At 65.0% G+C, this 56,403-nt stretch carries 58 protein-coding genes and 1 riboswitch (1 of these 59 only partly in view); of the genes, 30 read left to right on the top strand and 28 right to left on the bottom strand.

Features of this window, described 5'->3' with window-relative positions:
• On the bottom strand, positions 1-141 hold the beginning of the coding sequence (locus ACFULT_RS23500; protein ID WP_378482698.1) for an enoyl-CoA hydratase/isomerase family protein. It extends 567 nt beyond the left edge of the window; only the first 141 of its 708 coding nucleotides appear in the window; the start codon lies at positions 139-141; its stop codon lies beyond the left edge, outside the window.
• A gap of 74 nt (positions 142-215) precedes the next feature.
• Between ACFULT_RS23500 and ACFULT_RS23495 the strand changes: the two genes are divergently transcribed.
• Together ACFULT_RS23495 and ACFULT_RS23490 are read left to right on the top strand one after the other, a co-directional pair.
• On the top strand, positions 216-1,049 hold the full coding sequence (locus tag ACFULT_RS23495; protein ID WP_037111528.1) for a purine-nucleoside phosphorylase: 834 nt from the start codon (positions 216-218) through the stop codon (positions 1,047-1,049).
• Positions 1,046-2,647 carry a phospho-sugar mutase gene (locus tag ACFULT_RS23490; RefSeq protein ID WP_037111235.1) on the top strand — a complete coding sequence of 534 codons (1,602 nt, stop codon included), beginning with the start codon at positions 1,046-1,048 and terminating at the stop codon, positions 2,645-2,647. The genes ACFULT_RS23495 and ACFULT_RS23490 overlap by 4 nt, the downstream gene beginning before the upstream one ends.
• A gap of 1 nt (position 2,648) precedes the next feature.
• Here the strand turns inward: ACFULT_RS23490 and ACFULT_RS23485 are convergent, their stop codons facing one another.
• Both ACFULT_RS23485 and upp read right to left on the bottom strand, forming a co-directional pair.
• Positions 2,649-3,488, bottom strand: a complete 840-nt coding sequence (locus ACFULT_RS23485) for a DUF2797 domain-containing protein (protein ID WP_378482697.1) — start codon at positions 3,486-3,488, stop codon at positions 2,649-2,651.
• Positions 3,489-3,571: 83 nt separating this feature from the next.
• Positions 3,572-4,195 carry a uracil phosphoribosyltransferase gene (upp, locus tag ACFULT_RS23480; protein WP_026347964.1) on the bottom strand — a complete coding sequence of 208 codons (624 nt, stop codon included), beginning with the start codon at positions 4,193-4,195 and terminating at the stop codon, positions 3,572-3,574.
• 106 nt (positions 4,196-4,301) lie between these two features.
• Here upp and ACFULT_RS23475 point away from each other — a divergent pair, with 106 nt between their 5' ends.
• From ACFULT_RS23475 to ACFULT_RS23455, 5 genes are read left to right on the top strand one after another with little or no spacing between them, the layout of a single operon-like run.
• On the top strand, positions 4,302-4,601 hold the full coding sequence (locus ACFULT_RS23475) for a type VII secretion target (RefSeq protein WP_170945121.1): 300 nt from the start codon (positions 4,302-4,304) through the stop codon (positions 4,599-4,601).
• A complete protein-coding gene (locus ACFULT_RS23470) occupies positions 4,598-5,764 on the top strand; it encodes a C40 family peptidase (protein ID WP_378482696.1) in 1,167 nt (388 codons plus the stop codon). The genes ACFULT_RS23475 and ACFULT_RS23470 overlap by 4 nt, the downstream gene beginning before the upstream one ends.
• Positions 5,761-6,102: a hypothetical protein gene (locus tag ACFULT_RS23465; protein WP_037111238.1), complete on the top strand. Its 342-nt coding sequence runs from the start codon at positions 5,761-5,763 to the stop codon at positions 6,100-6,102. Before ACFULT_RS23470 ends, ACFULT_RS23465 begins: the two co-directional genes overlap by 4 nt.
• Entirely contained in the window at positions 6,099-6,401 is a 303-nt protein-coding gene (locus ACFULT_RS23460; protein ID WP_378482695.1) for a YbaB/EbfC family nucleoid-associated protein, read from the top strand. The genes ACFULT_RS23465 and ACFULT_RS23460 overlap by 4 nt, the downstream gene beginning before the upstream one ends.
• A 15-nt stretch (positions 6,402-6,416) precedes the next feature.
• Positions 6,417-7,679 carry a primosomal protein gene (locus ACFULT_RS23455; RefSeq protein WP_094719092.1) on the top strand — a complete coding sequence of 421 codons (1,263 nt, stop codon included), beginning with the start codon at positions 6,417-6,419 and terminating at the stop codon, positions 7,677-7,679.
• Positions 7,680-7,701: 22 nt separating this feature from the next.
• Here the strand turns inward: ACFULT_RS23455 and ACFULT_RS23450 are convergent, their stop codons facing one another.
• From ACFULT_RS23450 to ACFULT_RS23440, 3 genes are all read right to left on the bottom strand, one after another.
• A complete protein-coding gene (locus ACFULT_RS23450; RefSeq protein WP_037111242.1) occupies positions 7,702-8,826 on the bottom strand; it encodes an adenosine deaminase in 1,125 nt (374 codons plus the stop codon).
• A 78-nt stretch (positions 8,827-8,904) separates the two neighbouring features.
• Complete coding sequence (locus ACFULT_RS23445; protein ID WP_378482694.1) at positions 8,905-10,185, bottom strand: thymidine phosphorylase; 1,281 nt, start codon at positions 10,183-10,185, stop codon at positions 8,905-8,907.
• Complete coding sequence (locus ACFULT_RS23440; RefSeq protein ID WP_080733029.1) at positions 10,178-10,591, bottom strand: cytidine deaminase; 414 nt, start codon at positions 10,589-10,591, stop codon at positions 10,178-10,180. The genes ACFULT_RS23445 and ACFULT_RS23440 overlap by 8 nt, the downstream gene beginning before the upstream one ends.
• 268 nt (positions 10,592-10,859) lie before the next feature.
• Between ACFULT_RS23440 and sdhC the strand changes: the two genes are divergently transcribed.
• From sdhC to ACFULT_RS23420, 4 genes are read left to right on the top strand one after another with little or no spacing between them, the layout of a single operon-like run.
• The gene (sdhC, locus tag ACFULT_RS23435) at positions 10,860-11,270 is read left to right on the top strand and encodes a succinate dehydrogenase, cytochrome b556 subunit (RefSeq protein WP_094653291.1); all 411 of its coding nucleotides are present in this window, start codon (positions 10,860-10,862) and stop codon (positions 11,268-11,270) included.
• The gene (locus ACFULT_RS23430; RefSeq protein ID WP_019666214.1) at positions 11,270-11,725 is read left to right on the top strand and encodes a succinate dehydrogenase hydrophobic membrane anchor subunit; all 456 of its coding nucleotides are present in this window, start codon (positions 11,270-11,272) and stop codon (positions 11,723-11,725) included. Before sdhC ends, ACFULT_RS23430 begins: the two co-directional genes overlap by 1 nt.
• A gap of 16 nt (positions 11,726-11,741) precedes the next feature.
• Positions 11,742-13,493 (top strand): succinate dehydrogenase flavoprotein subunit, encoded by a 1,752-nt coding sequence (gene sdhA / locus ACFULT_RS23425; RefSeq protein ID WP_019666215.1) that lies wholly within the window; start codon positions 11,742-11,744, stop codon positions 13,491-13,493.
• Between the two features lies 1 nt (position 13,494).
• Positions 13,495-14,274 carry a succinate dehydrogenase iron-sulfur subunit gene (locus tag ACFULT_RS23420; protein ID WP_037111246.1) on the top strand — a complete coding sequence of 260 codons (780 nt, stop codon included), beginning with the start codon at positions 13,495-13,497 and terminating at the stop codon, positions 14,272-14,274.
• An 82-nt stretch (positions 14,275-14,356) separates the two neighbouring features.
• On the opposite strand, the gene ACFULT_RS23415 is transcribed toward ACFULT_RS23420, so the two are convergent.
• Positions 14,357-15,562, bottom strand: a complete 1,206-nt coding sequence (locus ACFULT_RS23415; RefSeq protein WP_378482693.1) for an acyl-CoA dehydrogenase family protein — start codon at positions 15,560-15,562, stop codon at positions 14,357-14,359.
• Entirely contained in the window at positions 15,559-16,749 is a 1,191-nt protein-coding gene (locus ACFULT_RS23410) for a CaiB/BaiF CoA-transferase family protein (RefSeq protein WP_094719095.1), read from the bottom strand. The genes ACFULT_RS23415 and ACFULT_RS23410 overlap by 4 nt, the downstream gene beginning before the upstream one ends.
• Positions 16,750-16,859: 110 nt before the next feature.
• Between ACFULT_RS23410 and ACFULT_RS23405 the strand changes: the two genes are divergently transcribed.
• The gene (locus ACFULT_RS23405; protein ID WP_052059327.1) at positions 16,860-17,591 is read left to right on the top strand and encodes an IclR family transcriptional regulator; all 732 of its coding nucleotides are present in this window, start codon (positions 16,860-16,862) and stop codon (positions 17,589-17,591) included.
• Here the strand turns inward: ACFULT_RS23405 and ACFULT_RS23400 are convergent.
• From ACFULT_RS23400 to ACFULT_RS23390, 3 genes are read right to left on the bottom strand one after another with little or no spacing between them, the layout of a single operon-like run.
• On the bottom strand, positions 17,572-18,939 hold the full coding sequence (locus ACFULT_RS23400) for an MFS transporter (RefSeq protein ID WP_378482692.1): 1,368 nt from the start codon (positions 18,937-18,939) through the stop codon (positions 17,572-17,574). The genes ACFULT_RS23405 and ACFULT_RS23400 overlap by 20 nt on opposite strands.
• 38 nt (positions 18,940-18,977) lie before the next feature.
• Positions 18,978-19,805: an aldo/keto reductase gene (locus ACFULT_RS23395; protein WP_378482691.1), complete on the bottom strand. Its 828-nt coding sequence runs from the start codon at positions 19,803-19,805 to the stop codon at positions 18,978-18,980.
• 22 nt (positions 19,806-19,827) lie between these two features.
• Positions 19,828-20,805 carry a Gfo/Idh/MocA family oxidoreductase gene (locus ACFULT_RS23390; RefSeq protein WP_378482690.1) on the bottom strand — a complete coding sequence of 326 codons (978 nt, stop codon included), beginning with the start codon at positions 20,803-20,805 and terminating at the stop codon, positions 19,828-19,830.
• Between the two features lie 60 nt (positions 20,806-20,865).
• On the opposite strand from ACFULT_RS23390, the gene ACFULT_RS23385 reads away from it, so the two are divergent.
• On the top strand, positions 20,866-21,894 hold the full coding sequence (locus ACFULT_RS23385; protein WP_378482689.1) for a Gfo/Idh/MocA family protein: 1,029 nt from the start codon (positions 20,866-20,868) through the stop codon (positions 21,892-21,894).
• Positions 21,895-21,911: 17 nt separating this feature from the next.
• On the opposite strand, the gene ACFULT_RS23380 is transcribed toward ACFULT_RS23385, so the two are convergent.
• Positions 21,912-22,934 carry a LacI family DNA-binding transcriptional regulator gene (locus ACFULT_RS23380; RefSeq protein WP_176459862.1) on the bottom strand — a complete coding sequence of 341 codons (1,023 nt, stop codon included), beginning with the start codon at positions 22,932-22,934 and terminating at the stop codon, positions 21,912-21,914.
• Between the two features lie 104 nt (positions 22,935-23,038).
• Between ACFULT_RS23380 and ACFULT_RS23375 the strand changes: the two genes are divergently transcribed.
• The 3 genes from ACFULT_RS23375 to ACFULT_RS23365 are packed head-to-tail and all read left to right on the top strand — an operon-like array spanning position 23,039 to position 25,923.
• The gene (locus ACFULT_RS23375) at positions 23,039-24,046 is read left to right on the top strand and encodes a Gfo/Idh/MocA family oxidoreductase (RefSeq protein WP_378482688.1); all 1,008 of its coding nucleotides are present in this window, start codon (positions 23,039-23,041) and stop codon (positions 24,044-24,046) included.
• Positions 24,043-24,939, top strand: a complete 897-nt coding sequence (locus ACFULT_RS23370) for a sugar phosphate isomerase/epimerase (RefSeq protein WP_037111258.1) — start codon at positions 24,043-24,045, stop codon at positions 24,937-24,939. Before ACFULT_RS23375 ends, ACFULT_RS23370 begins: the two co-directional genes overlap by 4 nt.
• A 3-nt stretch (positions 24,940-24,942) precedes the next feature.
• Positions 24,943-25,923 carry a Gfo/Idh/MocA family protein gene (locus ACFULT_RS23365; protein ID WP_094719099.1) on the top strand — a complete coding sequence of 327 codons (981 nt, stop codon included), beginning with the start codon at positions 24,943-24,945 and terminating at the stop codon, positions 25,921-25,923.
• A gap of 17 nt (positions 25,924-25,940) precedes the next feature.
• On the opposite strand, the gene ACFULT_RS23360 is transcribed toward ACFULT_RS23365, so the two are convergent.
• A complete protein-coding gene (locus ACFULT_RS23360; RefSeq protein ID WP_094719100.1) occupies positions 25,941-27,095 on the bottom strand; it encodes a Gfo/Idh/MocA family protein in 1,155 nt (384 codons plus the stop codon).
• Between the two features lie 175 nt (positions 27,096-27,270).
• On the opposite strand from ACFULT_RS23360, the gene ACFULT_RS23355 reads away from it, so the two are divergent.
• Positions 27,271-28,269, top strand: coding sequence for a LacI family DNA-binding transcriptional regulator (locus tag ACFULT_RS23355; RefSeq protein WP_037111262.1), 999 nt, complete (start codon positions 27,271-27,273; stop codon positions 28,267-28,269).
• Positions 28,270-28,273: 4 nt separating this feature from the next.
• Here the strand turns inward: ACFULT_RS23355 and ACFULT_RS23350 are convergent, their stop codons facing one another.
• A complete protein-coding gene (locus ACFULT_RS23350; protein WP_241483823.1) occupies positions 28,274-29,083 on the bottom strand; it encodes a GntR family transcriptional regulator in 810 nt (269 codons plus the stop codon).
• A gap of 197 nt (positions 29,084-29,280) precedes the next feature.
• On the opposite strand from ACFULT_RS23350, the gene iolC reads away from it, so the two are divergent.
• The 8 genes from iolC to ACFULT_RS23310 all read left to right on the top strand — a co-directional run bounded on the left by iolC (position 29,281) and on the right by ACFULT_RS23310 (position 38,397).
• Entirely contained in the window at positions 29,281-30,282 is a 1,002-nt protein-coding gene (gene iolC / locus ACFULT_RS23345; RefSeq protein WP_037111545.1) for a 5-dehydro-2-deoxygluconokinase, read from the top strand.
• On the top strand, positions 30,275-31,177 hold the full coding sequence (locus ACFULT_RS23340) for a hypothetical protein (RefSeq protein WP_037111264.1): 903 nt from the start codon (positions 30,275-30,277) through the stop codon (positions 31,175-31,177). Before iolC ends, ACFULT_RS23340 begins: the two co-directional genes overlap by 8 nt.
• Positions 31,178-31,181: 4 nt before the next feature.
• A complete protein-coding gene (gene iolB / locus ACFULT_RS23335) occupies positions 31,182-32,096 on the top strand; it encodes a 5-deoxy-glucuronate isomerase (protein WP_037111266.1) in 915 nt (304 codons plus the stop codon).
• Positions 32,093-34,051, top strand: a complete 1,959-nt coding sequence (gene iolD / locus ACFULT_RS23330; protein ID WP_378482687.1) for a 3D-(3,5/4)-trihydroxycyclohexane-1,2-dione acylhydrolase (decyclizing) — start codon at positions 32,093-32,095, stop codon at positions 34,049-34,051. The genes iolB and iolD overlap by 4 nt, the downstream gene beginning before the upstream one ends.
• 24 nt (positions 34,052-34,075) lie before the next feature.
• Positions 34,076-34,951 carry a sugar phosphate isomerase/epimerase family protein gene (locus tag ACFULT_RS23325; RefSeq protein ID WP_378482686.1) on the top strand — a complete coding sequence of 292 codons (876 nt, stop codon included), beginning with the start codon at positions 34,076-34,078 and terminating at the stop codon, positions 34,949-34,951.
• 5 nt (positions 34,952-34,956) lie between these two features.
• Positions 34,957-36,453, top strand: coding sequence for a CoA-acylating methylmalonate-semialdehyde dehydrogenase (locus tag ACFULT_RS23320; RefSeq protein ID WP_378482685.1), 1,497 nt, complete (start codon positions 34,957-34,959; stop codon positions 36,451-36,453).
• 124 nt (positions 36,454-36,577) lie between these two features.
• A complete protein-coding gene (locus tag ACFULT_RS23315) occupies positions 36,578-37,036 on the top strand; it encodes a MepB family protein (RefSeq protein ID WP_019667975.1) in 459 nt (152 codons plus the stop codon).
• 65 nt (positions 37,037-37,101) lie between these two features.
• Positions 37,102-38,397 carry a D-alanyl-D-alanine carboxypeptidase family protein gene (locus ACFULT_RS23310; protein WP_378482684.1) on the top strand — a complete coding sequence of 432 codons (1,296 nt, stop codon included), beginning with the start codon at positions 37,102-37,104 and terminating at the stop codon, positions 38,395-38,397.
• A 2-nt stretch (positions 38,398-38,399) separates the two neighbouring features.
• Here ACFULT_RS23310 and yhjD read toward each other — a convergent pair whose 3' ends face one another.
• The 9 genes from yhjD to ACFULT_RS23265 all read right to left on the bottom strand — a co-directional run bounded on the left by yhjD (position 38,400) and on the right by ACFULT_RS23265 (position 46,565).
• On the bottom strand, positions 38,400-39,425 hold the full coding sequence (gene yhjD / locus ACFULT_RS23305; RefSeq protein WP_378482683.1) for an inner membrane protein YhjD: 1,026 nt from the start codon (positions 39,423-39,425) through the stop codon (positions 38,400-38,402).
• Positions 39,426-39,481: 56 nt separating this feature from the next.
• Complete coding sequence (gene trpS, locus ACFULT_RS23300; protein WP_094719123.1) at positions 39,482-40,522, bottom strand: tryptophan--tRNA ligase; 1,041 nt, start codon at positions 40,520-40,522, stop codon at positions 39,482-39,484.
• Positions 40,523-40,567: 45 nt separating this feature from the next.
• Positions 40,568-41,374 (bottom strand): exodeoxyribonuclease III, encoded by an 807-nt coding sequence (locus ACFULT_RS23295; RefSeq protein ID WP_080733030.1) that lies wholly within the window; start codon positions 41,372-41,374, stop codon positions 40,568-40,570.
• A 39-nt stretch (positions 41,375-41,413) separates the two neighbouring features.
• The gene (gene yidC, locus ACFULT_RS23290; RefSeq protein WP_378482682.1) at positions 41,414-42,373 is read right to left on the bottom strand and encodes a membrane protein insertase YidC; all 960 of its coding nucleotides are present in this window, start codon (positions 42,371-42,373) and stop codon (positions 41,414-41,416) included.
• Between the two features lie 236 nt (positions 42,374-42,609).
• Entirely contained in the window at positions 42,610-42,879 is a 270-nt protein-coding gene (locus tag ACFULT_RS23285; protein ID WP_037111276.1) for a DUF6412 domain-containing protein, read from the bottom strand.
• Between the two features lie 74 nt (positions 42,880-42,953).
• Entirely contained in the window at positions 42,954-43,244 is a 291-nt protein-coding gene (locus ACFULT_RS23280) for a DUF6412 domain-containing protein (RefSeq protein WP_241483824.1), read from the bottom strand.
• Positions 43,245-43,300: 56 nt separating this feature from the next.
• Positions 43,301-44,800, bottom strand: a complete 1,500-nt coding sequence (locus tag ACFULT_RS23275) for a DUF4153 domain-containing protein (RefSeq protein WP_378482681.1) — start codon at positions 44,798-44,800, stop codon at positions 43,301-43,303.
• 101 nt (positions 44,801-44,901) lie between these two features.
• Complete coding sequence (locus ACFULT_RS23270) at positions 44,902-45,888, bottom strand: HAMP domain-containing sensor histidine kinase (protein ID WP_037111285.1); 987 nt, start codon at positions 45,886-45,888, stop codon at positions 44,902-44,904.
• Positions 45,885-46,565 carry a response regulator transcription factor gene (locus ACFULT_RS23265; protein WP_037111286.1) on the bottom strand — a complete coding sequence of 227 codons (681 nt, stop codon included), beginning with the start codon at positions 46,563-46,565 and terminating at the stop codon, positions 45,885-45,887. The genes ACFULT_RS23270 and ACFULT_RS23265 overlap by 4 nt, the downstream gene beginning before the upstream one ends.
• Positions 46,566-46,757: 192 nt before the next feature.
• Between ACFULT_RS23265 and ACFULT_RS23260 the strand changes: the two genes are divergently transcribed.
• Positions 46,758-47,801 (top strand): iron-siderophore ABC transporter substrate-binding protein, encoded by a 1,044-nt coding sequence (locus tag ACFULT_RS23260; RefSeq protein ID WP_378482680.1) that lies wholly within the window; start codon positions 46,758-46,760, stop codon positions 47,799-47,801.
• A 16-nt stretch (positions 47,802-47,817) separates the two neighbouring features.
• Here the strand turns inward: ACFULT_RS23260 and ACFULT_RS23255 are convergent, their stop codons facing one another.
• A complete protein-coding gene (locus ACFULT_RS23255; RefSeq protein WP_378482770.1) occupies positions 47,818-48,966 on the bottom strand; it encodes an MFS transporter in 1,149 nt (382 codons plus the stop codon).
• A 330-nt stretch (positions 48,967-49,296) separates the two neighbouring features.
• A riboswitch (SAM riboswitch) is annotated at positions 49,297-49,424 on the top strand.
• A gap of 176 nt (positions 49,425-49,600) precedes the next feature.
• On the opposite strand from ACFULT_RS23255, the gene ACFULT_RS23250 reads away from it, so the two are divergent.
• Both ACFULT_RS23250 and ACFULT_RS23245 read left to right on the top strand, forming a co-directional pair.
• Entirely contained in the window at positions 49,601-50,938 is a 1,338-nt protein-coding gene (locus tag ACFULT_RS23250; protein WP_094719120.1) for a bifunctional o-acetylhomoserine/o-acetylserine sulfhydrylase, read from the top strand.
• Positions 50,935-52,083 carry a homoserine O-acetyltransferase gene (locus ACFULT_RS23245; RefSeq protein WP_037111292.1) on the top strand — a complete coding sequence of 383 codons (1,149 nt, stop codon included), beginning with the start codon at positions 50,935-50,937 and terminating at the stop codon, positions 52,081-52,083. The genes ACFULT_RS23250 and ACFULT_RS23245 overlap by 4 nt, the downstream gene beginning before the upstream one ends.
• 30 nt (positions 52,084-52,113) lie before the next feature.
• Here the strand turns inward: ACFULT_RS23245 and ACFULT_RS23240 are convergent, their stop codons facing one another.
• The 3 genes from ACFULT_RS23240 to ACFULT_RS23230 are packed head-to-tail and all read right to left on the bottom strand — an operon-like array spanning position 52,114 to position 53,902.
• A complete protein-coding gene (locus tag ACFULT_RS23240) occupies positions 52,114-52,389 on the bottom strand; it encodes a DUF3017 domain-containing protein (protein ID WP_037111295.1) in 276 nt (91 codons plus the stop codon).
• A gap of 6 nt (positions 52,390-52,395) precedes the next feature.
• Positions 52,396-53,256 (bottom strand): bifunctional methylenetetrahydrofolate dehydrogenase/methenyltetrahydrofolate cyclohydrolase, encoded by an 861-nt coding sequence (locus tag ACFULT_RS23235; protein ID WP_193748931.1) that lies wholly within the window; start codon positions 53,254-53,256, stop codon positions 52,396-52,398.
• 37 nt (positions 53,257-53,293) lie between these two features.
• Positions 53,294-53,902: a pentapeptide repeat-containing protein gene (locus tag ACFULT_RS23230; protein ID WP_094719121.1), complete on the bottom strand. Its 609-nt coding sequence runs from the start codon at positions 53,900-53,902 to the stop codon at positions 53,294-53,296.
• Between the two features lie 33 nt (positions 53,903-53,935).
• On the opposite strand from ACFULT_RS23230, the gene ACFULT_RS23225 reads away from it, so the two are divergent.
• Complete coding sequence (locus tag ACFULT_RS23225) at positions 53,936-54,400, top strand: tRNA (cytidine(34)-2'-O)-methyltransferase (protein ID WP_170945129.1); 465 nt, start codon at positions 53,936-53,938, stop codon at positions 54,398-54,400.
• A gap of 75 nt (positions 54,401-54,475) precedes the next feature.
• On the opposite strand, the gene ACFULT_RS23220 is transcribed toward ACFULT_RS23225, so the two are convergent.
• Positions 54,476-55,432, bottom strand: coding sequence for a DUF4349 domain-containing protein (locus ACFULT_RS23220; protein WP_378482679.1), 957 nt, complete (start codon positions 55,430-55,432; stop codon positions 54,476-54,478).
• A gap of 240 nt (positions 55,433-55,672) precedes the next feature.
• Between ACFULT_RS23220 and ACFULT_RS23215 the strand changes: the two genes are divergently transcribed.
• Complete coding sequence (locus tag ACFULT_RS23215; protein WP_019667995.1) at positions 55,673-56,149, top strand: DUF6764 family protein; 477 nt, start codon at positions 55,673-55,675, stop codon at positions 56,147-56,149.
• The last annotated feature ends 254 nt before the right edge of the window (positions 56,150-56,403 follow it).

The following is a 56,403-nucleotide window of genomic DNA, read 5'->3' as shown; positions in this document are numbered from 1 at the left end:
CTCCACGGCCTCCACCTCGTCGAGCAGGGCATGCACACGGTCGATCCAGTCGGGATGGAAGCGGTTCTCGTTGTTCTCTGGACCGTCCTGGTCGCCGAGGAAGAGAATGTGGACGTCACCGTTGCGCTCGAGATATGGCATGCAGCAATCCTACCCATCGGTAACATGCGATGGTCCAAGAACCGTGGGACACCTATCTCCTAGGGTGGTCAACCGTGGGAACTTCTGACTCGAACACCAGCACTGCAGACCCGACAATCGACCCGACCGGTGCAGCCGCTACCGCCGCGCAGGCCATCGCCGACGCGACCGGCGTCACGTCGCATTCGGTCGCGATCGTGCTCGGCTCCGGGTGGCAGGCCGCAGCAGACCGATTCGGCGAACCGACCGCCACGGTCTCGATGAGTGACCTCCCCGGGTTCGCCCCGCCGTCGGCGTCCGGGCATTCGGGCACCATCACATCCGTGAAGGTCGGCGACACCGACACCCTGCTGCTGCAGGGACGCACCCACGCGTACGAGGGCCACGAGCTTCGTCGGGTCGTCCACCCGATTCGCTCGGCCATCGCGACGGGTGTCGGCACGGTGGTACTCACCAACGCCGCGGGCGGAATCCGCGAGGGCATGAGCGTCGGGCAGCCCGTGCTGATCTCCGATCACCTCAATTTGACGGCGCGATCCCCACTGATCGGCGCCGAGTTCGTCGACCTCGTCGATGCTTACTCGTCCGATCTGCGTGAACTGGCCCGTGAGATCGATCCGACCCTGGAGGAGGGTGTCTACGCGGGCCTGCCCGGCCCGCACTACGAGACTCCCGCCGAGATCAGGATGCTGCGGGTGCTCGGTGCAGACCTGGTCGGTATGTCGACGGTGCACGAGACCATTGCCGCACGTGCGCTCGGCGCCCGTGTCCTCGGCGTGTCGCTCGTGACCAACCTTGCGGCCGGAATGACCGGCGAGCACCTCGATCACAAAGAAGTACTCGAAGCCGGGAAGGCGTCGGCGGAGCGAATGGGCGAGCTGCTGCACCGCCTGGTCGGCGCACTGTGACCTCCGACCTTCAGGCGCAGGTCGCGGCGTGGATCGACGCCGATCCGGACCCCGCCACCCGGGAGGAGCTGGCCGAGCTTTCGGAAAGCGAACTCACGGAACGATTTTCGGGCCCACTGAGTTTCGGCACTGCAGGACTACGAGGTGCGGTGCGTGCAGGCCCCAACGGCATGAACGTCGCGGTCGTCACCCGCACGTCCGCCGGAATCGCAGCGTGGCTGCGCGTGCAGAAGCTCGGCGGAAGCACGGTCGTCGTCGGGCGTGATGCGCGGCACGGTTCCGACTCTTTCGCGACAGCGGCCGCGGAAATCTTCGCTGCACTGGGGTTCGACGTCGTCCTGCTCCCCCGGCCACTGCCGACGCCCGTCCTCGCGTTCGCAGTGCGAGCCCTGAACGCGGAGTTGGGCGTCCAGATCACGGCGTCGCACAATCCCGCTGCGGACAACGGGTACAAGGTCTACCTCGGCGGGGGCGCTCAACTGATTCCGCCGGCCGACAAGGAAATCGAGGCGGAGATCGCCGCAGTCGGCCGAGCCGTCGACGTCCCACGGACCATCGTCCTCTCGGGTGGCTCGGACATCACCGCGCGCTACCTCGACACGATGGCGCCCCTGGCACGTTCGACCGAACGCGGCATCCGCATCGCACTGACGCCGATGCACGGCGTCGGCGGCGAGGTCGCGATCGCGGCGCTCCGCAGTGCCGGATTCCGCGACATATCAGTGGTGACAAGCCAATTCGACCCCGACCCGGAATTTCCGACGGTGACCTTCCCCAACCCGGAGGAGCCGGGCGCCGCCGATGCCGTGCTCGCACTGGCCCACGAGATCGAGGCAGATCTGGCGATCGCACTGGATCCGGATGCAGATCGCTGCGCGATCGGGGTTCCCGGCCCGAACGGATGGCGCATGCTCAGCGGAGACGAGACGGGCGCACTGCTCGCGGAGCACATACTGCGCAGCGCACCTGCTAACTCGTTGGTGGCCAACACCATCGTCTCCTCACAGTTGCTGTCGGCGCTCGCGCCCGCCCGGGGGGCGCGCTACGCACGGACCCTCACCGGGTTCAAGTGGCTCGTCCGTGCGGGCGATGGCTTGGTGTACGCCTACGAGGAAGCGATCGGCCACTGCGTGGACCCGCAGTCGGTCAACGACAAGGACGGCATCTCCGCAGCCGTGATGCTCGCGGATCTCGTCGCGACACTGAAACAGAACGGACGGACGCCGCTGGACGCACTCGACGATCTGGCGGTCGAGTTCGGGGTGCACGCAGGCGCACAGGTGTCCACGCGAGTCGAGGACACCGATCGAATCTCTCGGATGATGGAGGAACTCAGGCACGACCCGCCGACCGAATTGGCTTCTCGTGCAGTCACCGTCACGGACTTCCTGCAGAATGCAGGCTCGCTGCGCACCGACGCGGTGGAGCTCGCCGGACAAGGCGTACGCGTCATCGTTCGCCCGTCCGGGACGGAGCCCAAGGTGAAGGCGTACCTCGAGGTCGTCGAACCCGTCGACTCCCCCGATGGACTGGCGGATGCACGAGTCCGGGCGGAGGCGACGCTCGACGAACTGAGGGCCTTCGCGCAGAACCTGTGACCTAGAACAGTGCGGTCTGGACGGCGGGAAGGTCGGATGTGTAGTCGCCGAACTTGATTCGGCGCCCCTTCAGTGCGTGCAGATCCACCACGTACGACGTCTCGTCGTCGGCGTCTCGTCCCGTGGTCGACGTGGTGATCTCCACGATGGCCGTTTGGCCGATGCAGGCATTCACGGAGAATCCGTGCGGGCCGCTCGTGAGGTCGCCGGGGTAGGCGAGCCTGTTCCCGGAGGCTAGGTCGCGAAAGCCAGCCACCTCCCACGCTTCGGTCACGACGCGGTACCCGGGGTCTTCGGACACCGGAGCGAGGTCCTCGCGCACCGCCGTCGCCAATGACGCCGTTGCAGCACCCAACCGCGCAGTGTCGACGGGAAGGGCCAGAGCCGCGGCCTTCGCCGACGACCGGACGGCTTGGCGAATCTGGAGTCGCTCGGTGACGCGATCTTCGAGCACCCGCACTATTTTCCCGTTTTCGGCCCGTGCCACGTACTCGGCGCAGACCGCTCCCTGCTCGGCGAGTCTGCCCCATTTCCTGGTATCCGCTGCGGTACCGACCTTGTGCACCGCATTGGCGAACGTCGCAATGTACAACCAATGCGGCTGCATCACATGAGGTTCGAGATCTTTCGACACGAATCCTCCGCGGTGGACGGTGTGCACGAACCGGAACGGATCCTTCGACTCGCATTCCTCGCACTGACTACCGCTGTCCACGGGACGTTGCTCCGGGCACGGCACATATCCGGGCGCCGGCCCGAACGCCACGCGCCCGGTGCACCACCGTTGGGCACCGAGCGCGAAGAACCCGAGATGCCCACCGCGCAGATCGACCGTTCTCACCTCACGCGACTGGACGTCCAGCACACGCAACCGAGGGTCACCCTCCTGCGCAGGCCAGGTGACCCCGAGGACCAGCGAGACGTTCAGCGTGGACCGAACTGACGGTCACCGGCGTCGCCGAGACCGGGAACGATGAAGGCGTCCTCGTTCAGACCGTCGTCGATACTCGCGGCGACCAGTCGCACCGGCAGTCCCGACGCCTCCAACGCCGCCACGCCCTCCGGCGCGGCAACGACACAGATGCACGTCACGTCGGCTGCACCTCGCTCGACGAGCAGTTCGATCGTGTGAACCATGGACCCGCCGGTAGCCAGCATGGGGTCGAGCACGTACACGGGCGTCGTCGACAGGTCGTCGGGCAGTGATTCCATGTACGGCACCGGCTGGTGCGTCTGTTCGTCACGCGCCATCCCGACGAAACCGACGCGGGACTGCGGGATGAGACCACTCGCCTTCTCGACCATCCCGAGTCCGGCGCGGAGGACGGGAACGAGCAGCGGCGGCTTGCTGAGCCGAGTGCCACTGGTGACGGCGACCGGCGTCTTGACATCGAAGGTCTCGATCGCCGCGTCGCGAGTGGCTTCGTAGACCAACATGTGGGTGAGTTGGCGAAGTGCGGATCGGAAGGTTGCGTTGTCGCTGCGCTCGTCGCGCATCCTCGTGAGCAGTGCTGCGGCCAGTGGATGTTCGACCACGTGAGTTTCCATGGATCCAAGGATAATTGTGGGAACCGATCGGGCCTCGGTTGCGTCGAAGATAGATGTAGGGATTTCCCTGCGTGGATCGAGCGGCTCGAGCAACCTGGGGGAACCGGTGACAGAGATTTCGGCAGTGGCAGCGGGGATACACGCGTTCTCGTCGACGGCGGGGTCCATGGCGGGAGAGGTCGCCGTCGCGGCCGCCGCCACGGCCGCGACGGGTCCGGCCGTGCTCTCACCCGTGTTCGGCGTGATCGGGACGGAATTCCTCGCCGCGTTCACCGCGGTGCACAGCGCCCATACCGCCGCGGTCTCCCGGTTGGCCGGCACCGTCGCGAGCATCGGGGTTGCTGCGTCCACGTCGGCCGCTGGGTACGACATCACCGATGCGTCGACGGCTGCGAGTCTGGCGTGATCGACCTGCTGGCGAGACCGATCACGGATCTGCTGGGCGCGTTCGGGTCAGGGGTGATTCCCGCGGGCGGCCCGGCGGATGTGCTGAGATCGTCGTCCCGGGTTCTCGACTCCGTCCAGAGCGTCGGACGGTCCGCCATCGGCGAGTTGGCTGCCACGTGGAGTGGTCCGGCCGCGACGGCGGCGCTCGACCTCGCCGGACGGGCGCAGACGAGCGCGGTCGGGTTGTCCGAGCACGGTGACGAGATCGCGGCCGTCGTGGACCGCGCGTGCGACAAGGTTCAAGCGGGTCTGGTCGAGCTTCAGGGCATCCTGCAGTCCTTCGTCGCCGTGGCCACCACTGCAGCCCCCGTGCTGTTCACTCCGGCCGGGTCGACCATGCTGATCGGTGCAGCCATCGATCATCTGCAGCGTGCCCTCGCCGTCGTCGCACGTGTGCGCGCCGAACTCGCCGGACACGCAGCGGAGATCGGCGCGTACGCGGCGCCTCCGCCGGTTCCCGAGCCCGCCGGAACTACGTCCGCCGCCGGCTCCCCCACCCCGACCCCGGTCAGGACCGTGACGGCCTCGGCACCTGTATCCGATCCAGGCAGCCAGTTCGGTCAGAACTTTCTTCGCACCGTCTCCGCGTCGGCGCCCTCGATGCCCGACGCGCCGTCCTCGCCCATCTCACCGTCCGCGGCTCCGGCGGCATCGTCTCCCCCGTCGGGCATGTCGATGTACGCCGGAACTCCGGCCCGCACGACAGCGGACACCGGTGCACCCGGCCGCGGCGTTCAGGTCGCCCTCCCCGACGGCAGCGTCGCGACTGCGCCCAACGAACAAGCCGCGGGCGCAGTCAGAAGTGCCCTGACTCAGCAGGGCACCCCGTACGTGTGGGGAGGCACGTCCCCCGGGCAGGGCCTCGACTGCAGCGGGCTGACCCAGTGGGCATACGGAGAACAGGGTGTGGAGCTTCCGCGGCTGGCGCAGGAACAGAACGTCGGCACCCAGGTCGGTCAGGACGAGCTGATGCCCGGCGATCTGGCGATATGGGACGGGCACGTCGCGATGGTGATCGGCAACGGCCAACTCGTCGAGGCGGGTGATCCGGTTCAGGTCGGTGAGATCAGAACGACCAACGCCGGTATGGGCTTCAAGGGCTTCTACAGGCCGACCGAATGACGAACGAGATGGTGGGCGAGGTGATGATCGCGCAGTCGGCAACCCGCGACAACTCGGTACGGGTCCGAGCGTCCGAGTCCGGCACGCCCGTGTCGATCCACATCGATCCGGGCGAACTCCGCTACGGCGGTGCAGAATTGGCTGCCACGGTCCTCGATCTCTGCAAGCGCGCAACCGAACGTGCGCGTGCCGAACGGAGAACACTTCTCGAACAGTCGGGGATGGACAAGGACGTCCTCGACATGCTGGGTCTGCCTACCGCATCCGCCGTCGCGGACGCGGAGAACGAACTGATGGGGGCCGAGCAGCCACCGTCGTCGTGGATGACACCACTGTGACCGATCGAATCGACATGTTCGTGGCACGCGCGGAGCGCGCTCTGGACACCCTGCACGGCGCGTCGGAGGCGCTGGCATCGCTGCAGGTCACACGCCGCACCGAGGACGGGAACGTGTCGGTCACCGTCGACGGCAGCGGTGCGATGACTGAGCTGGAACTGGCATCCGACCTCAGGGGGGAGTCGGCCCGGGACCTCGAAAAGGCAATCGTCGAACTGTCTGCCGACGCGGCACGGGAAGCTCTCGAACGTCGCGCGGCGATCGTGGACAGGATGCAAAGTTCCCTCTCAGAGACCTGAGATAGGCTTCCGGCCATGGCTGGCGACATCATCCCGATCGAACTTGGTCTCACCCGCGGCGACTTCGTCACCCTGTGGGCTCCGGAGTGGCGAGAGGGCGACGACGAGTGGGAGGCGTTCCTCGGGCACGAGGAGGACCTCTACGGCTTCGAAGCCGTGGCTCACCTCGCCGCATTCATCCGGAACGACAACGACAACGACCTCGTCGACCATCCGTCGTGGACGGTCGTGTCCTCGCTTGCAGCGAACGAGCTCGAGCCCGACGATCTCCACCGATTCGATCTGGTCGGTGTGCCGGAGCTCGTCGCCGAGGAACCCGACTCCGACGTCCTGGCCGAGCTCACCGCCATCTTCGAGATGGTTCAGACCATCGGCGATGTCTGCGAGATCAACTCTGTCGCTTCGTTCTTCGCCGGCAACCCCCACCTGGGTTCGGTGGGCCTCGGCGTCGACGCCTACGTCGGCAAGGACGGCCAGAAGTTGTGGGACCGTATCGGTGCGTCCATCGCCAAGAGCTGGGACGACATCATCGACGCCATCGACTCGGTGGTCACCACACCCGACGTCGATGCCAAGGCCGTCGACGTCGCGGAGGCGGAACTACTGGCCGCCGCGGAGAACATCGTCGACGCCGACGATCTGAGCGAGGACGACACCGACGAGGACACCGAGGACGGCGAGAGCGACACCGAGGAGGACCCGGATCCCATTGCCGTGCACGCCGCCGAGGACGATTTCTGGGCAGGCGTCGGTATCGACCCGGTGCGCATCATCACGTCCGAGGACACTTACTACACCCTGCGGTGCTACATCGACGACGAGCCGATCTTCCTCGGGCGCACCGGGTCCATCACCGTGTTCGGGTCCGAGCGTTCGCTGGCCCGCTACCTCGCCGACGATCACGATCACGATCTCGCCAAGGTCAGCACGTTCGCCGACGTTCAGACGGCCGCGATCGACGGCTCACTGCAGATCGAGGTGACCGACGACAACGTCTACGTCCTCCCCGGTCTCGCCGACGACTTGGCCGAGGGTCCGGATTCGGTGGATACCGACCAGCTGGATCTGGCCGTCGAATTGTTCACCGACGCCGCGGACTTCGCCGACGACGATTCGGTGGAGGAAGCGCTCGCCAGTTCCACGCCTTTGGGTTGGTACGTGTCGTACACCCTCGAGCCGGATCCGAACAGGCTCGCGCCGAGTCCGCCGTTCGCCGTCGAAGCCGAGGCGTGGCGGGCGCTCGAACGCGACTTCGAGGCCCGCCTACGCAAGGAGTGATCTGTGCGTCCGGCGCGCTTGTTCAGCCGACGAGTACCGCGTATCCCGGTTTGACGACGTCGTCGATCAGCTCGAGTCGTTCGTCGAACGGGATGAACGCGGACTTCATGGCGTTGATGGTGAACCGCTCGAGGTCAGTCCAGCCGTATCCGAACGTGGTCACCAGCTTGTGCATCTCGCGTGACATGGTCGTGTCGCTCATCAACCGGTTGTCGGTGTTGACGGTGACGCGGAAACGCAGCCGGGCCAACAGATCGAACGGGTGCTTCTCGAGGCTGTCGACTGCACCCGTCTGAACGTTGGAGCTGGGGCACAGCTCCAGGGGCATCCGCTTGTCCCGCACGTACGCGGCGAGCAGACCGAGATTCGGGACGCCGTCGGAGGAGACGTCGATGTCGTCGATGATCCGCACTCCGTGCCCGAGGCGGTCCGTCCCGCAGAACGCAACGGCCTCCTGGATCGACGGCAGCCCGAAGGCCTCACCGGCGTGGATGGTGAAGTGCGCGTTGGCTGCTCGCATGTACTCGAACGCGTCGAGGTGACGGCTCGGAGGGAAGCCTGCTTCCGCACCGGCGATGTCGAACCCGACGACACCGCGATCGCGGAATCGCACCGCCAGCTCGGCGATCTCCCGAGACCGCGCGGCGTGGCGCATGGCCGTCAGCAGACAGCCGACCCGGATCCTCTTGCCGTTCACCCGTGCGGCCGACTCCCCGGCCCGGAATCCTTCGAGGACGTGCTCGACGACCTGGTCGAGCGAGAGCCCTCGATCCAGATGTTGTTCGGGGGCGAAGCGGACCTCGGCGTAGATCACACCGTCGTCGGCGAGATCTTCGGCGCATTCACGCGCAACCCGCGACAACCCCTCCGGTGTCTGCATGACCGCAACGGTGTGCGCGAAAGTTTCGAGGTACCGCTCGAGCGAACCGCTGTCGGCGGCAGTGCGAAACCACTCTCCGAGGGCCTGGCCGTCTGTCTCGGGCAGTCCGTCGTATCCGCATTCCCCGGCGAGTTCGAGGACGGTCTGCGGCCGCAGACCGCCGTCGAGATGGTCGTGCAGCAGTGCTTTCGGAGCGGTCTCGATGGTGGGTAGGTCGAGCGGCGACGACCCGCCGGTGGACTCTGTCGATCTGGTCGCGGTACTCATGTTCCGACGGTAGCGCGATCGTGGAGCGTTCGCGTGTCATCGGATCCGTGCGGCCCCCGATCCGCACCCACGGCTGCGCTACCCGCCCACTCGTTCCAAGATTATCGGCGACGGATCGAACGTGTCTCCGAACGACCACGCGTCGACGATCGCTGCCGTCGCGTACTCGAACTTCTCGGGAGTGTCGGTGTAGAGCGTGGCGATCTTCTGCCCAGCGGTGACGCGGTCTCCCGGCTTCGCGTGCAGACGCACTCCCGCACCCGCTTGCACCGGCTCGCCCTGCCGCTCCCGTCCCGCGCCGAGCCTCCAGGCGGCGATGCCAACACCCATCGCATCGAGGCCCGTGATCACACCGTCGGTCTCGGCGGTGATGTCGTGCGATTCGGCCGCGTCCGGAAGCGGAGCCGACGGATCTCCGCCCTGGGCGGAGATCATCGCCTTCCACCGGTCCATGGCCGTGCCGTCGGCCAGCTTGTCCGCGGGGTCGACACCTTCGATTCCGGCTGCGGACAGCATCGTTCGGGCAAGCGTGACGGTCAGCTCGACGATGTCCGCCGGGCCGCCGCCGGCGAGGACTTCGAGTGATTCCTCGACTTCGAGCGCGTTGCCTGCTGTGAGTCCGAGCGGTGAATCCATGGCGGTCAGAAGTGCGATCGTGCGCACGCCTGCGTCGCTGCCGAGATCGACCATCGCCTCCGCCAGAGTCCGCGCGTCGGCGAGGTTCTTCATGAACGCCCCGGAGCCGACCTTGACGTCCAGGACGAGGGCGCCGGTTCCTTCGGCGATCTTCTTGCTCATGATCGAACTGGCGATCAACGGGATGGACTCGACGGTGCCGGTGACGTCCCGCAGCGCGTACAGCCTCTTGTCGGCCGGTGCGAGGTCCGCGTTGGCAGCACAGACGACAGCACCGACCGCGGGATCGGCGAGTATGCGGTGTATGTCGTCACCGGTCAGGTCCGCACGCCACCCGGGGATCGACTCCAGCTTGTCGAGCGTGCCGCCGGTGTGACCGAGTCCTCGTCCGGACAGCTGGGGGACCGCGGCGCCGCAGGCGGCCACCAGCGGAGCAAGAGGCAGCGTGATCTTGTCACCCACGCCCCCTGTCGAGTGCTTGTCGACGGTGGGGCGGGACAGCCCGCTGAAGTCCATCGTCGATCCCGACGCGATCATCGCCGACGTCCATCGGCTCAGTTCGCTGCGCGTCATACCGCGCCAGAAGATGGCCATGGCGAGCGCGGCCATCTGCTCGTCGGCGACGACGCCTCGAGTGAAGGCATCGATCACCCAATCGATCTGGTCGGCGGTGAGCTCGTGCCCGTCGCGCTTGGCGGAGATGACAGAAGTGGCGTCAGACATGGTTCCCCACTCTGCCCGATTCGAGGTCGTCCGGACCGAAGGCCGACGGCAGCAGGTCCCCCAACGGGGTCGGTCCGGCGGCGGTGTCGACGAGCAATCCGGTCCCGCCGAACTCGAACAGCAACTGCCTGCATCGGCCGCAGGGCATCAACTTCTGCCCGCGGCTGTCGCAACATGCGAAGGCGACCAAACGTCCGCCTCCGGTCGAATGAAGGTTGGACACGAGCCCGCACTCGGCGCAGAGCCCCAAACCATATGAGACATTTTCCACATTGCATCCAGTGACAATTCGCCCATCGTCCACTAACGCCGCGGCGCCGACCGGATAGTCGGAGTACGGCGCATAGGCTTGCCTCATAACCTCATGAGCTTTGTCTCGCAACGTCTTCCAGTCGATTTCAGGCATGTTCACAATCAAATCACGAGCGAGTCCCCCGTGCACCACGGACGACTGAACCGATACCGAAGAATTGGGAAGGCAAACCTAACAACGAAATGCAGGTCAGTACGAATCTCGAGTCGAATTAGTTCCAAGTTTCCAATGGGTTTAGAGTTCGAGGACGGCGGCATTCGATAACCGTTCGGAGCCGGAGTAAGACAAATCGAGCCAGGCATTCAAGCCCCGGCTACCAGGCTCGACGCGTCCACCAATGACGTTGGAGGCTTTGCACTCGATGAGTAGCACGACGGAAGTCGCTCCGGCCAAGGAGCGTAAGCGGTCTCTGTACCGCGGTGATCCGGGAATGTGGTCCTGGGTCCTGCACCGGATCACCGGTGTGTTGGTGTTCTTCTTCCTGTTCGTCCACGTTCTGGACACCGCAATGGTCCGGGTCAACCCCGAGACGTACGACGCGATCATCGACACCTACAAGACGCCGCTCGTCGGCCTCATGGAGATCGGTCTCGTCGCTGCAGTGCTGTACCACGCACTCAACGGCATCCGCGTCATGCTGGTCGACTTCTGGTCCAAGGGACCGAAGTACCAGAAGCTGATGCTGTGGATCATCGCCGCGGTGTGGATCGTGGTCATGATTCCGGGAGCGGGCCGAATCTTCTACAACATGTTCACAGCGAGCGGGCACTGATGGCAACGACACACGGATCCGAGGCCAAGTCCCTCGGCAAGACCTACGACCGACCGGCCAGCCTGGACAACCCGCGCTCGCCGCGCCGGAAGTCCCGCGGCAACTTCGAGCTGTACGCATGGCTGTTCATGCGCTTCTCCGGACTCGCGCTCGTCGTCCTCGTTCTGGGCCACATGTTCATCATGTTGATGCTCGACGAGGGAGTGCACCGCATCAACTTCGCGTTCGTCGCCGGACGTTGGTCGAGCCCCTTCTGGCAGTTCTGGGACCTGACGATGCTGTGGCTGGCTCAGCTGCACGGAGGCAACGGCCTGCGCACCATCATCGCGGACTACTCCCGCAAGGACTCGACCCGATTCTGGCTGACGACGCTGCTCGTGCTGTCGATGATCCTGATCATGGGCTTGGGCACCTACGTCATCTTCACCTTCGATCCGAACATTTCGGCGAGCTAAGGGAACTGAAGCATTCATGCAGGAACATCGTTATGACGTGCTCATCGTCGGCGCCGGTGGCGCAGGCATGCGAGCAGCCATCGAAGCCGGCCCCCGGGCCCGCACGGCGGTACTGACCAAGCTCTACCCGACGCGCTCGCACACCGGTGCCGCGCAGGGTGGCATGTGTGCCGCACTCGCCAACGTCGAGGAAGACAACTGGGAGTGGCACACCTTCGACACCGTCAAGGGTGGCGATTACCTCGCCGACCAGGACGCCGTCGAGATCATGGCCAAGGAAGCAATCGACGCCGTTCTCGACCTCGAGAAGATGGGTCTGCCGTTCAACCGGACACCCGAGGGCAAGATCGACCAGCGTCGCTTCGGTGGCCACACCCGTGACCACGGCAAGGCCCCCGTCCGACGCGCGTGTTACGCCGCCGACCGCACCGGCCACATGATCCTTCAGACTCTGTACCAGAACTGCGTCAAGCACGACGTGGAGTTCTACAACGAGTTCTACGCACTCGATCTCTGCTTGACCGAGACCGACAACGGTCCGGTCGCGACCGGCATCATCGCCTACGAGTTGGCGACGGGCGAGCTGCACATCTTCCACGCCAAGTCCATCGTCTTCGCGACGGGCGGTTCGGGCCGGATGTACAAGACCACCTCCAACGCCCACACCCTCACCGGTGACGGCATGGGCATCGTCTTCCGCAAGGGACTTCCCCTGGAGGACATGGAGTTCCACCAGTTCCACCCGACAGGCCTCGCAGGTCTCGGCATCCTCATCTCCGAGGCGGTTCGAGGCGAGGGCGGCATCCTCCGCAACGAGTCCGGCGAGCGCTTCATGGAGCGCTACGCCCCCACCATCAAGGACCTCGCTCCTCGCGACATCGTCGCACGCTCGATGGTCCTCGAGGTCCTCGAAGGACGCGGTGGAGGTCCCAACAAGGACTACGTCTACATCGACGTCACGCACATCCCCGAGGAAGTTCTCGACGAGAAGCTCCCGGACATCATGGAGTTCTCGCGCACCTACCTCGGCGTGGACCCCGTGAAGGAGCCCGTGCCCGTCTACCCCACGTGCCACTACGTCATGGGCGGGATCCCCACCAAGATCAACGGTGAGGTGCTGCGGAACAACGACGACATCGTTCCCGGCCTCTACGCGGCAGGTGAATGCGCATGCGTGTCGGTGCACGGTGCAAACCGCCTCGGCACCAACTCGCTGCTCGACATCAACGTCTTCGGACGTCGCTCGGGTATCGCAGCGGCCAAGTACGCCAACTCGGTGGACTTCACTCCGCTCCCCGAGGAGCCGGCGAAGATGGTCGAGGAGTGGCTCGAACTCGTTCTGTCCGACCACGGCCACGAGCGCGTCGCGGACATCCGCACCGAGCTGCAGCAGTCGATGGACAACAACGCTTCGGTGTTCCGCACCGAGGAGCGCCTCGAGACCGCACTGAAGGACGTTCGCGCCCTCAAGGAGCGGTACAACCACATCACCGTGCAGGACAAGGGAACTCGCTACAACAGCGATCTCCTCGAGGCCGTCGAACTCGGCTTCCTGCTGGAAATGGCAGAGGTCACGGTCGTCGGAGCACTCAACCGGAAGGAATCGCGCGGCGGACACGCACGCGAGGACTACCCCAACCGCAACGACGACGAGTACATGAAGCACACCATGGCCTACAAAGAAGGCACTGGCCTGCTCACCGACATCCGTCTGGACTACAAGCCGGTAATCCAGACCCGTTACGAGCCGATGGAGCGGAAGTACTGATATGAGCGCCCCCACTCTCGACAAGCCAGATCAGGTCGCCGAGCCGCCCGTACCCAACGGTGCAGTGATGGTCACCCTCAAGATCGCCCGCTTCAACCCGGAGAACGGCGACGGACAGCACTGGGACAGCTTCCAGGTCCCGACGCTACCGACGGACCGTCTGCTCAACCTGCTGCTGTACGTGAAGGGCTACCTCGACGGCACCCTGACGTTCCGCCGCTCCTGCGCACACGGTGTCTGCGGTTCCGACGCCATGCGTATCAACGGTGTCAATCGTCTCGCCTGCAAGGTGCTGATGCGTGACATGCTGCCGAAGGACTCGTCCAAGTCGCTGACCATCACGATCGAGCCCATCAGAGGTCTGCCGGTCGAGAAGGACCTCATCGTCGACATGGAACCGTTCTTCGACGCCTTCCGCGCCGTCAAGCCGTTCCTCATCGCCAGTGGCAACGAGCCGACTCGTGAGCGCATCCAGAGCCAGGCCGACCGCGCCCGGTTCGACGACACGACCAAGTGCATCCTCTGCGCGTGCTGCACCACGTCGTGCCCCGTGTTCTGGAGCGACGGCAGCTACTTCGGTCCGGCCGCCATCGTGAACGCACACCGGTTCATCTTCGACAGCCGTGACGAAGGCGCCTCCGAGCGTCTGGACATCCTGAACGACGTCGAAGGCGTGTGGCGCTGCCGCACCACCTTCAACTGCACCGACGCATGCCCTCGTGGCATTCAGGTCACCAAGGCTATTCAGGAAGTCAAGCGCGCACTGTTGTTCGCCCGCTAGTCGGCTTGCTCGTCGCTTGGTCCCTACAGCATGAATGCGCCACTGCCCTGCAGTGGCGCATTCTTGCGTTCGGGGTGGGGCGTCAGACGAAGGCGCTGAAGCCCGTCACTCCCCTGCCGACGATGAGGTTGTTCATCTGGGATGTGCCCTCGTAGGAGTACAGAGCCTCGGCGTCCGCGAAGTATCGGATCACGTCGTGTTCGAGCAGGATTCCGTTACCGCCCATTATCTCTCGTGCCCAGCCGACCACCTCGCGGAGCCGCGTCGTGCAGTAGGTCTTGGACAGCGCCGCGTGTTCGTCGTAGTGAATTCCGGAGTCCTGAAGTTGTGACACCCGCAAGGCCATGCCCAGACACGCGGTGATGTTGCCCGCCATCCGCGCGATCAGATCCGAGATGAGCTGGAACGACGCGATCGGCTTACCGAACTGCTCGCGTTCCTGGGCGTAGGTGACCGCGCGTTCGAAGGCCCCGATCATGACGCCGACGGCTCCCCACGCGACGCCGCCGCGCGTCAGGCGCAGCACCTTGGACGTGTCCGCGAACGAGTTGGCGTTCTCTAGCTTGTTGGCCACCGGCACTCGGCAGTCCTCGAGGTACACGTCGGCGTTCTCGACGGCACGGAGCGAGTACTTACCCTCGATCTTTTCGGCACGGAAGCCGTCGAACTCCTTCTCGACGACGAAGCCCTTCACCTCACCGTCCGCCTCGTCCTTGGCGAACACGATGATCAGGTCTGCGAACGTCGCGTTCCCGATCCATCTCTTGCTGCCGTTCAGAATCCAGTGGTCGCCATCGAGGCGTGCTGTGGTCTCGAGTCCGCCCGACACGTCGGAACCACCGTGGGGCTCGGACAGTCCGAAGGCACCGATCTTCTCCATCCGACGCATGGCAGGCAGCCAGCGCTCACGCTGATCCTCGGAACCGAGAATGGAAATACTGCTCATCGCGAGACCGCTGTGCACGCTGAACATCGTCCCGGTCGACGGATCGACCCGGGAGAACTCCATGCCGAGCCACCCGGTGAGCACTTTGCGCGCGGCGGTGCGTCCTTCGAATTCGTAGCCGAGCCCGGTGATCTCGAGTTCGGCGATCTTCGGCAGCAGATGCACCGGAGACTGAGCTTTCTCCCAGAACTCGTTGGCCCGTGGCGCTACCTCGGCGGCAAGGAATTCGCGTACCTTCAGCACGATCTTCGCTTCGTCGTCGGTCAGAATTCCCTGGTAGCCGAACAGATCGGCAGCAAGGTAATCGGGTTGTAGCGGCCCCAGCGGTTCGTGCTTGCTCATGAAAGGGACTCCTTCGTCCTGTCGGTAGTCCTGACTGATACCCGATCCAGCTCACCGAACACCTCGTCGTTGTGCTCACCCAGGCTGGGCGCCGGGCGGCGAATCGACAGCGGCGTTCCGCTGAACCGCATCGGGATTCCCACCGCCCGGTAGCTGCCCTCGGTGGGATGCTCGGCGACGTCGAGGAGATGCCCGTCCTGCACGTACCGAGACTCCGTGGCGCTCTCCATGTCCAATACCGCGGCCATCGGAATGCTGTGCGCGGCGCACAGCCCCTCCCACTCGGCGGTGGTGCGCTCGGGTGCGATCTTCTCGATCGCCGCGTACAGCGCGCCCATGTCGTCGAGAACCGCCTGCCACGTCGAGAACCGGGGGTCGGAGTTCAAGTCGCCGTGGCCGGCGGCCTCGAAGAAGTCGTGCACGTTTGCCGGGCTGTAGGGCAGGATGCACGCCCACCCGTCCTTCGTCTGCACTGCACCGTGATCGGCGCTCATCGACCGGTAGAAACCGGTCGGCCCCACCGGAGGCTCGTACGTGTGACCACCGAGATGCTCGACGAGGTTGAACGCGAGCATGGTGTCGGTCATCGGCACCTCGATGTGTTGGCCTTCTCCGGTCGCCCGCTGGTGAATCACGGCCGCCAGCGTCGAGTAGACGATGGTCAGTGCGCAGACCTTGTCGGCAAGGATGGTCGGGACGTAATTGGCAGTTCCGGTGGCACGGCGCATCAGATCGGTCAGGCCGCTGGCCGCCTGGACGATCTCGTCGTAGGCAGCATGGTCAGCGAACTCGGAGTCGGATCGAAATCCCTGCGCGCTCGTGTAGACCAGGCGCGGATACCGATCCTTCAGCGAGTCGTAGTCGAATCCGAGCCGGCTCAACGCACCGGGCCGCATGTTGGTCACGAGCACGTCGGCGTCGGCAAGCAATCGATGAAGGTCGTTCTTGCCGGCCTCGGTCTTGAGGTCGAGCACGACACTGCGTTTGTTGCGGTTGACGTTCAAAGCGAGGGCGCCCATACCGTCGTTTCTCCGTGGCACCGATCGCCGGGTGGAGTCCCCCGCCGGTGACTCGACCTTGACGACGTCGGCACCCAGGTCTCCGAGTATCTGGGCTGCGTACGGTCCCATGACGACGGTGGCGAGATCGATCACCCGAACGCCGTCGAGCGGTCCCTGTGTGTTCATGAGCTCCTCCTGTCCTCGTCCCCGACCGATACATCAAACTTACCTACGCTAACTACTTTTACGCAATGAGGTGGTTGCCATACCTATATAGGTATATTTAGGGTTGGTGCATGGCCGAGGACAAACGCCGCCCACACCACCGCGCGGTCGACCGAATCGCAGCGCTGCTCGGGGCCGCCACCACCGAACCCCGTGGGCTGACGCTCACCGAACTGGCGCACTCGATCGACGCACCCTTGTCGTCAGTCCAGAAACTCGTGTACGGGCTGGTCGCATCCGGATTTCTGGACGAGCGCGAGGGAAGGTACACGATCGGGCCGCTGTCGGCCGTGCTGGAACGGCGTTCCGGCCGCACAGCAATTGCGGACTTCTCGCGAACTCGCCTCGAAGACCTACACGAACGCACGGGAGCAGCAGCCTTGCTCGTCGTGCGCATCGGCGACGATGCCGTCAACATCGAATCCGTCGGGCTCACCGACGCCGCAGCCTTCGTCGACACCACCCGCTGGCGTCACCCGTTGCCCTCCACCGCGGGCGGTCGCGTACTGCTCGCCTATATGCCGGAGCGGCCGCGTCGCGCATGGGCGGCCGAGAACCTCCGCGACGACCCGGAGCGAACCACGGCACTGCTGGACGAATTGGACGCCATTCGCGCCGACGGTGTCGCCGTCGGACCGAGCGGGTCACTGAGACCGGACTTGGAATCGGTCGCCGTTCCCCTCGTCCGTGACGGAGAGGTGGTCGCCGCCGTCGCCCTCACTCGGTCGCGAATCGGCGCCGGCACACCTCTGGACGAGGTGAAGAAGACGCTTCTGGCCTCGGTCACCGGGCCCGAACGGTAACCGCTCTACCCGCATCCTTGGGCAACAGAACACCACCGACCACGATGACGACCATCAGGACACCCAGCAGCGCGAACGACAGTGAGAACGCATCGCCGGACGGCTTGCCGAGCCCGGTCACAATGGACGTCGAGACCGTCAGCGCAATAGCGCCGAGTGCGACGCCGAAGCCGGAGAACAACTCCTGCACAGTGGCGTTGAACGTATTCGCGTGTGTCAGCCGCTCGCTCGAGATGTCGGCGAACGCAAGCGAATTGTAGGCAGTGAATCCGATGGACCGGAGCGCCCCGCTGACGACGAGTATCGCTGCGACGGCAACAGGAGGAGTGTCGACACCCACCGAAGCGATCGCAGCGAAGCAGAGAACCGACAACGCACCGTCGGCCACGATCACGGTGCGAATACCGAAGCGCCGCATCAACGGAGTGGTCGTCGGTTTTACAGCGATGTTCCCCAGGAAGAGCGCGATCACCATCAGCCCCGACACGAGCGGTGACCATCCGAACCGCAGTTGGAACATGAGCGGTAGCAAGAACGGAACCGCGGTGATCAGCATGCGGTAGAACGAGCCGTACGTCGCGGTGTTGCGGAACGACTCCACTTTCAGCACCGTGAGGTCGAGCAACGGATGCTCGGTGCGCCGGAGATGCACGATGGCCACAGCCGTCGCCACGAGCGCAACGGCGAACCCGATTCCTACTCCGACCCAGGGTGTTCCGTCCGCGCGAATACTGTCGAGAGAGATGATCAACGCGGCGATACCGACGGTCGTCAGCACCATGCCGCGCCAGTCGAGGGGCCGCGCTGCCGTCGCACTCGGGTCGCCGCGTACCACCTTCAGGCCGACTATCAACCCGACGATGCCGAGAGGGACATTGATCAAGAAGATCCACCGCCACGACAGGTACGTGACGATCGCACCCCCGAGCGCAGGCGCGAGCACGGGGGCAGTCAGAGCAGGCCACGTCAAATAGGCTATGGCCCGGACATATTCGGATTTGGTCGACGCACGCAGAACCGCGAGGCGCCCGACCGGCACCATCATCGCTCCGCCGACGCCTTGCAGCACCCGCATTCCGACGAGCACCGGCAATGACGGACTGAGTGCGCAGCCCACGGACGCGGCAGTGAAGATCACTATTGCAGTGAGGAACACACGCCGGACCCCGAACCGTTCCGCCATCCATCCGCTGACCGGGATGAGCACGGCCAGCGTCAGGATGTATGCGGAGATCGCGATCCCGACATCGACGGCGTCCACACCGAACGACGACGAGATCGCGGGCACAGCGGTCGCGATCACCGTCGCGTCGAGTATCTCCATGAAGTACGCGCCCGCCACGAGCAATGCGAGTCCACGCGGAAAGGCCGAGCCCGACGGGGCGTTCAGAACTCCTCGTACGTGTCGGGGTCCTGATCCCAGATCCGTCCACGCTCGAGGCCCGAGATCGCGTCGATCTCGTCATCGGTGAGTTCGAAGTCGAAGATGTCCAGGTTCTGCTTCTGTCGATCGGAATTGGACGACTTCGGCAGCGGTACCGCACCGAGCTGAACGTGCCAGCGGAGCACGACCTGCCCCGGCGAGACACCGAGCCGCTCGGCTGCTGTCGCGATCGGATCCGCGTTCAACAGCTCGGATCCGCGTCCGAGGGGGCTCCAACTCTCGGTGACGATGCCGTGTTCATCGTGGTAGGCGCGTAGATCGGCCTGGGGAAAGTAGGGGTGGAGTTCGATCTGATTGACCGACGGCACAACTCCGGTCTCCGCGGCGAGACGGTCGAGATGTTCGGTCGTGAAGTTGGAGACGCCGATCGACTTGACCAACCCTTCCTTCTGCAGATCGATCATCGCGCGCCAGGTATCGACGTACTTGTTCACTTTCGGCAACGGCCAATGAATCAACAACAGGTCGACGTAGTCGACGCCGAGATTCGCCAGAGACGTGCGCGCCGATTCCTTCGCCGCGTCGTACCCGTGCAGTCGACCAGGGATCTTGGTGGTGATCAGGATGTCACCGCGAGGCACGCTGGATGCCGCTACCGCCCGACCGACCCCGGGCTCGGTTTCGTAGCGGAGCGCGGTGTCGATCAACCGATACCCTGCGTCCAGAGCGGACGTGACCGTCGCGGCCATGTCCTCTCCGTCGGCTTTCACGGTGCCGAGTCCGACAGCGGGAAGGGCAGTTCCGTCGTTCAATCCGATGGTAGGTGACACGAAAACCTCCGAAGACACTAGATCAGTATTCGACGACAACCGTACGTCCGCCGTCGTTCATCGATTCCACCAGAGCGTCCGCGACGAGCCCCGCGCGGAGTCCGGCATCGGCGTCGGCAAGCGTCGACGGTCGGTTCTGCTCGATCGAATCGACCCATTCCTGCAGTTCGAGACGGTAAGCCTCGGCATAACGCGGTACCCAGTCGAGCGGGTACTCGATGGAGCGTTTCAGGTCGCGGTCGACGATGACGTGTGCCGGCACCGCGAACGACGCGACGCCCTCCTCGCCGACGATCTCGCAGCGGGTGTCGTAACCGTAGCGGGCGCCCACGAACAGTTCGACCGTCATCAGGACGTCGGATTCGGTGCGCAGCAACATGATCTGCGGATCCTGACGGATACCGGAATGCTTCGACGTCCGGCCTGCATGCCAGCTGACCTCCGTGATAGGGGAACCGAGCAACCACGGCATGATGTCGAGCTCGTGGATAGCCGAGTTGGTGATGGTGGCCGCCGAGTCGCCGGGACCGGCCACGACATTACGGCTGACGCAGTGCGCGACGAGGGTGTCGCCTATCCGCTCGGGTGCCGCGGCGCGCTTGAGTTCGTTGTACGCGGGGTCGAAACGGCGCATGAACCCGACGGTGATGAGGTTGCGGTCTCCCTGTGCGGCGATGATCTCGCGGCATTCGACGGCCGTCGGTGCGAGCGGCTTCTCGCACAGGACCGGCTTGCCTGCAGCGAGCGCAGCATGCACGAGCTCGGCATGGGTGGAGTCGTGCGACGCCACGACGATCGCGTCGACCGAGTCGTCGGCGATGAGCTCGAAGCCGTCGGCCACCACGTCTGAGGCCTTCAGCTCGGCTGCGACCGTCTTGGCCCGGTCTGTGTCGAAATCGGCGACCGCGGACACTTCCGCACCCGAGATCGATCCGTCGATCTTGCGAGCGTGATCGGCACCCATGACGCCGACTCCGATGATTCCAACACGTACAGTCATGTGTCGAGTATTACATCCTGATGTCCTGACAAACCACCCTTCGACAGAACAGGTGTGCCGATGACCGCGCTACCCGTCTCGACCGTGCCGAATCCGAACGAGGCACCGGTACTGCGTTGGGGCATCCTCGGCCCTGGCTGGATCGCCGACCGCTTCGCGGAATCGCTGGCGAAGAACTCGACTCAGCAGGTCGTGGCCGTAGCCTCCCGAAGCGGAGATCGCGCAGCCGAATTCGCCGGGCACCACTCCCTGCCGACGTCCTACGGCAGCTACGGCGCGCTGCTTGCCGATCCGGACATCGACATCGTCTACATCGCGACGCCGCACACCGAACATCACACGAACGCGCTCGCGTCGATAGCTGCAGGCAAGCACGTGCTCGTCGAGAAGCCACTTGCCGTCGATGCATCTCGCGCTGCCGAGATCGGAGCAGCCGGCGCCGAAGCAGGCGTGTTCGTCGGGGAAGCCATGTGGACGAAGTTCTTGCCGAAGTTCGACGTCCTACGTCAGATCGTCGACAACGGCGTGCTCGGCCCGATCCGGACGGTCCTGGTGGACCACGGCGAGTACTTCACCACCGACCACCGCATCTACGACCCGGCACTCGCGGGCGGCCCGTTGCTGGACCTCGGCACCTACGACGCGTCGTTCGTCCACGCGGTCTTGGGCGTACCCGAGTCCATCATCGCCGTCGGCCAGCCCGCGAACGACGAACTGAACGGTCAGGTCTCCGCCGTGCTCTCCCACACCGGCGGCAACCATTCGGTCATGAACACCACGATCCTGAGCAACACTCCGACGTCGGCGACGATCTGCGGCCGCGACGGAACACTGACGATCGAAGGCCCGTTCTTCATGCCGGGATCCTTCACCGTGACCCTCCGCAGCGGTGAGAAACTCGAGTACCGCGAGGACAAGGGCGTGCAGGTGGACGGTCTCCACTACGCGGCCGTCGACGCCGCCCGCGCGATCGGCGAGGGCCGCCTGGAATCGTCGGTGCACACGATCGAGGACGCAGTGCAGACATTGGCGATCATCGACGCGATTCGCCGGCAGCTCGGGATCACCGACGGCCCGTTCGCCCGGTAGCGATGTCCGCCGAGCCCTCAGCGCGCGGCCGGGGTGTTGAACCGCGTCACGATCTGGATCGGTGACGGCTCGGCGGTGACGCCGTCGACGGCACCTGCGGACTGCATCAGTAAGCGGCAGGCCGTCCTGGCGTCGGCGCGCAGGTCGTGGTGCAGCACAGCGGACAGGGACCCGGTGCGCAGCAACGGCCGGTTGTCACCGTCGAGGTCGTGTGCGACGAACACCCGGCACCTCCTGCCCGCCCGTTCGAATGCCCGGACCGCACCGGTGTTGCCGCCGCCGATGGAGTACACGGCCTCGATGTCCGGATACTCCGCGAGCACGGCCGAGACCCGTTCCTCCACCGTCGAGTCGAGCCCTTCGCTGTCGGATATCTCGACGACGCGTCTCCCGGAGTCCAGCGCCCGCAACGTGCTGCGGAACCCGATCTCCCTCTCCCCCTCGTTCCTGAAGATGTTGCTGGTCAGCAAGATCAGTACCGAGGACTGCGCGTCGCCCAGCCAGGAGTCGACCAGGTAGGCCGCAGTGGATCCCGCCGCCCGGTTGTCGATGCCGACGTAGCCGAGCCGCGCGCTGCTCGGCACGTCGGTCACGTACGTCACGACGGGAATACCGAGTGCCACGAGCCGGTCGACCGCCTCCACCACCTCGGGGTCGTCCGGCGCCTTGACGATGACACCGTGCGATCCGCGCGCGGTGAAACGGCCCAGTGTGTCCACCATCTCGGCCACCGATTCGGTCTCCCTGAAGTGGAACCTGCACCGGACCACGGCGGGCGAGAGCATCGGCAGTTCTGCCTCCAGCGCTGCCCTGAATTCTTTCGAGAAGCGCGCCGGTGTCTGCATGACTACGTCGAACAGGAACTTCCTGCCGTTCAGGCGCAGTTGGGACCGCTGTTTGTCCAGATCCGAAATCGCCTGCTGCACTTCCGCTCTGGTAGCACTGCGCACACCCGGTCGATCGTGCAGTACGCGGTCGACGGTGGCACGACTCAGCCCGGCTTGCTGGGCGATCTCATTGACTTTGTAGCGATGCGTCACGACGATCCTCTGAGGCGTTTTTGATGCGTCACGACGGTTGATCCTACGCGTCGATCTGAGTCACACTCGAGGTCTACATTTCTCCTGCAGAAAGACCTTCACTGATGGGCGTAACCGTCGGCGTCATCGGCCTCGGCCGGATCGGCGCATTTCACACCGACACATTGAGCACGCTCGCCGGGGTCGACGGACTCGTCGTCACCGACGAGCGTCCCGCCGTCACCTCCGCAGTCGCATCGAAGTTCGGCGCCACGCCGGTCGACGGCGCTGAGGCACTGCTGAAGTCCGGAGTCGACGGAGTTGTCGTCGCTGCGGCAACACCCGCACATGCTGCGCTCGTACTCGCCTGCGTCGACGCCGGCATCCCCGTGTTCTGCGAAAAGCCGATCGCCGCGACACCCGGCGAGAGCCTGGCCGTCGTCACCGCGATCGACAGCAGTGACGTCCCGGTCCAGATCGGGTACAACCGTCGCTTCGCGCCTGCCTTCGCCGCCGCCAAGAGCGCCGTGACCTCCGGTGAGCTCGGCTGGCTGCACACAGTTCGCTCGACCACACTCGATCCGGCGCCTCCCCCGCTGGACTACGTCGCCGTGTCCGGTGGCATCTTCCGCGACTGCAGCGTGCACGATTTCGACATCGTCCGCTGGATCGTCGGCCACGAGGTCACCGAGGTGTACGCGGCGGGTTCGAACCAGGGTGATCCCGCCTTCACCGAATACGGAGACGTGGACACTGCCACGACCACTCTGACATTCGAGAACGGAACGATCGGCGTCGTCTCCAACACCCGCTACAACGCGTGCGGGTACGACTGCAGGCTCGAAGTGCACGGCTCCGACGATTCCGTCGTCGCCGGCTGGGACGATCAGGTCCCGGTGCGAAATCTGGAGGCCGGATCGACGTTCCCGGGCGGGACGCCTCACTCGTTCTTCATGGACCGCTTCACCTCGGCATACCAGGCCGAGCTCGGCGCGTTCGTCGACGTGATCACCGGACGAATCGAATCCCCCTGCACCGCACGCGATGCTCTCGAAGTGGCATACATCGCCGAGGCGGCAACCCTGTCCCTGCAACAGCACCGACCGGTGCGAATCGACGAGGTACGACTGTGACAACGACCCATACCGACATTCGAATCGCCGGCGCGCCCATCTCCTGGGGCGTCTGCGAAGTTCCCGGCTGGGGATACCAGATCGCATCCGACCGCGTCCTCACCGAGATGCGCGACGCCGGACTCACCGCCACCGAGGTCGGACCCGAGGGTTTCCTCCCCGCCGACCCGGACGAGCTCGCCTCCACGCTCGACACGTTCGACCTGAAGTCCGTCGGCGGGTTCGCCCCGGTGCTGCTGCACCACGCGCACCACGATCCTGTTCCCGGAATCGCACCGCTGCTCGACGCCTTCATCGCCTCCCGCGCCGAGGTGCTGGTGCTCGCCGCGGCGACTGGGAGCGACGGTTACGACTCGCGCCCCGAGCTCGACGACGAACAATGGGACACGTTGCTGCGCAACCTCGATCGGCTACAGGAAGCAGCGGCCGAGCGCGGAATCCGCGCGGTACTTCACCCGCACGTCGGCACCATGATCGAGAAACGGGACGAGGTCTACCGGGTCCTGAACGGCTCCACCATCCCACTGTGCCTCGACACCGGCCACCTCCTCATCGGCGGGACCGATCCGCTCGAACTCGTCGAGGCCCACGCGTCTCGGATCACACACGCTCACCTCAAGGACGTCGACGCTGCCCTCGCAGCACGCGTCCAGGCCGGGGAGCTCACCTACACCGAGGCTGTCGCGCAGGGCATGTACACGCCGCTGGGAACGGGCGACGTCGGCATCGGCAAGATCGTGAACGGGCTCCTCGACTCAGGTTTCGACGGTTGGTTCGTCCTCGAGCAGGACACCATCCTGTCCGAGGAGCCTACCGATGCGGGCCCTGTCACCGATGTGATCGCCAGCGTGGCATACCTGCGGAGTGTCGTCGACGCCCGCGTATCGTCGTAGTCCGTGAACTCTCTACGGATCGGAGTCCTCGGCGCCTCACGCATCGCCGAGGTCGCCATCGTCGAACCGGCACAGATCCTGGGCCATCGCCTTGTCGCGTGCGCTGCGCGCGACACGGCGCGAGCGTCGGTCTTCGCCGAAAAGTACGGTGTGGACCGGGTTCTCGACTCCTACCAGGATGTCATCGACGACTCCGAAGTCGACGTCGTCTACAACCCCCTCGCCAACTCGCTGCACGCGCCGTGGAATCTCGCGGCCGTACGGGCGGGCAAGCCCGTGCTCACCGAGAAGCCGTTCGCGCGTGACCGAGTCGAAGCCGCGACAGTTCGCGATGCTGCGGCGTCGGCAGGAGTCACGGTCATGGAGGGATTTCACTACCTGTTCCATCCGGTGACTCGTCGACTTCAGCAGCTGCTGGAGGACGGAACCCTCGGCGAGCTTCGGCACGTCGAGGTCGTCATGCGTATGCCCGCGCCGGACCCCGCCGATCTGCGATGGTCCCTCGACTTGGCAGGCGGGGTCATGATGGATCTCGGCTGCTACGGGCTCCACGCACAAAGGCTGTTCGGCCGGTTCGCAGGCGGCGCACCGATCGTTGCGTCCGCGTCCGCGGTGCAGCGTTACCCCGGAGTCGACGAGTCGATCGACGTGGATCTCGAATTCCCGAGCGGGGCAACGGGTGTGTCGCGGAACTCGATGATCGACCCGGACTACCTGTTCACACTGAAGGTGGTCGGCTCGAAGGGCGAAGCATTCGCGCACAACTACATCAAGCCGAACGAGGACGATCGCGTGAGCGTCACCGTCGGGTCGACGACCACCGTCGAACAGCTCGGTACGCGCTCGTCCTACACGTATCAGTTGGAAGCCTTTGCCGACCACGTCGTGAACGGCGCAGCACTTCCGCTCGACGCAGCCGACGCGGTGACGAACATGGCGATGATCGACGACGCCTACCGCGCTGCAGGGATGTCACCCCGCTAGCGGGGTGACATCCGGCATCACTCGCCCGGCGTCACCCAGCTACCCGACGCGACCGACTTCGTCATCGCATCGAGCACCTCGGCGCTACGGACCGCGTCCCACACCGTCGCACCGACGGGCTTGCCTTCTGCGATCGACCGAAGGAATCGCTCGGCCTCGACGACCTTGAGGTCGTCGTAGCCCATCGACGACGCCGAACCCGGTTGAAACGCACTGTATTCACCGTGCTCGGGACCGACGTACACCGTCTGGACAGGCTGATCCTGGTACTTGTCTCCGATGCTCACTCCGAGTTCACCCAGCCGGCGGAAGTCCCAGAAGACAGCGCCCTTGGTGCCGTGGATCTCGAAGCCGTACGCGTTCTGCTCCCCCACCGACACTCGGCTGGCTTCCAGCGTTGCGCGGGCACCCGAGGCGAGCCGGATCTGGCTCGAGACATAGTCCTCGTTCTCCACCTGGCCCAGCTCCCCGCCCGTGGCGAGCGCATGTCCGCTGGTCGCGCCGGTCGGCTTGGCGCGCTGCGGGACGAACACCGCGGTGTCGGCCACGAGGGACTCGATGTCTCCCAGCAGATACCAGAGTAGGTCGGCGCCGTGCGAGGCCAGGTCACCGAGGACTCCGTTGCCGCCGCGAGCCCGTTCGAAGCGCCAGCTCAGCGCGCCGTCCGGGTGTGCGGCGTAGTCGCTGAAGAACCGGAAACGGGCGTGGGTGACAGTTCCGATCTCACCTGCGGCGATGAGCGCTTTCGCTTCCTCGACCGCGGGCGCGTTGCGGTAGTTGAAGCCGACGGCCGTCTGCACGCCCGCCTTGTCCGCCGCGACGGCGACCGCGCGCGCATCGTCGGACGACAGTCCCACGGGCTTCTCGATCCAGATGTGCTTGCCCGCCTCGACCATGGCGGTGCCGATGGTGCGATGCAGGAAGTTCGGTGCCGTGATGGACACCGCACCGATGGACGAATCGTTCTGGATGTCGTGCCAGTCGGTGGTGGCGTCGGCGAATCCGAACTGCGCAGCGGCCTCCTCCGCGCGCCCGGGAACCTCGTCCGCGACGGATGCCAGCACGGGCGTCAGCGCCAGATCCGGGTAGTGGTGCCGGATACGGGCGTAGGCCTGAGTGTGTACCCGGCCCATCCAGCCGAATCCGGCAACTCCGACGCGAATGTTCTGCACTGGGCTCACGAGCTGTTCTCCTGACGTGTACGAGAGTGGAAGGGACGATGGGGAGTGGTCACCGGTTTTGGACCGGTCCAATCAATGTAAAGTGTGAACCACACAGGACGGTCGCGTCAACACCGAACTGCTAGCGTTCACCCGGACCACCGGGATACGAGGAGAGGACGGCGCAGTGAGCAGGCCGACCATCCGTACCGTTGCAGCCCATGCTGGCGTGTCCAAATCTCTTGTGTCGCTTGTTCTCCGAGGATCCAGCTCGGTCAGCGACGAGAAACGGGCCGCCGTCGAGCACGCCATCACCGAGCTCGGCTACCGCCCCAATCTGAGCGCCCGCAGCCTGACCCAACACCGCACCGACATCGTCGGCGTGCTCCTCAACGACCTACGCAACCCCTGGTTCGTCGACTGCCTCGAAGGCATGAACTCGATTCTGCAGGAACAAGATCTGAAAATGTTCCTCGCCGACGGCAGGTTGGACCGCAGCTCCGATTCGTCCTTCGTCCGAAGTTTCATGGATCTGCGACTCGACGGACTCGCACTCGTCGGCACCCGGACACCCACCCCGACGATCCTCGAGGCGGCGCGTTCGATCCCGACGGTCGTCGTAGCCAGCCGCGATCTGGATCTGCCCGACGTGGACGTCGTTGCGAACGACGATGCGGTGGGCACCGCACTGGCGATCGATCACCTGGTCGCCCTCGGACACAGCAGAATCGCTCATCTCGCCGGAACCGGTGCGGTGGCGGACATTCGGGCCGCCAGTTACCGGACGGCGATGGCCGAGCACGGACTGAACCGATTCGCTTCGGTCCTCCCGAGCGGAATGACCGAGGACGACGGGTATGCCGCCGCGTCGGCGATTCTGGATGGTGCCGACGCACCGTCGGCCATCTTCGCAGTCAACGACATCGTGGCCATCGGCGCGATGACAGCCTGCAAGGAACGTCGGATCTCCGTACCCGAGGACATGTCCATCGTCGGCTACGACAACACCTCGCTCGCCGGACTTCGGCACGTGTGGCTCACCAGTGTGGACAACGCGACGTACGAACTGGGACGACTTGCTGCTACCGCGCTGGTCGGCCGCATCTCGGATCCCGACGCACCAGGCACGCTCACACTGATCCCCCCGAGCCTGCAGGTTCGGGGTTCGACGGCGGCGCCGCGCTGAGGTCCTACCGGTCGACCACCGTGGTGTCGAAGTAGTATCGCGATGCCCGGTAGGCGTGCGATCCGAATTCGACCACGCTGCCGGAGTCGTCGAACGCGGTGCGATGCATCGTGAGAAGCGGGGCCTTGTACTTCTCGTCCAGCAGCAGTGCCTCGTCACGGTCCGCGGCCTTCGCGCCGATGCGCTGACGCGCGAGCCGGATGTGCACTCCGCGCGTCCGCAGCGACTGGTAGAGACCGTGCGTCTCGAGTTCGTCCGGATCGGGTGCGATAGCGGTGGGCAGATGGTTGGTCATCAGGGCCAGCGGCTCGCCGTTGGTACTCCTGAGTCGCCGGATGGTCGTGACCTCGGTGTCGTCGGAGATGTTGAGCTCACGCGCGACCTCGTCCGTCGCGATACCGACGTGGTAGTCGAGAAGCTTGGTCGACGGACTCTGGCCGGCTCGGGCCAGGTCGTCGAACAGACTCGTCAGCTCGACGGGGCGGTGCACCGGGCTCTGCACGACCTGGGTCCCGACGCCGCGCTTGCGTACGAGCAGGCCTTTGTCGACCAGTTCCTGGATGGCGCGGCGGGTGGTCGGACGCGACAGATTGAGACGTTTGGCCAGGGCCAGTTCGTTCTCGAACCGGTCCCCCGGAGCCAACTGTCCACCGAGAATCGCGGCTTCGATCGCTTGGGCGAGCTGGAAGTAGAGAGGTACCGGGCTGCCCCTGTCGAGCTCGACGGACAAGGGCGTGGCGACGGACGCCCCCACAGAGGGCGCGCCGGTTTCGCCTGCGGACACGTTGGACGTAGTCACAGTCCAGCTCTCCATATCTCCTCGAAGGGCGAGCAGATCCACGCCCAGCTTGATCGAGAGTGTAGGCGAACACTAACATCGGCATGACTGGAAGTAAGAATGTCAGGACAAAGTATTGACATGACGCTGTGGTCTGAAGCACAGTATTAGCAGACAAGCTTTCCTGCGCAGCACCTCGCACGTTGTGTCCCCGATACCCTTTGGAGTCGATCTTGACCACCTCAGCCGATGCGAACACCACGGCCTTCGACGTCCTCGCCATCGGGCGCAGCGGCGTGGACATCTACCCTCTGCAGACCGGAGTCGGGCTGGAACAGGTCGAGACCTTCGGCAAGTTCCTCGGCGGCAGCGCAGCGAACGTCACCGTCGCCGCAGCACGCCTGGGCAACAAGTCCGCCCTGATCTCGGGCGTCGGCAACGATCCGTTCGGCCGTTACGTCGCAGGCGAACTGGCCCGTCTCGGTGTCGACAATCGGTTCGTCGTAACGGACTCGCAGTACGCAACACCTGTCACGTTCTGCGAAATCTTCCCGCCCGACGACTTTCCGCTGTACTTCTACCGCAAGCCGTCCGCACCCGACCTGCAGATTCGACCGGAAGACATCGACGTCGAGGCCGTGAAGAACGCGCGTCTGTACTGGTCCACCGTCACCGGGCTGTCCGAGGAGCCGAGCCGCAGCGCGCACTTCGCCGCCTGGGAGGCACGCGGCCGCGCACCACTGACCGTTCTCGACCTCGACTACCGCCCGATGTTCTGGGAAACCACCGCTGCCGCAACCGAGCAGGTCCAGAAGGCACTTCAGCACGTCACCGTTGCCGTTGGAAACAAGGAAGAGTGCGAGGTAGCCGTCGGCGAGACGGACCCGCACAAAGCCGCCGACGCCCTTCTCGACCTCGGAGTCTCGCTCGCGATCGTCAAGATGGGTCCGAAGGGCGTCATGGGCAAGACCCGATCGGAAACCGTCACCGTTCCCCCCAATTTCGTCGATGTCGTCAACGGCCTCGGTGCAGGCGACAGCTTCGGCGGCTCGCTGTGCCACGGGCTGCTCGGTGACTGGCCACTCGAGAAGATCCTCCGATACGGAAACGCTGCAGGCGCCATCGTCGCCTCGCGGCTCGAGTGCTCCACCGCAATGCCCACCGCGGCCGAGGTCGCCGCTCTCGCAAAAGATTCCGCCCCAGAAGAGAAGAAGACCGAGGCCGTCGATGTCTGAAACCACCTTGACCCCTGCACCTGCTGCGTCCAGCTACGCCGAGGTTGCCGCCATTCGTGCGAGCGACCCGCAGGCCATCGAACGAGCGTGGGCAACCCGCGCCACTCGTGAGACCATCCGCGGAAACGGCCGGCTCATGATCGTCGCCGCCGACCACCCGGCCCGCGGGGCACTGTCGGTCGGATCGAACATGACCGCGATGAACAGCCGCACCGAGCTGCTCGACCGTCTTCGCACCGCACTGGAGAACCCCGGCGTCGACGGTGTCCTCGCCTCCTCGGAGATCCTGGACGACCTGGTTCTACTCGGCGCCCTCGAAGACAAGGTCGTGTTCTCGTCGATGAACCGCGGTGGGCTCGCGGGCGCATCGTTCGAACTGGACGACCGCATGACGGGTGCCACCGCAGCATCCACCGCCAAGGCTCGAATGAACGGCGCAAAGATGCTCACCCGCATTGCACTCGACGATCCAGGGACACTCGAGACGATGACCGCGTGCGCCCAGGCGATCGACGAGCTCGCCGAGCGTCAGCTCATCGCCATGGTCGAGCCGTTCCTGTCCAGCCGCGTCGAAGGCCGCGTCAAGAACGATCTCAGCGCCGACGCTGTCATCAAGTCCATCCACATCACGCAAGGCCTCGGCTCGACGTCCGCCTACACATGGATGAAGCTCCCCGTCGTCGACGAGATGGAGCGCGTCATGGACGCCACGACGCTTCCCACGCTGCTTCTGGGAGGAGATCCTCAGACCGCCCCGGAGGAGACCTACGCGAGCTGGGCCAAGGCGCTCGAGATCCCCGCCGTTCGCGGTCTGATCGTCGGACGCACCCTGCTGTACCCCCAGGACGGCGATGTCGCAGGCGCCGTTGCCACCGCTGTGAACATGGTGAGGTGAGTCGATGAATTCCGAGTACTACATCGCAGCTGGATCCGGTAGCAAGGACGGCTTCGACGTCGCCGTGACGCCCGAGTCCGCAGCCAGGAGTGGAGCCGGCGGAACGACCCGAATCGATTGGACGGAATCGAGCCTCTGGACTGTGACGCTGGCTGCCGGTCAGTCGGTCGATCTCAGTTCCGGCCCCGACGAGATCATGGTCGTTCCGCTGTCCGGATCGGCCACCGTCACCAGTGAGGGAACCAAGTTCGACCTCGCCGGCCGTGCATCGGTGTTCGACGGACCATCCGACTTCGCGTACGTCGGCAAGGACTCGGCGTACACGCTCTCGAGCGTCGACGGCGGACGGTTCGCTCTGTGCGGCGCCCGCGCGGAGAACAAGCTTCCGTTCCGCTACGTCCCCGCGGCCGACATCTCGGTGGAACTGCGTGGGGCAGGAAACTGCAGCCGCCAGGTTCACAACTTCGGTACCGCCGACACGTTCGAGGCCGATTCGCTCATTGCCTGCGAGGTCATCACCCCCGGTGGCAACTGGTCGTCCTACCCGGGCCACAAGCACGACGAGAACACCCCGACCGAATCCGCGCTCGAAGAGATCTACTACTTCGAGATCGCCGAAGGCCCGGACGGCAGTAACGGTTTCGGCTATCACCGCGTCTACGGCACCCCCACGCGTCCCATCGAGGTCCTCGAAGAGGTCCGCACCGGAGACGTCGTCCTCGTCCCGCACGGCTACCACGGCCCGTCCGTCGCAGCACCCGGCTACCACATGTACTACCTGAACGTCATGGCCGGACCGGGTAAGGAACGCGCCTGGAACATCGTCGACGATCCCGAGCACACCTGGATCCGCGGCACCTGGGCAGACCAGGCCGTCGATCCTCGCCTTCCCCTCAACTCCGCATCGACAGGAGCATGACCGTGGTGTCCACCGCACCGATCTCGGCGAGCAAGACCGAAAACACCGAAGGCACGGTTCATCTCACCGTGTCCCAGGCAACCGTGAAGTTCCTGGCGAACCAGTACGTCGAGCGTGACGGCGTGCGTACCAAGTTCTTCGCAGGCGCATTCGGCATCTTCGGACATGGCAACGTGGCCGGCCTCGGCCAGGCGCTTCTGCAGGCCGAGATCGACGCCGTCGAAGTCGGCACCGACCCGGAACTGCCCTATGTTCTCGGACGCAACGAGCAGGCAATGGTGCACAGCGCCGTCGCATACGCGCGGCAGAAGGACCGCATCCAGGCGTGGGCCGTCACGGCAAGCGTCGGACCCGGCTCGACGAACATGCTGACCGGCGCTGCACTGGCGACGATCAACCGCCTGCCGGTCCTGCTGCTGCCTGCCGACACGTTCGCCACCCGCGCAAGTGCCCCGGTGCTGCAGGAACTGGAGCTCCCGTCGAGCGGAGACGTCACGGTCAACGACTCGTTCAAGCCACTCTCCCGCTACTTCGACCGCGTGTGGCGCCCGGAGCAGTTGCCCGGCGCACTGCTCGGTGCGATGCGCGTGCTGACCGATCCCGTCGAGACCGGCGCCGCCACCGTCGCCATCCCGCAGGACGTTCAGGCCGAGGCATTCGACTGGCCCGAATCACTGTTCGCGCCGCGTACCTGGCACGTCGCTCGTCCGCTGCCCGAGAAGTCCGTGGTCTCGCGTGCCGCCGAGGTCATCCGCACCGCGAGGAAGCCGCTGATCGTCGCAGGCGGTGGCGTGATCTACTCCGGCGCCACCGACGCACTCGCTGCACTGTGCGAGAAGACCGGCATTCCGGTCGGCCAGAGCCAGGCAGGGAAGGGCTCGCTGACGTACGACCACCCGCAGTCCGTCGGCGCTCTCGGATCCACCGGCACCACCGCTGCCAACGCACTGGCCACCGACGCCGACGTCATCATCGGAATCGGCACGCGCTACAGCGATTTCACCTCTGCGTCGCGCACGGCGTTCAACAACCCCGACGTACGTTTCGTCAACATCAACGTCGCGTCGATCGACTCGGTCAAGCAGGGCGGCATCTCCGTCGTCTCCGACGCTCGCGAGGCCTTGGAGGCGTTGATCGACGCCCTCGGCGACTACGAGGTTCCCGCCGAGTACCGCACCCTCGTCTCCCAGCTCGCTCAGCAGTGGGACGACACAGTGTCCTCGGTCTACAAGATCGAGGATTCCACCGCACCTCTGAATCAGAACCAGGTCATCGGCCTCGCGAACACGCTGTCCGACCCCCGCGACGTCGTCGTCTGCGCGGCCGGCTCGATGCCCGGTGATCTTCACAAGCTCTGGCGCACAAGAGATTCCAAGGGATACCACGTCGAGTACGGTTTCTCGTGCATGGGCTACGAGGTCGCCGGCGGTATCGGCGCCAAGATGGCCGAGCCGGACCGCGACGTGTTCATCATGGTCGGTGACGGCTCCTACCTCATGATGGCGACCGAACTGGTCACCGCCGTGCAGGAAGGCGTCAAGGTCATCATGATCCTGGTGCAGAACCATGGCTTCGCGTCGATCGGATCGTTGTCGGAATCCCTCGGATCGCAGCGCTTCGGCACCGACTACCGCTACCGCGCCGAGAACGGACGCCTGCAGGGCAGCATTCTGCCGGTCGACCTCGCGGCCAACGCGGCCAGCCTCGGCGTCGACGTGGTACGCGTGAACAACGGCAACGAGTTCACCGACGCGGTCAAGGCCGCCAAAGCGAGCGAGACGTCCACCGTCATCCACGTGGAGACCGATCCGCTGATCGCGGCACCGGACTCCGAATCGTGGTGGGACGTACCGGTCAGTGCGACCTCGACTCTCGAGTCGACGCAGACCGCGTACGCCACCTACGAGAAGTGGAAGAAGATCCAGCGCCCCTTCCTCCGCCCGTCCGGCAACTGACAACATTAGGACCAAGCCGACACCATGAAGATCGCACTCGATCCCACTCCGTTCCATCACGATTTCTCGCTGCTGGAGCTGCCCCGCGTCGTAGCCGACCTCGGCTACGAGTACCTGCAGCTGACCCCGCACGTCGACATGATCCCGTTCTACAACCACCCGAAGGCCGACGACGACCTGGTCGCCAAGTTCAAGAAGGCCTGCAAGGATGCCGGCGTCGGTATCGCCTCCGTGCTCCCCGTGTTGCGCTGGGCAGGCCCGGACGAGGATGCGCGCGAGGCCGCAGTTCGGTACTGGAAGCGAGCCATTCAGATCACCGTCGACCTCGGCGTGAACGTCATGAACACCGAGTTCAGCGGACGACCGGAGAAGGCGGAGGAGTCCGAGCGGGCGTTCTACCGCTCGATGGAGGAACTCGTTCCGATCGTCGAACGTGAAGGCATCGACGTTCGCATCGATCCGCACCCCGACGATTTCGTCGAGGACGGACAGGCTGCCATCCGGGTCATCCGCGGCATCAACTCCAAGAACTTCGGCATGGTCGTCGTCGCCTGCCATCAGTTCCACATGGGTGGTGATCTGCCCGGAATCTTCCAGACCGCAGGCGATCTCGTTCGCCTGGTGCACGTCGCGGACACGATGGACCATCACCGCTCGCACGGGCTTCGCTACATCACGAACCCGCCCGGAAATGCAGTGCGCGTACACCAGCACCTCAAGATCGGGGATGGCGACGTCAACTGGGACGAGTTCTTCGGCGGCCTGAGCAAGCTCGGGTTCTACGACCGTGACGACACGGTCATGGTGTCGAGCGTCTTCGGCGAGAACGAGAACGCCGACGAGGTCTCGCGGTACCAGCTCGAGACCATCACCGACTACATCGCAAAGCACAAGGGGTAAAAGTAATGAGCAGCAACGTAATCGGACATTGGGTGGACGGTAAGCCGTTCGCCGGTACCTCCACCACCACCGCACCGGTCACCAACCCCGCCACCGGCGAGGTCACCGGCCAGCTCGCACTCGCCAACCTCGACGACGCACGCACCGTCATCGACGCCGCCGCAGCCGCCTTCCCCGCCTGGCGCGACACCTCCCTCGCCAAACGCACCCAAATCCTGTTCAACTTCCGCGAACTACTCAACAAGAAAAAAAGCGAACTCGCCGAGATCATCACCGCCGAACACGGCAAAGTCCTCTCCGACGCCCTCGGCGAAATCAGCCGCGGCCAAGAAGTCGTCGAATTCGCCTGCGGCATCCCCCACCTCCTCAAAGGCGGCTACACCGAGAACGCCTCCACCAACATCGACGTCTACTCCATCCGCCAACCGCTCGGACCCGTCGGCATCATCTCCCCCTTCAACTTCCCCGCCATGGTCCCGATGTGGTTCTTCCCCGTCGCCATCGCCGCCGGCAACACCGTAGTACTCAAACCATCCGAAAAAGACCCCACCGCCAGCATCTGGCTCGCCGAACTCTGGGAAGAAGCCGGCCTACCCCCCGGCGTCTTCAACGTCCTCCAAGGCGACAAACTCGCCGTCGACGAACTCCTCGAAAACAAGAAGATCAAATCGATCTCCTTCGTCGGCTCCACCCCCATCGCCCAATACGTCTACGCCACCGGCACCGCCAACGGCAAACGCGTCCAAGCCCTCGGCGGGGCGAAGAACCACGCCATCGTCCTCCCCGACGCCGACCTGGATTTGGCTGCCGACGCCATGGTCAACGCCGGCTTCGGCTCCGCAGGCGAACGCTGCATGGCCATCTCCGCCCTCGTCGCCGTCGGCGACATCGCCGACACCCTCGTCGCCAAAATCGTCGAACGCACCACCCCACTGGTCACCGGCGACGGCACCCGCGGCGCCGACATGGGCCCCCTCGTCACCCAAGCCCACCGCGACAAAGTCGCCTCCTACATCGACGCCGGCGAAGCCGACGGCGCCACCATCGTCGTCGACGGCCGCAGCGTCAAAGCCGACGGCGGAGACAACGGCTTCTGGCTCGGACCAACGCTCATCGACAACGTCAAAACCGACATGAGCATCTACACCGACGAAATCTTCGGACCCGTCCTCTCCGTCGTCCGCGTCGACACCTACGACCAAGCCCTCGAACTGATCAACAACAACCCCTACGGCAACGGCACCGCCATCTTCACCAACGACGGCGGCGCAGCCCGACGCTTCCAGAACGAAGTCGAAGTAGGCATGATCGGCATCAACGTCCCCATCCCCGTCCCCATGGCCTACTACAGCTTCGGCGGCTGGAAAAACTCGCTGTTCGGCGACACCCACGCCCACGGCACCGAAGGAATCCACTTCTTCACCCGCGGCAAAGCCGTCACCAGCCGCTGGCTCGACCCCAGCCACGGCGGCATCAACCTCGGCTTCCCCGAAAACAACTAACCCCCACGTGAGTGGAAATGTAGGCCTGGCCTCAAGAGCGGAACCCGCGGAGCGAGCAGAGAGCACCTACATTTCCACTCACGACGTTTTTCGTATCTGCCGTCGATATAGCAAACTGGTACCAGTGAACGCACAACTACAGCAGCTGAAGTCCCTTGTCCTCGATGCGCGAGGAGCCGTATTGGACAATGCTGTCGCCGAAACCGAAGGTTCCGAATACGGAGCTCATCACCTGACGATCGACGGTCTTTCCGTTCACTTCCGCGTTGCGCGGACCACGCCCAAGAAGGTCGGCCAGTTCGTGACGTTCTGGAAGCGCGCGACCGGCGATCAGATCGAGCCCTTCGACGTACGTGACGATTTCGATCGTCTGATCGTCGTCACGTGGACGCCGAAATCGTACGGCTACTTCGAGTTCCCCAAGCACGCGCTGTCCGAGCACGGCGTGCTCACGGTGGGGACCACCGAAGGCAAGCGCGGTTTCCGCGTCTACCCCGAATGGGACGAACCGAACAACAGGTCCGGCGTGGCCGCGCAGACCTGGCAGCTCAACTACTTCTCCGACCTGTCCGACCAGATCTGACTGCCCATCGACGGTCCGGTGAGTCGTGCCCGCGTCGCTCACACCGAGACCTAAGGTTGTTCGCGATGAAAACGATTTCGCGAACTGCTGCGGCACTGGCCGCAGCTGCGGTCCTGTTCGTGGCAGCCGGCCCGGTTGCTGCGCAGGAACCCGACCCTCCCGTCGAGACCTCGACCCCGTTCTCGACGCCGAACACCGACGACTGCCCGCACGCGACGTCACCGCCGCCTGCCATCGATCTGTCCGAGGTGCCGAAACCCGGGGAGACCGCGCCCACGCCGCTCCCGGTTCCCGCGGACGCAGTGGGCGGTGAACAACTCGGTTACTGCGGCGTGGTGGTGCCGGACGGTGCACCCGCTCTTCCCGAGGACATCTCCGCGACGGGTTGGGTTCTGTCGGATCTGGACTCGGGTGACGTCATCGCTGCGAAGGACCCGCACGGCCGGTACCGCCCGGCAAGCACGATCAAGATCCTGCTGGCGTTGGTCGCCCTCGACGAGCTCGACCTGAACACCACCGTGGTCGCCACAGCCGAGGACGCGAATGCCGAGGGCAGCGCCGTCGGCATCGGCAAGGGCGGTGTGTACAGCAACTTTCAATTGATGCAGGGGCTCGTGATGGCGTCGGGCAACGATGCTGCGCACGCGTTGTCCGCTCAGATGGGCGGCGACGACGCCACGGTCGCCAAGATGAACGCCAAAGCGCGGTCTCTGGGCGCGCTCGACACACGCACGGCGACGCCGTCCGGTCTGGACGGCCCTGGAATGTCCAGTTCTGCATACGATCTCGCGTTGTTCTTCCGTGCGGCGATGGAGAACCCCACGTTCGCTCGGTTGATTTCCACCGAGACCGTTCAGTTTCCGGGCTTCCCCAAGGATCCGAACATCCCCGACGACATCGACCGTCCCGGATTCACCCTGTCGAACGACAATCAGCTTCTGTACAACTACGACGGGGCCGTGGGCGGCAAAACCGGATACACCGACGACGCACGCCAGACGTTCGTCGGAGGCGCCGACAAGAACGGCAGACGCCTTGCGGTCACCATCATGAAGGGCGACGTACTGCCGATTCGTCCGTGGGAGCAGGCAGCCAGGCTGCTCGACTACGGCTTCGCGCTACCGCCGGGCACGAGTGTGGGAACGCTGGTGCCGCCGGAGTCGGTACGAGAAGTCACCAGCACACGCACGGCCGCGCCGACTCTGGCATCGCCGCCGGACACCCCGAGCGCGGCCGGCGAACGGGAGACGTCCCTCGAGGAGGGTGGTGACACTGCGATACGAATCGGCATCGCCGTCGTGGGCGGGTTGGTGGTGATCGGGCTCCTGCTGTGGGCTCGGCAACTCAACCGGCGTCGCTGAGGTCAGCGTCTGCGGTTGAAGAACCCGAGCCCGACGGCGGCCAGTGCACCTGCGCCCACGAGTGCAATTCCGCCGCCCAGGGTCGGGCCCTCGTTGACTTCCACCCGTGTGTTGATGACGGCCGGTTCCGGCGGCGGGACGTAGGCCAGCGCCATGCTCTCTCGGGTGGTCGCGGCGAATGCCGTGGCGAACAGGATGAATCGCGATGTCGTGAACACGAATACGAGCAGACCGATGATGGGGCCGAAGACGACTCCGGCGGGACCGTTGGTCACCGACGCGAGGTAGATCGCGGCGATCTGCTTGAAGATCTCGAAGCCGACGGCTGCGATCAAACCGCCTTTGACCGCGCTGCGGAGCGGGACGGGCTCTCTCGGCAGCCTCGAGATGACCCACGTCATCACCGCCCAGGTCGCGGCCAGCGCCAACAGCACCGACACGACGCGCAGCAGGATCCCGACACCCGGAGCCTGGTCGAGATTCGCCAGTTCCAGCAGACTGCGCATGACGGACCCGCCGTTCAACGCCGACAGGCCCAGCGACAGGGCGAGCGCAAGCCCGAGGCCGACGAGTGCCGCGAAATCCTTCAGCTTGGTCGCGAGAAAACTTCCCGGCTCGTGCACGAACTCCCACATCGCCGTCAGCGCCTCGCGCAGATTGGCGATCCACCCCAGTCCTGCGTAGAGCGCACCGAGCAGACCGATGATGCCGACGCTCGTTCTGGACTCGACGGCGGTGTCGATCAAGGAATTGATGGTCTCGCCGAAGCTTCCCGGAACGTTCTGCGCAATCTGGTCGCGGATCTGATCGAGCCACTCAGGCTGACCGACGAGGACGAACCCGGCTGCGGCGAACGCGACCATCAGCAACGGAAACAGCGCAAGAACGCTGAAATAGGTCATGCCTGCCGCGTAGTAGTCGCCCTTCTGGGCCTGGTACCGGGTTGCCGCGCGGACCGTGTGGTCGAACCACGGCCATTTGTCACGACGGTCTTGCAGAATTGCTGCGAAGTCAGGAACGACAATCACCCTCTTGGAGTCGGGCCCCCGCTGTCAGTCCCCCAGGCTGTCAGAGAAAGCGTCAGTCAGGAGAGCGGAGCCAGGAACCCCACCCGGTCGTACACCTGCGCCAACGTGCGTGACGCTACTTCCCTAGCCCGATCCGCGCCGTCGGCGAGGATGCGGTCCAGTTCGGCAACATCGGACATATACCCGTCGACGCTTGCCTTAAGCGGTGTGACGAACTCCGTCAGTACATCGGCCGTGTCGGATTTGAGGTCGCCGTAACCCTTGCCCTCGTACCCGGATACGAGGTCCTCGATCGACCGGTCCGACAGGGCGGATTGGATGACGAGTAAGTTGCTGACGCCCGGCTTGTTATCGGGGTCGAACAGAATGTCGCGATCGTTGTCCGTGACCGCCGATCGGAGCTTCTTCGCCGTCACCTTGGGGTCGTCGAGGAGGTTCACGATGCCCGCCGGGTTGGATCCGGACTTGCTCATCTTCGACGTAGGCTCCTGCAGATCGAAGATCTTGGCCGTGCCCTTGATGATGTGGGCGTCCGGCACGACGAACGTCTTCTTGAAGCGCGTGTTGAAACGCTGCGCGAGGTCACGGGTCAACTCGAGGTGCTGACGCTGATCCTCCCCGACAGGAACGAGATTGGGGCGGTACAGCAGGATGTCGGCGGCTTGGAGAATGGGGTAGGTGAACAGGCCCACCGTGGTCTGGTCGCGACCTTGTTTCGCCGACTTGTCCTTGAACTGCGTCATTCGTCCTGCTTCACCGAAACCGGTGATGCAGTTGAGGACCCACGCAAGTTGCGCATGTTCGGGTACCTGACTCTGCACGAACAGTGTCGAGCGCTTCGGGTCGATTCCTACTGCCAGCAACTGCGCCGCAGCGATACGGGTGCGGTTTCGCAGCGCCTTGGGGTCTTGGGGGACGGTGATGGCATGCAGATCCGGGATGAAGTAGAACGCGTCGTAGTCGTCCTGCAACGCCACCCACTGACGCACCGCACCGAGATAGTTGCCGAGATGGAACGAATCCCCGGTCGGCTGGATCCCGGACAGAACTCGCTGACGCGGGCCCTGTGGTGCATCGGTGGGTGAAGGAGAAGACATGCTCCTGATCTTTTCACGCCCGAGCACGAGCATTCTTCTCAGGTGTTACCGGTACCGGACCGTGACAGGCGCGTGATCGGACCACCGTTGGTCGTAGGCCTCGGCACGTTCGGTGACCGCCTCTTTGGCCCGCTCTGCGAGCGACGCCGTTGCCAACTGGTAGTCGATACGCCAGCCCGCGTCGTTGTCGAATGCCTTCCCTCGGTATGACCACCAGCTGTACGGCCCGTCGACCTCTGGGTGCAGCGCGCGCACGACGTCGGTCCACGGTGCCTTCTCCGTCAGCAGGGCCGAAACCCATTCACGTTCCTCCGGCAGGAATCCGGAATTCTTCCGGTTGGTCTTCCACGCCTTCAGGTCGGCCTCGGTGTGGGCGATGTTCCAGTCTCCGCACACGACCACGTCTCGATCCGCGGACTTCGCTGCTTTCGCGGACTTGGCGAGGTACTTGGCGAACGCCGCCATGAACCGTTCCTTCTCCTCCTGGCGTTCGGTACCGACTTCACCGGACGGTAGGTACAGGCTCGCGACGGACACATCACCGAAATCGGCCTCGATGTAACGTCCGGATTCCTCGAACTCCTTCGCTCCGATCCCGACCCGGATGGCATCGGGCGCCGTGCGGGACAGGATCGCCACACCGTTGCGCCCCTTCGCCGACGGTTCGGCGGAGGCCAGGTGCCAGCCAGCGTCCAGTGCGGGGGCGAGTGCCTTGGTGAGTTCGCCGTCGTTCGCACGGGTTTCCTGCAGACAGATCACGTCCGCGTCGGTGGTCTCGAGCCACGGCAACATGCCTTTCCTGGCTGCCGCGCGTACTCCGTTTACGTTGACTGTGGACACGGTGATAGTCACGTAGGGCACCGTAGCCGACACCACCGACAGACCTGGAATCTATCGACGTCGACGTTTACGGCCTCCGGGCTTGACACCGGGCCGGGGCTTCGACGGTGCGGCCACCGTGGCGTCGGCCTGCTTCGTTCCGTCGTCCGCGTCGCTGACTACCACTGCGGCGCCCGCAGCGAGGGAGTCGATGCGTCGGTAGACCACATGCTGCTGAACATAGGTCCAGAGGTTGTTGCTGACCCAGTAGAGCAGCACGGCAATCGGCAGAAATGGACCGCCGAGCAGTACGCCTGCGGGAAACACCCACAGCGCCAGACGGTTCATCAGCGCCGTCTGCGGATTGGCGCGCGCAGCGTCGTCCTGTCGAGCGATCGACGCACGGGAGTTGAAGTGCGTGGCAATACTGGCCAGCACCATCAACGGCATCGCCACCATCGCGATGCCGATCACTGTCGGTACACCGCCGAACGGTGCGAACGCCTCCAGTGTCGCCGCCCCGCTGTTGATCGCGGCGGAGATCGGTGCACCGAAAAGCCTTGCGTCCAGGAACGATTGGACATCTGCGGCGCTGAAGAAGTAGTTCGCGGTGTTCGCGTTCTCCTCCGGCGTCATTCCCAGTTGCCCGATACCGGTGCCGGTTCGGTTGAAGGAGCGGAGCACGTGCAACAGCCCGATGAACACCGGTGCTTGCACCAACACGGGTAGGCAGCCGAGCAGCGGATTGAATCCGTGCGCTTTCTGCAGCTTCTGCATCTCGGCGGCCTGCCGCGCGCGGTCACCGCTGTACTTCTTCTGCAACGCCTTGATCTCCGGTTGCAGTTTCTTCATCGTGAGCTGGGTCCGCACCTGGCTCACGAAGGGTTTGTAGAGCACGAGCCGGAGGGTGAACACCAGGAACATCACGGACAAAGCCCAGGTGATCCCGTTGTCCGGTCCGAGGACCGAGCCGAACACGGTGTGCCAGACCCAGAGGATTCCGGACACGGGGTAATAGATGAAATCGAGCATGAGAGCACCTCTTCGAGGGAGTCGGTCGATGAACGTCACGACCGATCCCGGCAGGACTCGCCGACGGGAGTGGAGCCTGCAGGAACGACCCAGGCAGGGGGCGGGAGTGGAGCCTCCAGGAACGACCCAGGCAGGGGACGGGAGTGGAGCCTGCAGGAACGACCCAGGCAGGGGACGGGAGTGGAGCCTGCAGGAACGACCCAGGCAGGGGACGGGAGTGGAGCCTGCGGGAACGGTCAGGTCATCGATCCGGGTGCTCTCGGCATGGGGCGCCCGGGTGCATCAGGGCGGTGTTGGCGACGGAATCGTCCGCGCAGACGTCGCTCTTCCGCTGGTGGACCCGGCACCCGGGTTCGGTCCAGTCCCACTGTCGCGTCGACCGCGCCGATCGCGGCGAGCGTCGCCGCAGCGATCCCGAGCAGTAGGCCGCCGACCGTCGACGGGTCGTCGAAGACGGCCAGCAGCAGCAGTACGGTGACGACGAGTGAAACGACGATTGCGCGCACGAGAACTCCCCGGGGTGAACGAACTTCTTTCGGCAGAAGGGGTTCGGGGACAGAGTCGCAGACGCGAGCGTCGCTCAGTGTGCCCCCACCGGTGCGCCCGGCGCTCTGGGCATGGGGCGGCCCGCTTCGTCGGGCCGTTGCTGACGGCGGAACGATCCCCGGCGCCGGCGTTCCTCTCCCCCTGGTCCGTGTACGACGCCGAACAGGGCGTCGAGCACGACTCGCCTTGCCGCCGACGACGCGAGCGCCACGGCCACGGCGGTGACGACCAGCCCGAAGGCAACTGTCGTCACGGCGGTGTCGGGAAGGACGGCGAGCATCAGGAGTAGGACGAGGTATGCCGAGACTGCACTCAGGTACCGCATTGCCGTCCACCCCTTCCGTTCGACTCGCCGGTCGCCAGCGTATCGCGTCCATCCGATCACGCGCAGTTCGCGCCTCCGGGACCACGCCCGTCGAGAGCTGCAGCTCGGTCCTCGGCCAGGTTCCATTCCGTCCACTTCACGGTTGCAACGACGTCGGAGAGCACGCAACTGCGATAGGGCTCCGGCAGGCGGTCGAGCTCCGGTGCCGCATCCGCAGAGAGGCTTCGGAGGTACCGTGTGTCGATCGTGCCGGTGTCCTGGAACCGTTCGACGCTGTGCCGGGCGACGTACGCGTCCGGATTCAGCGCAGCGAGGGAAAGAACCGCGCCGACGACAGCGACCCCGACAGCTCGCGGCAGCCATTTCCCCGCCATGCCGATTCCGGCGACCATGACAAGCACGAACACCGCTCCCAGCAGAACCTCGACGACCGTGACGAACAGACGAAGCGTCGTGTACCCGTATTGACGCTCGTACAGGGACATACGGTGCAAGGCCGAGGCCACCACCACGAGGGCGAGGACGCACAGCACGCCGAGAACAACCCTCAGATACGTCCGCTGGGTACGAGTGTCTCGCGGCGCCGCGCGAACGACGGTAGCCAGTACCAGAAGAGTCAGAGCCGTCACTGCCAGCAACTGCCAGAACCCTTGACGGGCGTACTCGGCATTGGTGAGGCCGTCCGTCGTGCGTACGTGGCTCTGACCGCCGAACAGTGTTGTCATCTGAACTGCCACGAACAGAGCGAACACTCCGACGAGAGCCGCGACGGGCACCATCCACTCCCAGAGCGACACCGACGACTTCGCCTGCCGTGCGAGCAGATCGAAGCGCGGTCGGTTGACCGCCAGATACGCCGCGCCCAATGTCGCTGCGCCGACGAATGCGAACACGAGGATGCGTGTCACAGCCCCGCCGAGATCCCAGTCGGGAGTCGCCGCGTCGACGATCTTCTCGAACGTCGGGTCGGCTGCGGCGAAGAGCGCGCCGAACACGATCACGAGCACCACCGTCGAGGCGACGACGGCGGCCAGTCTGCGCGGGTGGGCACGGTCGGTGTCCAGCTGCCGTGCACCGGTGGACGCCCATCTCCACGTACGGACCGGCAGCAACACCGGAGCCAACGTTCCCAGCCCGAGCCCTCGCCAGGTCCAGGAGCCCGACAGCACAGCCGCGGCAACGAGGATCGACGTCCATGTGCACAGCGCCACCAGCCACTCCGCTGCGCGGACGGTCGCGACCGATCCCAGTAGAAGCACTCCGCTCGCACCGGTGAACTGCCACGGTGTAGGCCTTTCTCGCAGCGCGAAGGCGACTGCGGCGACGACGGCGGCCGTGGTGATGGAGTATCCGACGCCCTGTCCTCCGAGAACCGATGCTCCCACCACACCTGCGGTCATCGCGGCGATCAAAGCCTTTCGCGGCGCCGACGCATGGCGGAGCACCGGCCACACTCGCGGGGACCACGGTGACCATCGACGCGTTGACCGGTTGTGCGGCGGAACGGCCGGAGCAGGCCCGGTGGAAGTGGACTCCGGTGTAGCGATTACGTTCATTTTCCCTTACCTCACAGTTGTTCTGGGCAGGACTTGGAGCGACGACACGCGTGTGCGTGCGCCGTGAGTGAATGTGGTTCTCGTGTGGGACCGGGCAGGGTTCAGTTCTGCGGAAGGCACACCCGGATGTGGCACCCCGGTGATCTGTCCAGGACTTCTATGGTGCCGCCGTGCAGTTCGGTCGCCCACCGGGCGATCGCCAGACCGAGTCCGGTTCCGCCGCCTGTGGCACCACCTCTGGTGAACCGATCGAACACCGAAAAACGTTCGGAGGGTGAGATTCCCGGACCGTCGTCGGACACCTCGATCCTGACCCCTTCCGATGCCGGCTTCGCGGACACTGTGACGGAGGAGCCTGGAGGGGAATGCTCGACGGCATTGCTCAGCAGATTCGTCACGATCTGCTGCACTCGTGACCGGTCGGCGGATATCTGCAGCTGGTGCGGCGTCACCACGACGCGCACCCGCCCGTACTCCGACGCCACCGCGACGAGGAAGTCGTGCACACCGAATCTTTCCGGCCGCAGTGGGAGCACTCCCCCTTCGAGCCGGGACAGATCCAGCAACTCGGTCACCAGGTCACCGAGCTTCTCCGTTTGACGCAGTGCCACGTTCAGCGTTGCAGGATCGGGCTCGCTCACGCCGTCGACCATGTTCTCCAGCACCGCACGAAGTGCCGCGATCGGCGTCTTGAGTTCGTGGGAGACGTTTCCGATAAGCTCACGCCTGTACGTGTCGGCGGCTTCGAGATCAGCGGACATCGTGTTGAAAGCCTCGGCGAGTTGGCCGACCTCGTCACGCGAGCTCGCACGCACCCGCGTCGTATAGTCCCCTCGTGCCATTGCGCGGGCCGCGGCCGTCATCTCTCGCAGCGGTGAAGTCATACCGTGCGCCACCAATTGCGTTGCTGCGATGGACACCACGAGCGCGGCCAGCAGCGTGTAGCGGAACTGCCAGCTCGCACCGATCCAGAACGTCACGCTGGCCAACAGCAGAACGATCCCCACGATCAGAGCAACCTTTAGTTTGAACGACGTCAGCGAGTCCAGCGGTCGCGGCAATCGGACAAGCGGGATCGGAGCCCTCATCGTGGAGTCTCCAGCGCGTACCCGACGCCGTGAACGGTGCGGATCAGCGTGCCGCCGAGCTTGCGGCGCAACGCTTTCACATGACTGTCCACGGTCCGACTGCTGGCAGAATCCTCCCAACCCCACAGTTCGGCGAGGAGGGTGTCGCGGGCGACCGCAGCGCCGGGTCGAGCCGACAGGAATGCAAGGATGTCGAATTCGGTTCGGGTGAGGTGAATTTCACCGTCGGGTCCGCTCACGCGTCGCGCATCGTGGTCGATTCGAAACGCGCCGAGCGTCATCGCCGCCGTCGCCGTCGATACCGCGGTGGTGCGTTCGGCGCGACGAAGGAGTGCGTGCACCCGCGCGACGACCTCGCGCATACTGAACGGCTTGGAGAGATAGTCGTCGGCGCCGACGCCGAGTCCGACGAGCATGTCGGTCTCGTCCGACTTCGCGGTCAGCATCAGCACCGGAATCGGACGGTCCGCCTGGATCCGTCGGCACACCTCCAGGCCGTCGAAACCCGGCAGCATGACGTCCAGAACCACGACGTCCGGCTTCTCGCGGGCACAGACCTCGACCGCCGACGGTCCGTCGTGCGCCGTCACCACGCCGAAACCTTCGCCGCGGAGTCGTGCGGCCAACGCGTCGGAGATCGTGGGTTCGTCGTCGACGACCAGCACTGTGCGGTTCATGATGTCGACCCTAGAGCCCGAACATGGAGGAGTCCGTCGGGAAATGTGGAGGTTCGGTGAAGATCCGTCGGGCCGCGTGAGCGACGCGGGACGCGGCTCGATGCGCCCACATTAGGGTCGGCTACCCTTACGGATCTGAACGAGGCCCGACAGAACTCGAGCCACGTCACTCCCCCTCCGAAAGGCACCCTCATGGCCGAATCCACGCGACTGCTCCGGTGGGCCGCCGCCGCGGCTGCTGCAGCACTTCTGCTGTCCGCTTGCTCGAGTTCGTCCGGCGACACAACGAGCACTCCCACCAGCGGCGCGGAGTCGAGCGGCGCGTTTCCGGTGACCGTCGACCACGCCTTCGGCGAGACGACGGTGGAATCGGAACCGCAACGCGTCGTCTCCGTGGGTTACACAGAGCAGGACACCCTTCTCGCCCTCGGCGTCACTCCCGTCGGAATCACCGAGTGGTACGGCGAGCAGCCGTACGCCACCTGGCCGTGGGCACAGGACGCGCTCGGCGACGCACAGCCAGAGGTGCTGGACAATTCCGACGGATTTCAGTACGAGCGAATCGCCGCGTTGGACCCCGATCTGATCATCGGTACGAACGCGGGTCTCGACCAGGAGACCTACTCGAAGCTCAGTGAGATCGCCCCCACCATTGCTCAGTCCGGTGAGTACACCGGATTTTTCGAACCGTGGGATGTTCAAGCTCGCAGCATCGGCACCGCTGTCGGTAAGAAGGACGACGTCGACAATCTCATCTCGGGCGTCGACGAGAAGTTCGCGTCCGCGAGGTCCGAGCACCCGGAGTTCGAGGGAACCAAGGCGATTTTCCTTCAGAACGCCTTCTACGACGGCGACGCCATCGCCTATCAGAACGGCTTGAGCACGGATTTTCTGACCGACCTCGGGTTCGCCGTGCCGTCGGACATCGATGAATACGCACCTGCGGACGGCAGCGGCCAGGCATACATTCCGCTCGAGAACCTGTCGGTCCTGGATTCGGCCGACGTGCTGCTGTGGGCCACCGAGAAGCCCGAAGATCGCACCGCACTCGAGCAGGAGCAGGTGTATCGGAACCTCGAGCGGGTGAAAGAGAACAAGCTCGTGTTCACCGATGACGTCACAGCAGGCGCGATCTACTTCACCAGCGTCCTGAGCCTGCCGTACGTGATCGACAAGTTGGTCCCGGCCTTCGCCGGCACGCTCGCGGGGGACGGCGCAGCCACCACCACGAGCTGAACGATCTCGGCCTGGATCAAGCAGCGCGAGCGTCGGTCCGACGCTGCATCCACATCGCGGTGGACAGAACGGCGAGACCTGCGACGGCCAGGATCGCACCTGCAGCCGCGGGCGCCGTGTAGCCGAAACCGGCGGCGATGACGGCACCACCGAGCGCAGCACCGATTGCATTGGCGAGGTTGAACGCCGCGTGATTGAGCGACGCCGCCAGTGTCTGAGCGTCCTCGGCGACGTCCATCAACCGGGTCTGCAGTCCGGGGATCACCGACGAGCCCGACGCGCCGATCAGGAACACCAGGATCAACGCGCTGATCGGGTTGTGTGCGGCCAGAACGAACGCAGCCAGGAACACGGCCATCGATGCCAGCCCGAAGAACGTTCCCCTCAGCTTGAAGCGGTCCGCGAGCCATCCGCCGAAGTAGTTGCCGGCTACCATGCCGAGGCCGTAGATCATCAGCGCGACCGGCACCAGAGTGCGTGCCAGTCCCGCGACGTCGGTCAGCGTCGACGAGATGTAGGTGTACACGGCGAACATGCCACCGAAGCCGACCATGCCGACGAACAGCGTCATCCACACCTGGCTTCGGCGAAGTGCACCGAGCTCGGTGATCGGATTGGTGGTCGGCATGCCGTCGAGACGAGGCATCCACATGATCAAGGCTGCGACGGTGAGGGCACCGATCACGCCCACGACGGCGAACGCACTGCGCCAGCCGAGGAGTTGCCCCAGCCAGGTGGCTGCGGGAACACCGACGACGTTGGCGATCGAGAGTCCCATCATGACCATGGCGACCGCTTTGGCCCGCTTGCCCGGCTCGGCAAGATGCGCCGCGACGAGAGCCGCGATGCCGAAGTAGGCACCGTGAGGCAAGCCGGCAACGAACCTGGATGCGACCAGTTCGTTGAAACTGGGAGCGAACACGGTGCCGAGGTTGCCCAGGGTGAACGCCACCATCAGAGCGATCAACAGTGCTCGACGCGGAACCCGCGCGGCCAGGGTTGCAATCGCAGGCGCCCCGACGACGACGCCGAGGGCGTACGCGGAGATCATGTGACCGGCCGACGGCTCCGAGATTCCCATGCTCGACGCCACGTCGGGAAGCAGACCCATCGACGCGAACTCGGTGGTCCCGATGCCGAACCCACCGATGGACAGGGCGAACATCGCGAACCGCCGCCGTGTGGAGTGCGGACGGTTACTGGTACTCAGACCGTGCGACACCTTCGAACGCACGGCGCCGACATTTCTGGCGAGGGCGGAATCGGTGACAGACACGGCACTACGACCTTTCGGGTTTTCGGAATCGATCAAGAAGATAAAGGACGAACTCAGTCGGCAACGTCCGAGGCATCGATTCTCATCCCCCGCACAAGCAAATTTCGAATCCTCGGGCGGTGATTGTGCTCACGCCCTAGTCCAATGAACATTCCGCAGGCGGGTTGTGCCCGGACTCCTTGTTTCCCGAATTCGATCGCACCGCTAGGATTCACGCCAGGTCATGAGTGCCAGCATCGAGCCCCGGCTTGCTGGCCGGCAACCCTCCAACCGCGGTGGGGTGCCCCGGGTGAGAAGACCTGGTTAGTCGGCTGCGCGCACGCGTGGCCGTCGAGCAAGCGCGGGCCCGCCACGGTGATGTCACATGATGTCGGCGGGCCCACTGACCGGGACTGTCCGATGCGTCGGCGGCCCCAGGAAGAGGTTGATCATGTGTTGTTGTACCGATACGCCCCGCCCCGGCTCTTCCGACCAGAGCCGATTCGAAACCTGATCATCCTTCGAAGACGGAGTTATCACTCACATGACCGACAACACCCCTGACGTCGTGGACGCCACCGGCGCCCCCATCGAAGACCCCACTGCTTCGTGGGCATTCGAGACCAAGCAGATTCACACGGGTCAGACCCCGGACGGTGCGACCAACGCGCGCGCTCTGCCCATCTACCAGACCACGTCGTACACGTTCGACAACACCGATCACGCCGCCGCGCTGTTCGGGCTGGCAGAACCGGGCAACATCTACACCCGCATCATCAACCCCACCCAGGACGTGGTCGAGCAGCGCATCGCTGCTCTCGAGGGCGGGGTCGCCGCCTTGCTCCTGGCTTCCGGTCAGGCGGCCGAGACGTTCGCGATCCTCAACCTCGCGGAAGCGGGCGACCACATCGTCTCCAGCCCGCGTCTGTACGGCGGAACGTACAACCTGTTTCATTACACGCTCCCGAAGTTCGGCGTGCAGGTCACGTTCGTCGAGGATCCGGACGATCTGGAGCAGTGGCGCGCAGCCATCACGCCGAACACCAAAGCGTTCTACGGCGAGACCATCTCCAACCCGAAGAACGACATCCTCGACATCCCCGGCATCTCCGCGGTGGCGCACGAGAGCGGGATTCCGCTCATCGTCGACAACACCGTCGCGACGCCGTATCTCATTCAGCCGCTGAAGCACGGCGCGGACATCGTCGTGCACTCGGCGACGAAGTACCTCGGTGGGCACGGCACCGCCATTGCGGGCGTCATCGTCGACGGTGGCACCTTCGATTGGACGCAGGGACGCCACACCAACTTCACGACCGCCGACCCCAGCTACCACGGCGTCGTGTTCGCGGACCTCGGCGCTCCGGCGTTCGCGCTCAAGGCCCGCGTCCAGTTGCTGCGTGATGTCGGTGCGGCTGTGTCTCCGTTCAACGCGTTCCTCATCAGCCAGGGGTTGGAGACGCTGAGCCTGCGCATCGAACGTCACGTCGAGAACGCACAGAAGGTGGCGGCGTTCCTCGAAGCGCGGGACGAGGTGGAGTCCATCAACTATGCGGGCCTGAAGTCGTCGCCGTGGTACCGCCGCGGCCAGGAACTCGCCCCGAAAGGGCAGGGCGCCATCATCGCGTTCGAGCTGAAGGGAGGCGTCGACGCCGGCAAGAAGTTCGTCAACGCGCTGAGCCTCCACAGCCATGTGGCTAACATCGGTGATGTGCGTTCACTTGTCATTCACCCCGCCTCGACCACACATTCGCAGTTGACGCCGGAGGAGCAATTGGCCTCGGGCGTCACTCCGGGCCTGGTCAGGCTCGCTGTTGGCATCGAGGGGATCGACGACATTCTCGCCGATCTCGAAACCGGATTCGCAGCGGCGGCATCTTGACCATCGGCTCCGTGCACGACGTCCGTCCGGCCGCGGGATTCCCGCCGCCGGACGGACGGCTCGGCAGTATCGACATCGGCCCGCTCGATCTCGAGAGCGGTGCCTCGCTCCCCCAAGTGAGCGTTGCGGTGCAGCGCTGGGGTGAGCTCGCACCCGGACGCGACAACGTGGTTCTCGTCGAGCACGCTCTCACCGGCGATTCGCATGTCAGCGGACCCGCCGACACGGATCATGCGTTACCTGGCTGGTGGAACGGGATGGTCGGACCCGGCGCACCGATCGACACCGACGAGTGGTGCGTCGTCGCATCGAACGTCCTCGGTGGCTGTGGCGGAACGACGGGCCCCAGCTCGCTTGCCGAGGACGGTAAGCCCTACGGCAGCCGATTCCCCGGCATCTCCATTCGCGACCAGGTTGCGGCCGAGGTCGCGCTCGCGGATGCACTCGGCATCCAACGCTTTGCTGCCGTCGTCGGCGGTTCCATGGGCGGCATGCGCACTCTGGAGTGGATAGTCGGCCATCCCGAGCGTGTCGGCGCCGCTCTGGTACTCGCCGTCGGCGCCCGCGCCACCGCGGATCAGATCGGCACGCAGACCACTCAGATGGAAGCGATCGCGTCGGATCCGGACTGGCAGGGCGGTGATTACCACGGCACGTCACGATCCCCTCGCGCTGGACTGAAGATCGCTCGGCGCATCGCGCACCTGACGTATCGCACCGAGAGCGAGCTCGACCTCAGGTTCGAGAACAACCCTCAGGGCGACGAAAACCCCTGGAACGGTGGCCGGTACGCCATCGACAGCTACCTTCAGCACCAGGCCAACAAGTTGGCCGACAGGTTCGACGCCGGCACCTACGTGTTGCTCAGCGAAGCGATGAACCGGCACGACATCGGTCGCGGACGAGGAGGGGTCGACGCCGCGCTGGCGCTGGCCACCGTGCCGACCATCGTCGGCGGTGTGGATTCCGACCGGTTGTATCCGCTGCGTCAGCAGAAGGAAATCGCGCGCGGTCTACCGGAGTGCCGTGGACTCGAAGTCATTCAATCCCGAGACGGTCACGACGGCTTTCTCACCGAAGCCGGGGCCGTCGCGAAGCTGCTCGGCGAGACGATGCAGCACGCACGCGCCGCTCGCAGGGTCTGAGCTCACGAGTCGACCGACTCGGTGCGGTGCTCAGTCCGTACCGAGTGGGTCGATCGAGGACGACAGGAAGACAATGGCGCCGCCCACCAGCGCAAGGGCGGACACATCGAAGCCACGGCTTCGTACCGCGAGCAGCCCCACGCGGTTTTCGGGAACGCACAGCCGGAAACCCGCCGCGAGAAGAGTTGCCACGCCCAGCACGAAAGACCCGCGACGCCACCTGTCCGCAAGAACGAGCAGGAGCGCGGCCGCGAGGACGACCATCACGGCCAGTAGCGGTAGGTTCTTGCGGATCTGAGCGCCCATGCGACGTCAGACCGTCGCCGCGAGGTCTCGCTCGGCACGTTCGACGACGTTGGACAGCAAGAACGCGCGAGTGAGCGGTCCGACGCCGCCAGGGTTCGGTGAGACGAATCCCGCAACGTCCGCGACACCCGCAGCGACGTCGCCGCGCAGACCGTCCTCGGTCCTGCTGACGCCCACGTCGAGGACCGCAGCACCCGGCTTGACCATGTCGGCGGTGATGATGCCTGGCACTCCAGCGGCCGCGATGACGATGTCGGCGCGCGACACCTCGGCGGCAAGATCACGAGTTCCGGTGTGACACAGCGTCACTGTCGCGTTCTCCGACTTGCGAGTCAGCAGGAGTCCGATCGGGCGGCCCACCGTCACACCACGACCGACGACAACGGCATGGGCTCCATCGATCTGCACGTCGTACCGACGCAATAGATGCACGATTCCGCGCGGCGTACACGGCAGCGCCGCGTCCTTGCCCAGAACCAGACGCCCGAGGTTGATCGGGTGCAGGCCGTCGGCATCCTTGTCCGGGTCGATGCGTTCGAGCGCTGCGTTCTCGTCGAGATGCTTCGGCAACGGGAGCTGGACGATGTACCCGGTGCATGCCGGATTGGCGTTGAGCTCGTCGATGACGCCTTCGAGATCCGCCTGGGTGATGTCGGCGGGGAGATCGCGTCGAATCGACGTGATGCCGACCTTCGCGCAGTCGTTGTGCTTGCCCCGCACGTAGGCAGCCGAACCCGGATCATCGCCGACGAGCACCGTCGCCAGGCCGGGAACGATGCCGTTCTCCCGTAGGGTCCGAACCCGCTCGGTGAGATCGACGAAGATCTCGTCGCGGGTCGTCTTACCGTCCAGAATCGTTGCAGTCACGACCCGTATTGTTCCAGGTCTGTCACTGGCCGATTTCTCACCCCTCGACAGCCAGTCCCTGCGCTTGCGCGTAGGCCACCGCCTGGGTGAGCTCGATCTTCGCACCGACGAGCGAGGTCCCCACCCAGAGTGCCCCGTCCACCCTCGACCCACGCAGATCCGCGGCGTCGAGTTTTGCGCCGGTGGCCCGGGCACCGGAGAGATCGACCGACACGAGCGTCGCCTTGCGCAGGTCGGTGTTCACGAGGTTGGCCTCGACGAATCGACATCCCGTCAGATCCACTCCGCGCAGGTCGGCGCCGCCAAGGCCTGCCAGGGTGAAGTCGACCTCGTCGAACGTCGCGGGCCGGAGCCGACAATCGACGAATGTCGAGCCCATGAACGTCGAATTGCGAAAAATGGAGTGCAGCAGATTGGTTCGAGTGAACGTACAGGACCGGAAGGCCGCATCGCGGTGAACCGATTCGGTCAGATCGGTCCCGGTGAAGTCGCACTCGGTGAACACCACGGACGTCGTCTCCAGTCCGCTGAGGTCCGCATCCCGGAAGGTGCAGGCAACGTAACTTCGGCTGTTCCACTGTTGCCGATCGAGTCTGCTGTCGGAGTAGTCCTCGCCGATGATCTGTTCCTCGTCCACCTGCACCATCCTTCCCCGACGCGTGGTGGCAGAGTGAGCCGGGTGTTTCGACTCATGTTCTTCGAGCCCCGGATTCCTCAGAACACCGGCAACGCAATTCGCCTCGTCGCAGGCACGGGGTGCGAACTCCACCTCGTCGGCCCGCTGGGCTTCGACATGTCCGAGCCCAAACTCAAACGAGCGGGACTCGACTACCACGACCTCGCATCGGTGACCGTGCACGAGAACCTCACCGCAGCCTGGGAGGCACTGAAGCCCGATCGTGTCTTCGCGTACACCGCTCACTCGACGCGATTCCACACATCCATCGACTACCTCCCCGGCGACGTCCTGCTCTTCGGCCCCGAACCGACCGGGCTCCCCGACGACGTCCTGGCCGACGACCGCGTCACCGACCGGTTGCGCATTCCGATGATCCCGGGGCGGCGATCGTTGAATCTCGCGAACTCGGCCGCCGTCGTGATGTACGAGGCATGGCGTCAACACGGATTCGACGGGGCGGTGTGAGTCCGGCACTGCTCACTCCAGTACGGCACGGCTCATTCCAGTCCGGTACTGCGTCACCGCAGACTGACCGCCGATTCATTCCCGAGGCGCGGCGCTGCCTTCGCGCTCCTCGGTCCCCACGTCCTCGATCCCCGCGTCCTGAGTCCCCACGCCAGCCGTGTCGTCGCTGTTCTCTTTCTCGACTGTCCGGCGCGGCCGGACTGCACGCACCGTCCGCACCAGCGCGTAGACGATGCCCGCTCCCACCGCGAGCGCACCCAGCCACGGAATCGCGCGGCCCACGGCAACGATCCCGTCCCCTATCGCGTCGATCAGCGAGTTCCACCCGGAGATCAATCCGTCGAGGAAATTGTCGGGCCCGGGCGACGGCGTGACGTCGTCGGTGCTGAATTGCACTGTGATGGTGGACAGTTCCACTTGGTCGGCAAGGTAGCTGCGTTGCGAGACCAACCCGTCGAGCTCGCCTTGCCTGCTCGACAGCGCCGATTCCGCTTCGATCAGATCGGCCGTGTTCGTCGCACCGGCGATGAGTGCACGCAACCGATCGACCGACGCCCCAAGAGCCGCGATCCTGGCGTCGAGGTCCTGATATTGCATGGTGACGTCGTCTCGAGTGATGCTGACGCTGGTGACCTTGCCGAGGGCCGAGATCTCGTCGACGGTCACGGTCAGCTCGGCCGCCGGAATCCTGGCGGTGATGGAACTGCTGGCCGTCGAATTCTCCGTCGCGGGATTCTCGGTTCGATTGTCGATGCGCCCTCCGGCGCTCTCCACCACGCTGACCGCATCGCGTGCAGCGTCGACGGGATCGTCGGCGGTGACGAAGATCTGGCCCGTCACAACCTCTTTGCGTTCGACGGGCGAGGGCGCCTGCTCTCGCACCGCTCCGCCGGAGTCCGGCGCGAGCGCGACACCGGGCGAGGTGAACGACGAATCCGCCGCCGGCGGACCCGCTGGACCGTCGGACGACCCGCTGCATCCGGCGAGAACCACCAACGCTCCGGCAAGAACGACGACAAGACTGCGCTTCATCTTCGAAGATGCTAGAGCACCATCGACATGCGCAAGGCGGCCACGACATCGAAGGTGACGAATCGTTACACCCATTGGGAACATTCACTGATGACCTGACGCCCGAACCGGGGTACGGTGTGCCGCATCGACCCGTTTGCAAGATTCCGTGAAGGAGCCCCCCTGTTGTTCGCTGTTCCGTCTTTCTCTCTGCTCCGCCGCTCGCCCCAGGATGGCTCCTCCTTCCGCTCCAGTAGTCGAATGTCCCGTGCCGCAGCAGCTTTCGCTGTCGGCGGCGGCATCGTCGCTGCTGGTTTCGCAGGCGCCGGCGTGGCCTCCGCGGCACCGGTCACGTGTGTGTCCCCTCCGTCCGCGAACGACATCCAGGTCGATGGTTACGCCAGCTGCGGCGCCACCGCTCAGGACGCGTCACGCGCTACCGCAACCGCGACCGACAGCGGCACCGCCGTCAGCGTCGCCGAGGGCGCGGGTAGCACCTCCACGTTGGCAACCGGCTACGGCACGGCACTCGGAGCCTCGCGCGCCGGAGGCACCGCATACGCCGGAGCCATCGGCGGCGGAATCGCGCATTCCTGGGCGGACAACGGCGGAACCACCATCGCCATCGCCGGTTGGGGCTCGGGAGCAACCGCCGAAGCCGCAGGCGTCGATTGCGTCGGCCAGTGGTCGCTCGCCCTCAACCTGTCCTCGGGCCAGTTCTGCGCGTTGGGCAACTGACGCCCACCGACACAGTCGTCGTGAAATCCCGCCACCGTCGTCGGTTGGCGGGATTTTTCGTCGAGATACACGCCTCCGCCGCAACGAGCTACGACCAAAGGTAGTACCCGAGCCGTTACGGGTTTACGATGACTCCACTCGCATCTTCAGGAGGACTGTGTGACTGCCCTAGCGCCTAGGCCTACTCCCGCTGTGACGGCGGCTCGGCCTTTTCCGCCGCGGATGGGACCTAAGGGTTCGTTCGTTCACAAGGC

It is taken from the genome of Rhodococcus sp. NPDC057297, from assembly GCF_042667435.1.
Taxonomy (GTDB): Bacteria; Actinomycetota; Actinomycetes; order Mycobacteriales; family Mycobacteriaceae; genus Rhodococcoides.
Note: the sequence above shows the minus strand (reverse complement) of the source record. Positions and strands in the feature narration are given on the sequence as shown.

Bases quoted from the DNA above. Each gene is read 5' to 3' on its own strand.
- upp (WP_026347964.1), bottom strand. From the start codon at position 4,195: ATGGAAACTCACGTGGTCGAACATCCACTGGCCGCAGCACTGCTCACG.
- ACFULT_RS23465 (WP_037111238.1), top strand. From the start codon at position 5,761: ATGACGAACGAGATGGTGGGCGAGGTGATGATCGCGCAGTCGGCAACC.
- ACFULT_RS23455 (WP_094719092.1), top strand. From the start codon at position 6,417: ATGGCTGGCGACATCATCCCGATCGAACTTGGTCTCACCCGCGGCGAC.
- ACFULT_RS23450 (WP_037111242.1), bottom strand. From the start codon at position 8,826: ATGAGTACCGCGACCAGATCGACAGAGTCCACCGGCGGGTCGTCGCCG.
- ACFULT_RS23445 (WP_378482694.1), bottom strand. From the start codon at position 10,185: ATGTCTGACGCCACTTCTGTCATCTCCGCCAAGCGCGACGGGCACGAG.
- ACFULT_RS23440 (WP_080733029.1), bottom strand. From the start codon at position 10,591: ATGCCTGAAATCGACTGGAAGACGTTGCGAGACAAAGCTCATGAGGTT.
- sdhC (WP_094653291.1), top strand. From the start codon at position 10,860: ATGAGTAGCACGACGGAAGTCGCTCCGGCCAAGGAGCGTAAGCGGTCT.
- ACFULT_RS23430 (WP_019666214.1), top strand. From the start codon at position 11,270: ATGGCAACGACACACGGATCCGAGGCCAAGTCCCTCGGCAAGACCTAC.
- sdhA (WP_019666215.1), top strand. From the start codon at position 11,742: ATGCAGGAACATCGTTATGACGTGCTCATCGTCGGCGCCGGTGGCGCA.
- ACFULT_RS23420 (WP_037111246.1), top strand. From the start codon at position 13,495: ATGAGCGCCCCCACTCTCGACAAGCCAGATCAGGTCGCCGAGCCGCCC.
- ACFULT_RS23415 (WP_378482693.1), bottom strand. From the start codon at position 15,562: ATGAGCAAGCACGAACCGCTGGGGCCGCTACAACCCGATTACCTTGCT.
- ACFULT_RS23410 (WP_094719095.1), bottom strand. From the start codon at position 16,749: ATGAACACACAGGGACCGCTCGACGGCGTTCGGGTGATCGATCTCGCC.
- ACFULT_RS23405 (WP_052059327.1), top strand. From the start codon at position 16,860: ATGGCCGAGGACAAACGCCGCCCACACCACCGCGCGGTCGACCGAATC.
- ACFULT_RS23390 (WP_378482690.1), bottom strand. From the start codon at position 20,805: ATGACTGTACGTGTTGGAATCATCGGAGTCGGCGTCATGGGTGCCGAT.
- ACFULT_RS23385 (WP_378482689.1), top strand. From the start codon at position 20,866: ATGACCGCGCTACCCGTCTCGACCGTGCCGAATCCGAACGAGGCACCG.
- ACFULT_RS23375 (WP_378482688.1), top strand. From the start codon at position 23,039: ATGGGCGTAACCGTCGGCGTCATCGGCCTCGGCCGGATCGGCGCATTT.
- ACFULT_RS23350 (WP_241483823.1), bottom strand. From the start codon at position 29,083: ATGGAGAGCTGGACTGTGACTACGTCCAACGTGTCCGCAGGCGAAACC.
- ACFULT_RS23340 (WP_037111264.1), top strand. From the start codon at position 30,275: ATGTCTGAAACCACCTTGACCCCTGCACCTGCTGCGTCCAGCTACGCC.
- iolB (WP_037111266.1), top strand. From the start codon at position 31,182: ATGAATTCCGAGTACTACATCGCAGCTGGATCCGGTAGCAAGGACGGC.
- iolD (WP_378482687.1), top strand. From the start codon at position 32,093: ATGACCGTGGTGTCCACCGCACCGATCTCGGCGAGCAAGACCGAAAAC.
- ACFULT_RS23325 (WP_378482686.1), top strand. From the start codon at position 34,076: ATGAAGATCGCACTCGATCCCACTCCGTTCCATCACGATTTCTCGCTG.
- ACFULT_RS23320 (WP_378482685.1), top strand. From the start codon at position 34,957: ATGAGCAGCAACGTAATCGGACATTGGGTGGACGGTAAGCCGTTCGCC.
- ACFULT_RS23310 (WP_378482684.1), top strand. From the start codon at position 37,102: ATGAAAACGATTTCGCGAACTGCTGCGGCACTGGCCGCAGCTGCGGTC.
- trpS (WP_094719123.1), bottom strand. From the start codon at position 40,522: ATGTCTTCTCCTTCACCCACCGATGCACCACAGGGCCCGCGTCAGCGA.
- yidC (WP_378482682.1), bottom strand. From the start codon at position 42,373: ATGCTCGATTTCATCTATTACCCCGTGTCCGGAATCCTCTGGGTCTGG.
- ACFULT_RS23280 (WP_241483824.1), bottom strand. From the start codon at position 43,244: ATGCGGTACCTGAGTGCAGTCTCGGCATACCTCGTCCTACTCCTGATG.
- ACFULT_RS23275 (WP_378482681.1), bottom strand. From the start codon at position 44,800: ATGAACGTAATCGCTACACCGGAGTCCACTTCCACCGGGCCTGCTCCG.
- ACFULT_RS23270 (WP_037111285.1), bottom strand. From the start codon at position 45,888: ATGAGGGCTCCGATCCCGCTTGTCCGATTGCCGCGACCGCTGGACTCG.
- ACFULT_RS23265 (WP_037111286.1), bottom strand. From the start codon at position 46,565: ATGAACCGCACAGTGCTGGTCGTCGACGACGAACCCACGATCTCCGAC.
- ACFULT_RS23260 (WP_378482680.1), top strand. From the start codon at position 46,758: ATGGCCGAATCCACGCGACTGCTCCGGTGGGCCGCCGCCGCGGCTGCT.
- ACFULT_RS23255 (WP_378482770.1), bottom strand. From the start codon at position 48,966: ATGTTCGCCCTGTCCATCGGTGGGTTCGGCATCGGGACCACCGAGTTC.
- ACFULT_RS23250 (WP_094719120.1), top strand. From the start codon at position 49,601: ATGACCGACAACACCCCTGACGTCGTGGACGCCACCGGCGCCCCCATC.
- ACFULT_RS23240 (WP_037111295.1), bottom strand. From the start codon at position 52,389: ATGGGCGCTCAGATCCGCAAGAACCTACCGCTACTGGCCGTGATGGTC.
- ACFULT_RS23230 (WP_094719121.1), bottom strand. From the start codon at position 53,902: ATGGTGCAGGTGGACGAGGAACAGATCATCGGCGAGGACTACTCCGAC.
- ACFULT_RS23220 (WP_378482679.1), bottom strand. From the start codon at position 55,432: ATGAAGCGCAGTCTTGTCGTCGTTCTTGCCGGAGCGTTGGTGGTTCTC.
- ACFULT_RS23215 (WP_019667995.1), top strand. From the start codon at position 55,673: ATGTCCCGTGCCGCAGCAGCTTTCGCTGTCGGCGGCGGCATCGTCGCT.